The 41,747-nt window shown below is 61.3% G+C and carries 38 protein-coding genes; 18 read left to right on the forward strand and 20 right to left on the reverse strand.

Features of this window, described 5'->3' with window-relative positions; genetic code table 11:
- Positions 1 to 170: 170 nt before the first annotated feature.
- Positions 171 to 767, reverse strand: a complete 597-nt coding sequence (locus tag EFB14_RS31985) for a glutathione S-transferase (RefSeq protein WP_125846865.1) — start codon at positions 765 to 767, stop codon at positions 171 to 173.
- 98 nt (positions 768 to 865) lie between these two features.
- Entirely contained in the window at positions 866 to 1,744 is an 879-nt protein-coding gene (locus tag EFB14_RS31990; protein WP_125846866.1) for a 23S rRNA (adenine(2030)-N(6))-methyltransferase RlmJ, read from the reverse strand.
- 16 nt (positions 1,745 to 1,760) lie between these two features.
- Here EFB14_RS31990 and EFB14_RS31995 point away from each other — a divergent pair, with 16 nt between their 5' ends.
- Both EFB14_RS31995 and EFB14_RS32000 read left to right on the forward strand, forming a co-directional pair.
- Positions 1,761 to 3,965, forward strand: a complete 2,205-nt coding sequence (locus EFB14_RS31995; protein ID WP_125846867.1) for a molybdopterin-containing oxidoreductase family protein — start codon at positions 1,761 to 1,763, stop codon at positions 3,963 to 3,965.
- Positions 3,962 to 4,552: an NUDIX domain-containing protein gene (locus EFB14_RS32000; protein ID WP_125846868.1), complete on the forward strand. Its 591-nt coding sequence runs from the start codon at positions 3,962 to 3,964 to the stop codon at positions 4,550 to 4,552. Before EFB14_RS31995 ends, EFB14_RS32000 begins: the two co-directional genes overlap by 4 nt.
- Positions 4,553 to 4,621: 69 nt before the next feature.
- On the opposite strand, the gene EFB14_RS32005 is transcribed toward EFB14_RS32000, so the two are convergent.
- Together EFB14_RS32005 and EFB14_RS32010 are read right to left on the reverse strand one after the other, a co-directional pair.
- Positions 4,622 to 5,920 (reverse strand): FAD-dependent oxidoreductase, encoded by a 1,299-nt coding sequence (locus EFB14_RS32005; protein WP_126830785.1) that lies wholly within the window; start codon positions 5,918 to 5,920, stop codon positions 4,622 to 4,624.
- A 5-nt stretch (positions 5,921 to 5,925) separates the two neighbouring features.
- Positions 5,926 to 6,546 (reverse strand): PadR family transcriptional regulator, encoded by a 621-nt coding sequence (locus EFB14_RS32010; RefSeq protein ID WP_125846940.1) that lies wholly within the window; start codon positions 6,544 to 6,546, stop codon positions 5,926 to 5,928.
- Between the two features lie 236 nt (positions 6,547 to 6,782).
- Here EFB14_RS32010 and EFB14_RS32015 point away from each other — a divergent pair, with 236 nt between their 5' ends.
- Positions 6,783 to 7,952, forward strand: a complete 1,170-nt coding sequence (locus EFB14_RS32015) for an alpha-D-ribose 1-methylphosphonate 5-triphosphate diphosphatase (protein ID WP_126830787.1) — start codon at positions 6,783 to 6,785, stop codon at positions 7,950 to 7,952.
- Here the strand turns inward: EFB14_RS32015 and purN are convergent.
- Together purN and purM are read right to left on the reverse strand one after the other, a co-directional pair.
- Positions 7,949 to 8,620, reverse strand: a complete 672-nt coding sequence (gene purN / locus EFB14_RS32020; RefSeq protein WP_125846871.1) for a phosphoribosylglycinamide formyltransferase — start codon at positions 8,618 to 8,620, stop codon at positions 7,949 to 7,951. The genes EFB14_RS32015 and purN overlap by 4 nt on opposite strands.
- Positions 8,617 to 9,690 (reverse strand): phosphoribosylformylglycinamidine cyclo-ligase, encoded by a 1,074-nt coding sequence (purM, locus tag EFB14_RS32025; RefSeq protein WP_126830789.1) that lies wholly within the window; start codon positions 9,688 to 9,690, stop codon positions 8,617 to 8,619. The genes purN and purM overlap by 4 nt, the downstream gene beginning before the upstream one ends.
- A 246-nt stretch (positions 9,691 to 9,936) precedes the next feature.
- Here purM and EFB14_RS32030 point away from each other — a divergent pair, with 246 nt between their 5' ends.
- The 4 genes from EFB14_RS32030 to ppx all read left to right on the forward strand — a co-directional run bounded on the left by EFB14_RS32030 (position 9,937) and on the right by ppx (position 15,570).
- On the forward strand, positions 9,937 to 11,061 hold the full coding sequence (locus EFB14_RS32030; RefSeq protein ID WP_125846873.1) for an AI-2E family transporter: 1,125 nt from the start codon (positions 9,937 to 9,939) through the stop codon (positions 11,059 to 11,061).
- Entirely contained in the window at positions 11,054 to 11,767 is a 714-nt protein-coding gene (hdaA, locus tag EFB14_RS32035) for a DnaA regulatory inactivator HdaA (RefSeq protein ID WP_125846874.1), read from the forward strand. The genes EFB14_RS32030 and hdaA overlap by 8 nt, the downstream gene beginning before the upstream one ends.
- Positions 11,768 to 11,832: 65 nt before the next feature.
- Positions 11,833 to 14,037: an RNA degradosome polyphosphate kinase gene (locus EFB14_RS32040; protein WP_125846875.1), complete on the forward strand. Its 2,205-nt coding sequence runs from the start codon at positions 11,833 to 11,835 to the stop codon at positions 14,035 to 14,037.
- A 12-nt stretch (positions 14,038 to 14,049) separates the two neighbouring features.
- The gene (ppx, locus tag EFB14_RS32045; RefSeq protein ID WP_125846876.1) at positions 14,050 to 15,570 is read left to right on the forward strand and encodes an exopolyphosphatase; all 1,521 of its coding nucleotides are present in this window, start codon (positions 14,050 to 14,052) and stop codon (positions 15,568 to 15,570) included.
- A 109-nt stretch (positions 15,571 to 15,679) separates the two neighbouring features.
- On the opposite strand, the gene EFB14_RS32050 is transcribed toward ppx, so the two are convergent.
- The 4 genes from EFB14_RS32050 to EFB14_RS32065 form a co-directional block, all read right to left on the reverse strand.
- A complete protein-coding gene (locus EFB14_RS32050) occupies positions 15,680 to 17,038 on the reverse strand; it encodes an esterase-like activity of phytase family protein (protein ID WP_126830791.1) in 1,359 nt (452 codons plus the stop codon).
- A 173-nt stretch (positions 17,039 to 17,211) separates the two neighbouring features.
- Positions 17,212 to 18,273, reverse strand: coding sequence for an adenylate/guanylate cyclase domain-containing protein (locus tag EFB14_RS32055; RefSeq protein WP_126830793.1), 1,062 nt, complete (start codon positions 18,271 to 18,273; stop codon positions 17,212 to 17,214).
- 77 nt (positions 18,274 to 18,350) lie between these two features.
- Entirely contained in the window at positions 18,351 to 19,496 is a 1,146-nt protein-coding gene (gene rnd / locus EFB14_RS32060) for a ribonuclease D (protein ID WP_126830795.1), read from the reverse strand.
- Between the two features lie 154 nt (positions 19,497 to 19,650).
- Positions 19,651 to 21,042: a multicopper oxidase family protein gene (locus EFB14_RS32065; protein ID WP_126830797.1), complete on the reverse strand. Its 1,392-nt coding sequence runs from the start codon at positions 21,040 to 21,042 to the stop codon at positions 19,651 to 19,653.
- A gap of 251 nt (positions 21,043 to 21,293) precedes the next feature.
- On the opposite strand from EFB14_RS32065, the gene aspS reads away from it, so the two are divergent.
- Positions 21,294 to 23,084 (forward strand): aspartate--tRNA ligase, encoded by a 1,791-nt coding sequence (gene aspS / locus EFB14_RS32075; RefSeq protein ID WP_126830799.1) that lies wholly within the window; start codon positions 21,294 to 21,296, stop codon positions 23,082 to 23,084.
- Between the two features lie 74 nt (positions 23,085 to 23,158).
- Here aspS and EFB14_RS32080 read toward each other — a convergent pair whose 3' ends face one another.
- Positions 23,159 to 24,328, reverse strand: coding sequence for a serine hydrolase domain-containing protein (locus tag EFB14_RS32080; protein ID WP_126830801.1), 1,170 nt, complete (start codon positions 24,326 to 24,328; stop codon positions 23,159 to 23,161).
- 66 nt (positions 24,329 to 24,394) lie between these two features.
- Between EFB14_RS32080 and EFB14_RS32085 the strand changes: the two genes are divergently transcribed.
- Positions 24,395 to 25,036 (forward strand): TetR/AcrR family transcriptional regulator, encoded by a 642-nt coding sequence (locus tag EFB14_RS32085; RefSeq protein WP_126830803.1) that lies wholly within the window; start codon positions 24,395 to 24,397, stop codon positions 25,034 to 25,036.
- A 53-nt stretch (positions 25,037 to 25,089) separates the two neighbouring features.
- Here EFB14_RS32085 and EFB14_RS32090 read toward each other — a convergent pair whose 3' ends face one another.
- On the reverse strand, positions 25,090 to 26,277 hold the full coding sequence (locus EFB14_RS32090; protein ID WP_126830805.1) for a YdgA family protein: 1,188 nt from the start codon (positions 26,275 to 26,277) through the stop codon (positions 25,090 to 25,092).
- 234 nt (positions 26,278 to 26,511) lie between these two features.
- Here EFB14_RS32090 and parC point away from each other — a divergent pair, with 234 nt between their 5' ends.
- Both parC and EFB14_RS32100 read left to right on the forward strand, forming a co-directional pair.
- Complete coding sequence (gene parC / locus EFB14_RS32095) at positions 26,512 to 28,767, forward strand: DNA topoisomerase IV subunit A (RefSeq protein WP_125846885.1); 2,256 nt, start codon at positions 26,512 to 26,514, stop codon at positions 28,765 to 28,767.
- Between the two features lie 205 nt (positions 28,768 to 28,972).
- Positions 28,973 to 29,434, forward strand: coding sequence for an SRPBCC family protein (locus EFB14_RS32100; protein ID WP_125846886.1), 462 nt, complete (start codon positions 28,973 to 28,975; stop codon positions 29,432 to 29,434).
- On the opposite strand, the gene EFB14_RS32105 is transcribed toward EFB14_RS32100, so the two are convergent.
- The 6 genes from EFB14_RS32105 to hemB form a co-directional block, all read right to left on the reverse strand.
- Positions 29,424 to 29,813 (reverse strand): type II toxin-antitoxin system death-on-curing family toxin, encoded by a 390-nt coding sequence (locus EFB14_RS32105; protein WP_125846887.1) that lies wholly within the window; start codon positions 29,811 to 29,813, stop codon positions 29,424 to 29,426. The two genes, EFB14_RS32100 and EFB14_RS32105, sit on opposite strands and share 11 nt — an antisense overlap.
- Positions 29,813 to 30,034 carry an AbrB/MazE/SpoVT family DNA-binding domain-containing protein gene (locus tag EFB14_RS32110; RefSeq protein ID WP_125846888.1) on the reverse strand — a complete coding sequence of 74 codons (222 nt, stop codon included), beginning with the start codon at positions 30,032 to 30,034 and terminating at the stop codon, positions 29,813 to 29,815. The genes EFB14_RS32105 and EFB14_RS32110 overlap by 1 nt, the downstream gene beginning before the upstream one ends.
- Before the next feature lie 58 nt (positions 30,035 to 30,092).
- The gene (locus tag EFB14_RS32115) at positions 30,093 to 30,980 is read right to left on the reverse strand and encodes a DMT family transporter (protein WP_126830806.1); all 888 of its coding nucleotides are present in this window, start codon (positions 30,978 to 30,980) and stop codon (positions 30,093 to 30,095) included.
- Positions 30,981 to 31,757, reverse strand: coding sequence for an arginyltransferase (locus tag EFB14_RS32120; RefSeq protein WP_126830808.1), 777 nt, complete (start codon positions 31,755 to 31,757; stop codon positions 30,981 to 30,983).
- A gap of 192 nt (positions 31,758 to 31,949) precedes the next feature.
- Positions 31,950 to 32,408: an RDD family protein gene (locus EFB14_RS32125; RefSeq protein WP_125846891.1), complete on the reverse strand. Its 459-nt coding sequence runs from the start codon at positions 32,406 to 32,408 to the stop codon at positions 31,950 to 31,952.
- 181 nt (positions 32,409 to 32,589) lie between these two features.
- Complete coding sequence (gene hemB, locus EFB14_RS32130) at positions 32,590 to 33,603, reverse strand: porphobilinogen synthase (protein WP_126830810.1); 1,014 nt, start codon at positions 33,601 to 33,603, stop codon at positions 32,590 to 32,592.
- Between the two features lie 230 nt (positions 33,604 to 33,833).
- On the opposite strand from hemB, the gene EFB14_RS32135 reads away from it, so the two are divergent.
- The 7 genes from EFB14_RS32135 (at position 33,834) to EFB14_RS32165 (ending at position 40,589) form a co-directional block, all read left to right on the forward strand.
- Positions 33,834 to 34,271, forward strand: coding sequence for a DUF6163 family protein (locus tag EFB14_RS32135; RefSeq protein WP_126830812.1), 438 nt, complete (start codon positions 33,834 to 33,836; stop codon positions 34,269 to 34,271).
- A 128-nt stretch (positions 34,272 to 34,399) separates the two neighbouring features.
- Positions 34,400 to 34,915 carry a transcriptional regulator LdtR gene (ldtR, locus tag EFB14_RS32140; RefSeq protein WP_008522155.1) on the forward strand — a complete coding sequence of 172 codons (516 nt, stop codon included), beginning with the start codon at positions 34,400 to 34,402 and terminating at the stop codon, positions 34,913 to 34,915.
- Positions 34,916 to 35,351: 436 nt separating this feature from the next.
- Positions 35,352 to 36,653, forward strand: a complete 1,302-nt coding sequence (locus EFB14_RS32145) for a L,D-transpeptidase family protein (RefSeq protein ID WP_126830814.1) — start codon at positions 35,352 to 35,354, stop codon at positions 36,651 to 36,653.
- Positions 36,654 to 36,871: 218 nt separating this feature from the next.
- The gene (glyA, locus tag EFB14_RS32150) at positions 36,872 to 38,170 is read left to right on the forward strand and encodes a serine hydroxymethyltransferase (RefSeq protein ID WP_125846895.1); all 1,299 of its coding nucleotides are present in this window, start codon (positions 36,872 to 36,874) and stop codon (positions 38,168 to 38,170) included.
- A 9-nt stretch (positions 38,171 to 38,179) separates the two neighbouring features.
- Positions 38,180 to 38,656 (forward strand): transcriptional regulator NrdR, encoded by a 477-nt coding sequence (nrdR, locus tag EFB14_RS32155; RefSeq protein ID WP_125846896.1) that lies wholly within the window; start codon positions 38,180 to 38,182, stop codon positions 38,654 to 38,656.
- Between the two features lie 2 nt (positions 38,657 to 38,658).
- The gene (gene ribD, locus EFB14_RS32160) at positions 38,659 to 39,969 is read left to right on the forward strand and encodes a bifunctional diaminohydroxyphosphoribosylaminopyrimidine deaminase/5-amino-6-(5-phosphoribosylamino)uracil reductase RibD (RefSeq protein ID WP_126830816.1); all 1,311 of its coding nucleotides are present in this window, start codon (positions 38,659 to 38,661) and stop codon (positions 39,967 to 39,969) included.
- A complete protein-coding gene (locus EFB14_RS32165; RefSeq protein ID WP_125846898.1) occupies positions 39,969 to 40,589 on the forward strand; it encodes a riboflavin synthase in 621 nt (206 codons plus the stop codon). The genes ribD and EFB14_RS32165 overlap by 1 nt, the downstream gene beginning before the upstream one ends.
- Here EFB14_RS32165 and EFB14_RS32170 read toward each other — a convergent pair.
- The gene (locus EFB14_RS32170) at positions 40,570 to 41,085 is read right to left on the reverse strand and encodes a GNAT family N-acetyltransferase (RefSeq protein WP_125846899.1); all 516 of its coding nucleotides are present in this window, start codon (positions 41,083 to 41,085) and stop codon (positions 40,570 to 40,572) included. The two genes, EFB14_RS32165 and EFB14_RS32170, sit on opposite strands and share 20 nt — an antisense overlap.
- A 26-nt stretch (positions 41,086 to 41,111) precedes the next feature.
- Positions 41,112 to 41,615: a cupin domain-containing protein gene (locus tag EFB14_RS32175; protein ID WP_126830818.1), complete on the reverse strand. Its 504-nt coding sequence runs from the start codon at positions 41,613 to 41,615 to the stop codon at positions 41,112 to 41,114.
- Positions 41,616 to 41,747: the final 132 nt, after the last annotated feature.

A 41,747-nucleotide genomic window follows, 5' to 3' on the forward strand; every position in this document is an offset into this window, starting at 1 on the left:
GATCCTTCGGCACCAGGCTATCAAGCGTCACCATCTCAAGAGCCGTCTGGGTGGGGGCAGGTTTCTTCAACATGTCCCAATGAATCATAAACCCCTGGACGGTGCCAGGGGTTTGTCAGCAGTCTGAAGCCGGGCACGTCGCCCGGCTTTTTGCTGTCCGCGTCTTCGGGTCAAGCGCTGGCTTTGAGCTCGCGATGGGCAGGGAATTTCTTTTCGAATTGCGCGAGCCACTCGATCAACGGCGCATGATCGGCTTCCCATTGGCCCTTGAAGCGCAGGTCGAGATAATCAAGCGTGGCGGCCAAGGCGAAATGTCCGCCATTGAGCTTCTTGCCTGTTTTCGGCGGCTTGGCGCCGAGGTGAGCGAGCCCGGCCGTCGCTTTCTTCCATTGGCGATCGATCCAGGGCTGATGGACCTTTTCCTCGTCTCGGAAGCGCCGCTCGTAAACGATCGCCAGCAGGCAGTCGCAGATGCCGTCGCAGAGCGCTTCCAGGACCTCAGCATCGGTGCGCTTGCCCTTCTTGGAAGGGTAGAGCCCTCCCTTCGTCAGCCGGTCGAAAAAATGCATGATCGCCACGCTGTCGAATATCGAGGCTCCATCATCGGTCAGCAGCGTCGGGATTTTGCCGAGGGGATTGTTGTCCACCAGGATCGCCGGTCCGGTGTTGGTATCGACCCGGATCGCGTTCACCTCGAGGCCCAGAAAATGCGCGGCCATCCGCACCTTGCTGGAATAGGGCGAGGCGGGTGAGCAGAGGAGCTTCATGGGACACCTGACGAGATTGTGGACTTGCGGCGCAGATTGTTCCCGAAGCTAACGCATAACCCCGAAAATCGGAATCGATTTTCGGGGTTATGCGCGTTTCAAGATTCTGGATCGTCCTTGACCGTCTTGTTCTCCCCGCGCAGCCAGAAGGCGCGGTGCGAGGCGAATCGGTCCTGCGCCATATGATCCTTCAGCGCCGGCAACATTTGGTGCAACTCGTCCTTCAGGGTGAAGGGCGGATTGACGATGATGAGGCCGGAGCCCGTCAGCCCCGTCATGCCGCGGTCGCTGCGCACGGTGAGCTCGGCGCAGAGCATCTTCGGGATGTCGAGCGCCTGCAGCATTTCGTGGAATTCCTTGACCGGCGCACCCTTTTTTAGCGGATACCACAGGCAATAGGTGCCGCCGGGAAAGCGGCGATAGGCTCTTTCCAGACCCTTGGCCAGGCGCTCGTATTCGTCCTCCTCCTCGAAGGGCGGATCGACGAGCACGATGCCACGCTTCTCCTTCGGCGGCAGATGCGCGCCAAGCGCCAGCCAGCCGTCGAGCTCGGTGATGCGGGCGTGGTGATCGCCCTCGAACAGCCGGTGCAGGCGGGCGAAATCCTCTGGATGCAGCTCCATCGCCGACAACCGGTCCTGCGGCCGGAACAGCATGCGCGCAAGCTTCGGCGATCCGGGGTAGAAGCGGATGCCGCCTTCGGGATTGAGTTCGCGGATGGCCGAGAGGTAGGGTTCGAGCAGTTCGGAAACCTGCAGCCCGAGTTCCGCCTCCATCAGCTTACCGATGCCGTCAAGCCATTCGCCGGTTTTTTGCGCTTCCTCGGAGGAAAGGTCGTAGAGCCCGATGCCGGCATGGGTGTCGAGCACGCGGAATGCCCCGTCCTTCTTCTGCATGTAGCGGATCAGCCGCGCCAGCACGGCATGTTTCAGCACATCGGCAAAATTGCCCGCATGATAGATGTGGCGGTAGTTCATTTTCGCTGATGTCCGTATGAATTCGCGTTATCGGCAGTTTTTGTGGCTTTTGGCCGTGGAAGCCTTGCAATATACAAAGGCCATGAACATTGCGACCCCCATTCCCGCCAAATCCCCGAAGCCGGACAAGAGGGTGGGCCACACGGCCTGTCCGCACGACTGTCCCTCCACCTGCGCGCTGGAGGTTGAGATTTCAGAGGACGGCCGCATTGGCCGCGTACGCGGCGCCAATGATCATTCCTACACCGCGGGCGTCATCTGCGCCAAGGTCGCCCGTTATGCCGAGCGGCTCTACCATCCCGACCGCCTGATGCATCCCTTGCGCCGTGCCGGCGCCAAGGGAGCAGGACAGTGGCAGCAGATTTCCTGGGACGATGCGCTGGATGAGATCGCCGAGGCCTTCGTGAAGGCCGAGGCACGGGACGGCAGCGAGGCCATATGGCCCTATTTCTATGCCGGCACCATGGGTTGGGTGCAGCGCGACTCTATCGATCGCCTGCGTCATGCCAAGCGTTACTCCGGTTTCTTCTCATCGATCTGCACCAACCCTGCCTGGACCGGCTTCACGATGGCGACCGGCGTGCTGTGCGGCCCCGATCCGCGCGAGATGGGCCGGACCGATTGCGTCGTCATCTGGGGCACCAACGCGGTCTCGACCCAGGTCAACGTGATGACCCACGCCATCAAGTCCCGCAAGGAGCGCGGTGCGAAGATCGTCGTCATCGACATCTACGACAATCCAACGATGAAGCAGGCCGACATGGCTCTCATCGTCAGGCCCGGCACCGACGCGGCCCTTGCCTGCGCTGTCATGCACATCGCCTTCCGCGACGGCTACGCCGATCATGACTATATGGCCAGATTTGCCGACGATCCCGCTGGTCTCGAAGCGCATCTGAAGACGAAGACGCCGCAATGGGCCGCTGACATCACCGGCCTGTCGGTAGAAGAGATCGAAGCCTTCGCCCGTCTCGTCGGCACGACGAAAAAGACCTTCTTCCGCCTGGGCTACGGCTTCACCCGCCAGCGCAACGGAGCGGTCGCCATGCATGCGGCCGCCTCGATCGCCACCGTCCTCGGCTCCTGGCAATATGAGGGCGGCGGCGCCTTCCATTCGAACAGCGATATCTTCCGCATGAACAACGCGGAGCTGACGGGCAAGTCGATGAAGGATGCCGAGATCCGCATGATCGACCAGTCGCAGATCGGCCGTGCGCTGACCGGCGATGCCGTCGCACTCCGCCATCGCGGACCGGTGACGGCCATGCTGATCCAGAACACCAATCCGGCAAATATCGCGCCGGAACAGCGACTGGTGAAGCGCGGCTTTGCCCGCGATGATCTCTTCGTCGCCGTCCACGAGCAGTTCATGACCGAGACGGCAGACATGGCCGATATCGTTATTCCCGCCACCATGTTCGTTGAGCATGACGACATCTACCGCGCTGGCGGCCAGAACCACATCCTGCTTGGTCCAAAGCTCGTCGAGCCGCCGCCGACCGTGCGCACCAATCTCTTCGTCATCGAAGAACTGGCAAAACGTCTCGGTGTCGCCGATCGCCCTGGCTTCGGCTTCACGGCGCGCGAGATGGTCGACCGCCTGCTGGCGGCAAGCGACCTGCCGGACTATGACCATTTCCTCGAGCATAAATGGTTCGATCGGCAGCCGGCCTTCGAGGAGGCGCATTTTCTGAACGGCTTCGCCCATCCCGACGGCAAGTTCCATTTCCGGCCGGACTGGGTGAACGATCCCGCGCCGAACAAGCCCCCGGCTTCGGTCGGCACGCTCGGCCCCTATGCCGAGCTGCCGGCTTTTCCTGATCAGGTCGATGTCATCGAGGTCACCGATCCCGAGCATCCTTTCCGTCTCGCCACGTCCCCCGCCCGCAACTTCCTGAATTCGAGCTTTTCCGAGACCAAGACCTCTCGTCAGAAAGAGGGTCGCCCCGAGGTGATGATCAACCCGGCGGACGCCGAAGCCAACGGCATCGCCCATGGCGATCTCGTCCGCATCGGCAACGGCCGCGGCGATCTGCGCATCCATGCCCGTGTCACCAATGAGGTCAAACCCGGCGTTCTGATTGCCGAGGGTCTCTGGCCGAACAAGGCGCATGTCGACGGCGAGGGCATCAACGTGCTGACCGGCGCCGACCCGGTCGCGCCCTACGGCGGAGCGGCCGTGCACGACAACAAGGTCTGGCTTCGCAGGGACGCAGCATGATGCAGCCGAAATCACGGGTGAAGATCGTCAGCGAGCAAACGCTGTCGAACGGGTGGACGCGGTTAAGCAGCTATTTGCTCGACTACATCGACCGCAAGGGGGCGACCCAGCGGCTAAAGCGCGAAGTCTATCACCGCACGCCCGCCGCCTGCATCCTGCTCTATGATCCCAAGCGCGATCTCGTCGTTCTCGTCCGCCAGTTCCGTCTGGCCGTTCATCTCAACGGCGATCCCGCCTGGATGATCGAGGTACCGGCCGGCCTTCTCGATGACGACCATCCCGAGGCGGCGATCCGCCGCGAGGCCATGGAGGAGACCGGTTATCGCCTGCGCGAGGCACGCTTTCTCTTCAAAGCCTATTCCACCCCGGGCGCCATCACCGAAGTCGTCCATTACTTCGCGGCCCTGATCGATACCGCCGACCGCGTCGCGGAAGGCGGCGGCCTGGACGAGGAACACGAGGATATCGAGGTCCTCGAAATCCCGCTCGACGAGGCCGCCCGGATGATCGAAACCGGCGAAATCTTCGACGCCAAGACGATTATGCTGCTGCAATGGGCGCTGCTGAACAAGAGCAAACTTCGATAGTGGGTGAGGCGATCGAGACCTAATTCGCCAAGTTGCCTCCAGGGCGGATCGACATGATCCGCGACCGGCTTAGTTTTCTCCGCGAACTCGCATCATCTGCCGGAAGGCGCGCCGCTTTAGTGCAGGTATTGCGTTGATGGTGCGCATGACGCCACGCGTCGCAGCGAGTTGCACTCTGCCGACAATCGGCCGATGGGCCAGATCGCCGGCATCCATCTGCTTTTTCGATTCTTGGACTGCTTCGGTACTGTAGCGAAGCATCTCGACTTCGTACGCCTGTATGGCTTCGACGAGCGGCTTTCGACCCTGGTCCGCTGCGACCAGCATGCGTCCAAGGAGAGCGGCATCGCGAAGCGCCGTATTGGCACCCGCGCCTCGTCCAGGTGTCATCGTATGGACTGCGTCGCCGAGCAGAGTGACATTCGAACTCGTCCAGGGCGTCAGCGGGACGGAGGTCCTCATCTTGACATCGTGGATCGTCGAGGGCGCCGTCATGCGGATGAGTGCGCGCAAGTGCGGGTGCCAGCCCCGGGTGATCTCCAAGCCAAGCTCTCGCAATTGTTCGCCGCTCAGGCCGGCCGGGTCCCGCGGGAAATTCTGCCGGGCGCCCCATAGGCCCCAGCCGATGCTGTCCTCGTCGAGTGCTTCGACGAAATCCGGCCAACGAGCGGCAAAACCCGGGTCGCTTCTCGTAACGGCGAACTCGAGCGAGTGAATGATTGCGCCGAAGCCCATCGGCGCCATAATCAGCGACATGCCTTTGAACATTTTGTCCGACAGCAGAGCTTTCGTCTCGACCGTCATAGGAACTTTGCCCCCGAGCGACATGATCCCCGTGTCTTCCAGACGCGCTTCCGGCAGGCGTTGCTTGCGTACAGCCGAACGCGTGCCGTCAGCTCCCACCAGGACATCACCTGTCGCGAAGCTTCCATCCTGAAAGCAAGCGGTGACCGATCCGTCGGCGAAGTTTGTGTAAGTTTCAAGCGTCTTCCCGAAGAAGACGTCGTCTTCAAGTCCTCTGAGCAGAACCCGCCTCAGCGTCTTTCGAATGACGTTCTTTTCACCATCGAGAGCGTTCGGGCTCGCATCATCGATGTCGAAACTCAGCACTTCGCCCAGCTGTTCGGTGAGCATGTTGAAATAGCGCGGCGACCTGGCGCAGGTGGCGACATAGAGATCGTAGAGTTCGCCGGGGATACAGGCTTTCAGCGCTCGGCTTCCCGCCGGGCTGATGCCGACGCGATAACCACCGGTGTCGGCGTTCGGCGCGAGGTCGCGCTCATACACCGCTATGCAAACGCCAGCCTGCTTCAGCAGATGAGCGAGCGCCAAACCGCCAGTCCCGGCGCCGATAATCAAAACCTTCATGGTCGTTAGTCCTGGTCAAATTTGGGATCGATGGAGAACTTCGCGGCAATCTGCTTCAGCCACTCTTCCGTCCAGGTGATGCGCTGGGCGCGCAGGTCCCCGACAACACTGTTGACCCAGGACAATTCGGCTGCGTGAAGCGCCCGGAGATATTCCATCTCCAGAAGGAAGAGCCTTGGAACGGCCTGCGCTTCCTGGAGGGCATTGTCGATGCGGCAAAGCTCCGACTCGATGGCTTTTGCTCTGAGCTCAAGCTGGCTCGCCACATCATCAGGCGTAAGCAGAGGAAGAAACGATATGGCTGCGGGGAATTCCGGATATTCCCGCGTTAAGGTCGACAATATCGCCCGCATCCAGTCCAGCGCGATGTCGCGGCCCTTCTCGGTTATCTCGTACACCGTGCGCTCTGGACGCTTGTCATCCCGGACTGTTTTCTGCGGAGTGATCAAACCCTCGCGTTCGAGCCGCTGGATTGTTTGATAAAGGCTCGCCCTCTGCGTGACATTGATCACTTCGTCCTTGCCGCGCTCCTTGATGAGGCGCTGCATGCGATAAGGATGCAGCGGCTCTTCCGTCAGCATTGCAAGGACAGCGAGCGCGATTGGAGATCGTTTGATTGATGTCATAGTCATATAATTACTAGTTAGATTATAACTAGTCAATATTGCAGTCCGAGATCGCTGGTTCCGCTGGGAGGTACGGGCTGGATCGATGACAATGAATCCGCCGCCGGTGCGTCGGACCATTTCCCAAACGCAGGTTCCGCACTAAGGTAATAGGACTCAAAATTTCATACGACTGTCACGAAGCGGTTCTATCCGCTGCGGCTTGTTAATCATCGGATACGGTCAGGAGAAAGCCCATGTGGCTCAGCAATTTCACCCTCGTTCTCCCGGACGAGGTGGTGAGGGAAGGTTCCGTGCGTGTTGAAGATGGCGCCATCGCCGAGATGAGGCCGGAGCCGGTCGCCGGTGCCGCCATCGATGGCGGTGGGCGGCTGCTGATGCCGGGATTCGTCGACCTGCATGGCGACATGATCGAGCGCGAGATCGCACCCCGACCGAATGCGCATATGCCGATCGATTTCGGTATTCACGAGCTCGACAAGAAGCTTGCTGCCGCCGGTGTCACGACGGCGTTCGCCGCCGTCTCCTTTGCGACCGAAAGCGTCTATGGCCACGTCCGCTCGCTGGAGACGACGTCAGCCGTGATCGAGGGCATCAACCGCCTGCGCGACAATCTGCTGATCGACCACCGCGTCCATGCCCGCTATGAAATCACCAATGTCGGCGCCGCACCCGCGCTCGAGCGCCTGCTCAATGCCGACCAGATCGACATGGTCTCCCTGACCGACCACACGCCTGGCCAGGGCCAGTACAACAACCTGCAGAGCTACATCCTCAGCATTTCCGAGCGCCGCGCCATCTCCGAGGAAATGGCGGCGGAGATCGTCGCCAAGCGCATCGCCATGCGCAACAACCCCGAAATCGAGGCCAAGCTGAAGGAGATCGTCGCGTTGTCGCTGAAGCACGATCTGTCGCTTGCCTCGCATGACGACGACAGTGTCGAAAAAGTCGCCGAAATGCACGATCTCGGCGTCACCATCAGCGAGTTTCCGGTCACCGCACCTGCGGCGGAAGAGGCGCGCCGCCGCGGCCTCTGGACGCTGATGGGCGCGCCGAACGCGCTGCGTGGCCAGTCGATGTCGGGCAATCTGAGCGCGCTCGACGCGGCAAGGGCCGGACTGCTCAGCGTCATCGCCGCCGATTATCATCCGGCCGCCTTCGTGCCCGGCATCTTCAAGCTTGCTGACATGGTGGAGGGCGGTCTGCCGGTCGCCGTTGCCATGGCGACCGGCAATGCGGCCCGTTCCGCCGGCCTCCTGGACCGCGGCGAGATCGCCATCGGCCAGCGAGCTGACCTGGTGGCGGTCGAACCCGGCGATGTCCACCGGATCCGCGCCACCTTCCGCGCCGGGCGCTTCGTCTATAGCGACGGCACGCTGCATCCGCTGCGGGCGCTGGCGGCCTAAGCGCGGTCGCCGATCAGCGAAATCAGTTGGGCCTTGGGCGCAACGGTTGAAGCCTCGGCGCCGACGGCCTTGCCGCTTTCCATCGCCACCCGACCTTCGGCAAAGAGCCGCAGCGCTTGCGGATAGATCTGGTGCTCGACGGTGAGCACGCGGGCAGCCAGGCTATCGGCTGTGTCGCCGGAAAGAATTGGTACAGCCGCCTGGCCGATCGTCGGCCCCTCATCCATGCCTTCGGTGACGAAATGCACCGTGCAGCCGGCGATCCGCATGCCGGCGTCGATGGCGCGCTGATGGGTGCGCAGGCCCGGAAACAGCGGCAGCAGGGAAGGGTGGATGTTGAGCATCCGGCCTTCGTAACGCTGGATGAAGGTTGCTGTCAGCAGCCGCATGTAGCCCGCGAGGCAAAGGATGTCAGGGGAAAGCGTGTCGAGCGCCGAAAAGATCGCCGCCTCATGCGCTTCCTTGCTGGCATAGTCCTTGCGCGGGAAGGCGAAGGTGGCGATGCCTTCGGCATTAGCCTTGGCAAGTCCGCCTGCATCGGCCTTGTCGGAAATCACGCCGACGATCTCGGCCGGATAATCGGCTGCCTTCGCCGCCGCAACCAGCGCCATCATGTTGGAGCCGCCACCCGAAATGAAGACGACGACGCGTTTGCGCGGCGTGCTCATATGGCAAGCATACCCTTGTAAACCGTGCCGGCAGCGCCTTCGTCGCGGGCAATCATGCGGCCGAGCGCGACGACCGTCTCGCCCTCGGCTTCGAGAGCCGTCGATACCGCGGCGACATTCTCTTCAGCGACGACGACGATCATGCCGATGCCGCAGTTGAAGGTGCGCAGCATTTCCTTGGCTTCAACACCGCCCGTCTTGGCGAGCCACGAGAAGACCGGCGGCACTTTGACGGCCGCAAGATCGATCTCCGCAGCCAGATGCTTCGGCAGCACGCGCGGAATATTCTCCGGGAAGCCGCCGCCGGTGATATGGGCAAGTGCCTTTAGCGCTCCCGTCTCGCGGATCGCCTTCAGGAGCGGCTTCACATAGATGCGGGTCGGCTCCAGCAGCGCTTCGCCGAGCCTCTTGCCTTCGGCAAATGGCGCCGGCGCATCCCAGCCGAGGCCGGAGAGCGAAACGATCTTGCGCACCAGCGAGAATCCGTTGGAATGGACGCCGGAGGAGGCGAGGCCGAGGATCACGTCACCCTCGGCGATGTCGCCTGATGGCAGGAGCTTGCCGCGTTCGGCAGCGCCCACGGCAAAACCGGCCAGATCATAATCGCCGGAAGAATACATGCCCGGCATTTCGGCCGTTTCGCCGCCGATCAGCGCACAGCCCGCCTCGCGGCAGCCGGCGGCGATGCCGCCGACGATTGCCGCACCCTGGTCGGGATCGAGCTTGCCGGTCGCGAAATAATCGAGAAAGAACAGCGGCTCGGCGCCCTGCACGACGAGATCGTTGACACACATGGCGACGAGGTCGATGCCGACGGTGTCGTGGTAGTCCGCGTCGATCGCAATCTTCAGCTTGGTGCCGACGCCGTCATTGGCGGCAACCAGAACCGGATCGGTAAAGCCCGCGGCCTTGAGGTCGAAGAGCCCTCCGAAGCCGCCGATCTCGCCATCGGCGCCAGGGCGGCGCGTCGAGCGCACCGCCGGCTTGATCTTCTCGACGAGGAGGTTGCCGGCATCGATGTCGACGCCCGCATCGCTGTAGGTCAGGCCGTTTTTCCCAGACTGGCTCATGCTGGTCTCCGATGGCTATTTTCGTGCGGCTAACATGCCGCGTCATCTGCCGGTCGCAATTGCATGACAGGGGCGTTTATGCAAGCGCTGCATGGGAAAAGCCCCCAATTTCCCGCGTCTTCCCGTAGCCTTTTCGGGATTTGGCGCAACAGGGTTGACCATCTTTGCGCCTGCATCCTATGTGCTGAATGGCCGCGTCGGATCGGATGCGGCATTCAGCGGCGGCGAGCGATCAGCGGGGAAGCGATGCCACAGCATGTCAGCGGCAACAGTCTCAAGCGCCAGATCTTCTTCTGGCTGGCCGTGCTCGTCTTTTTCATCGCCTTTCTTTATGTCTTCAGTTCGATACTTTTGCCTTTCATCGCCGGCATGGCGATCGCCTATTTCCTGGATCCGGTGGCCGATCGGCTGGAGCGCCTTGGCCTCAGCCGCATGATGGCGACGGTCGGCATCCTCATTGCCTTCGTTATCGTCTTCGCCTTGGCGCTGATGATCCTCATTCCGGTGCTCGTCAGCCAGTTCAACGATTTCGCCCAGCGTCTGCCGGGTTATATCAGTCAGTTGCAGCAGTTCATCACCCAGTCGCAGAATTCGCTGCTGCCGGACTGGATCAAGAACCAGATGGGTACGATCAAGGACAATCTCTCCGGTATCCTGTCGGAGGGCATGGGCTTCTTGACCGGCCTCTTCGCGCAGATATGGAATTCCGGCAAGGCGATCGTCGACGTCATCTCGCTGCTCGTCGTCACCCCCGTTGTTGCCTTCTATATCCTGCTCGACTGGGACCGTATGGTCGCCAAGGTGGATGCCTGGATTCCGCGTGATTATATCAATGAGGTTCGCCAGATTGCCAAGGAGATCGATCAGGCGATCGCCGGCTTCATTCGCGGCCAGGGTTCCCTCTGTCTCATCCTCGGCATCTATTATGCCGTCGGCCTTTCCCTCGTCGGGCTGAATTTCGGTCTGCTGATCGGCCTTTTCGCCGGAATGATCAGCTTTATCCCCTATGTCGGCTCCATGGTCGGCCTCGTTCTTGCCGTCGGCGTGGCGCTGGTGCAGTTCTGGCCGGATTATCCCTGGATCGGCCTCGTGCTCGCCGTCTTCTTCTCCGGCCAGTTCCTGGAAGGCAATGTTCTGCAGCCGAAGCTTGTCGGCGAAAGCGTCGGCCTGCATCCGGTCTGGCTGATGTTTGCGCTGTTTGCCTTCGGCGCACTCTTCGGTTTCGTCGGTCTTCTGGTCGCCGTGCCGGCCGCTGCTGCCGTCGGCGTTCTTGTCCGTTTTGCGCTTTCGCGCTACCTTCAGAGCGATCTTTATTTTGGCGGGTCGCCGAGCGCCCGCGCCCGGAAGACGAAATCAGTTCCCAATGAATGACGTGAAGAATGCTGATCCGAAGCGCAAGGCCGGAGAGCAGCTGCCACTGGTCTTTTCGCACGATGCCGCAAGCGGCCGCGACGATCTCCTGATTTCGGAGCGTCTTGCTGCCGCCGTTTCGATTGTCGACGCCTGGCCGGAATGGCCGTCGCCGGTCGTCGTGCTCGCCGGTCCCGTCGGCTCGGGAAAATCCCATCTCGCCCGCATCTGGAGCGAATTGAGCGGTGCCGTCAGCATCCATCCGGAGCTTGGCTCGGACGCCGCGGTTGCCGCCGCCGCCGGGCCGGTGCTGTTCGAGGACGCCGACCGCCTCGGCTTCGATGACAATGCGCTCTTCCATGTCATCAATAGCGTGCGCGAAAACGGCACCAGCCTGCTGATAACAAGCCGTCTCTGGCCGATGTCGTGGCCGGTTCTGCTGCCCGATCTGCGTTCGCGCCTCAAGGCCGCCACCGTCGTCGAGATCGGCGAGCCCGACGAGGCGCTGTTGTCGCAGGTGATCGTCAAGCTCTTTGCCGACCGGCAGCTTTATATAGATGACAAACTCGTGCTCTATATCGTTAACCGCATGGAGCGGTCGCTGAACGCGGCCCAGACGATCGTCGAAAGGCTTGACCGGCTGGCCCTATCCAGGGGCACGAAAATCACCCGGTCACTTGCCGCCGAAGTATTGAATGAATTGGGAAATTCGGAACCGTCTGATTGACTGTCACAGTTCCGTCGTGAAACTGATATAATTGCCGTCGCGATTGAAAACGGGGTAAGCGGACCATGGACAGCGCAGTCGCAGAAAATCAGGAAGCCTTCCCGCGAACCAATGACAACGTCCCTCCGCTGGAAGAATTGCTGACGAGCCCGGAGCGCTTCATCAATCGGGAATTCTCCTGGCTGCAGTTCAACCGCCGCGTTCTGGAAGAGACTTTGAATACCGAGCACCCGCTGCTCGAGCGCGTCCGCTTCCTGTCGATCTCGGCCGCCAACCTCGACGAGTTCTTCATGGTGCGCGTCGCCGGCCTCGAGGGCCAGGTGCGCCAGAACATCGCCATCCGCAGCCCCGACGGCAAGACGCCGGCAGAACAGCTCGACTCGATCCTGCAGGAGATCGACCATCTGCAGATGGAGCAGCAGGCCTCGCTTGCCGTACTGCAGCAGTATCTCGCCAAGGAAGACATCCTGATCGTGCGCCCCGGCGCGCTCAGCGATGCTGACCGCCAGTGGCTGGCCGCCGAATTCGAACAGGCGATCTTCCCCGTGCTGACGCCGCTGTCGATCGATCCGGCCCATCCGTTCCCCTTCATTCCGAATCTTGGTTTCTCGATCGGCCTGCAGCTCGTCAGCAAGAGCGGCCGCGAGCCGATGACGGCGCTGCTGCGCCTGCCGCCGGCGCTCGACCGCTTCGTCCGCCTGCCGGATGAGGGGACCACCATCCGCTACATCACGCTGGAAGATGTCGCCAACATCTTCATCCACCGGCTCTACCCGGGCTACGAGGTACAGGGCTCCGGTACCTTCCGCGTCATTCGCGACAGCGATATCGAAGTCGAGGAAGAGGCCGAGGATCTGGTCCGCTTCTTCGAAACGGCGTTGAAGCGCCGCCGCCGCGGCAAGGTCATCCGCATCGAGACCGACTCGGAAATGCCGGCCTCGCTGCGCCAGTTCGTCGTCCAGGCGCTCAGCATTCCCGACAACCGCGTGGCCGTTCTGCCGGGCCTTCTCGCGCTGAACACGCTTTCCGAGATCACCAAGGCCCCGCGCGACGATCTCAGGTTTCTCCCTTACAATGCGCGATTTCCCGAGCGCGTCCGCGAGCATGCTGGCGACTGCTTCGCCGCAATCCGCGAAAAGGACATGGTCGTCCATCACCCCTACGAATCCTTCGATGTGGTGGTCCAGTTTCTTCTCCAGGCTGCGCGCGATCCTGATGTGCTGGCGATAAAGCAGACGCTCTACCGCACCTCCAATGACAGCCCGATCGTCCGCGCGCTGATCGATGCCGCCGAAGCCGGCAAGTCGGTAACGGCACTGGTCGAGCTCAAGGCCCGCTTCGACGAAGAGGCGAACATCCGCTGGGCGCGCGATCTCGAGCGCGCCGGCGTGCAGGTCGTCTTCGGCTTCATCGAGCTCAAGACCCACGCCAAGATGTCGATGGTCGTCCGCCGCGAGGAAGGCAAGCTCAGGACCTATTGCCACCTCGGGACGGGCAACTACCACCCGATCACCGCGAAGATCTATACGGATCTGTCCTACTTCACCTGCAATCCCGTCATCGCCCACGACATGGCGAATATCTTCAACTTCATCACCGGCTACGGCGAGCCGGAACAGGGCATGCAGCTTGCAATCTCGCCCTATACGATGCGGCCGCGCATCCTGCGCCACATCGAGGAAGAGATTCAGCATGCCAGGAACGGCGCCCCGGCTGCCATCTGGATGAAGATGAATTCGCTCGTTGACCCCGACATCATCGACGCGCTTTATCGCGCCAGCCATGCCGGCGTCGAGATCGATCTCGTCGTGCGCGGCATCTGCTGCCTGCGTCCGCAGGTGCCCGGTCTTTCGGAGAAGATCCGCGTCAAGTCGATCGTCGGCCGTTTCCTCGAGCACAGCCGCATCTTCTGCTTCGGCAACGGCCACGGCCTGCCGTCCGACAAGGCGCTGGTTTACATCGGTTCGGCCGATATGATGCCGAGAAACCTCGATCGCCGCGTCGAAACCATGGTTCCGCTGACGAATCCGACCGTTCACGAGCAGGTTTTGTCGCAGATTATGCTCGGCAACGTGATTGACAATCAGCAAAGCTACGAGATATTGCCCGACGGTACGTCGCGACGCATGGAAGTGCGCAGGGGCGAGGAACCGTTCAATGCGCAGCAGTATTTCATGACGAATCCGAGCCTGTCAGGCCGCGGTGAAGCATTGAAGTCCAGTGCGCCGAAGCTGATCGCCGGCCTGCTCGAAGGCCGCAACAACAAGTAAAACTGGACCTAAATGGTTGAATCTGAAGCCCAGGGGCGCCTTCCGGGGATCGCCCCGGTCTCCGTCGTCGACATTGGATCGAATTCCATTCGTCTGGTCGTCTACGAAGGCTTGTCCCGTTCGCCCACGATTCTCTTCAACGAAAAGGTCCTCTGCGGGCTCGGCAAGGGCATAGCCCTGACCGGCAAGATGGATGAGGACAGCGTTGCGCGGGCGCTTCAGGCCCTTCACCGCTTCAAGGCTCTCTCCGATCAGGCCCGCGCCGCCACCATGTACGTGCTGGCGACGGCGGCCGCGCGCGAGGCGAGCAACGGTCCCGATTTCATCCATCAGGCCGAAACGATCCTGCAGCGCCATGTCCGCGTGCTGTCAGGCGAGGAGGAAGCGAAATTCGCCTCGCTCGGCATCATCAGCGGCTTCTTCAATCCAGACGGCATTGCTGGCGACCTCGGCGGCGGTTCTCTTGAGCTGATCGACATCAAGGGCAAGGACGTCAGCAACGGCATCACCCTGCCGCTCGGCGGCCTGCGCCTGTCCGAATATGCCGGCGGTTCGCTCTCCAAGGCCCGAACCTTTGCCCGCAAGCAGGTGAAAACGGCCAAGCTCTTGTCGAAAGGCGAGGGGCGGACCTTCTACGCCGTCGGCGGCACCTGGCGAAATATCGCCAAGCTGCATATGGAGATCACGCATTATCCGCTGCACATGATGCAGGGTTACGAGGTGTCGCTCGAAGCGATGATGCTGTTCCTCGAACAGGTAGCGACCGCGCGCGATTCCAAGGAGCCGGCGCTGCTGGCCGTTTCCAAGCACCGCCGTTCGCTGCTGCCTTTTGGCGCCGTCGCCATGAAGGAAGTGCTGAACGCGATGAAGCCATCGATGATATCCTTCTCGGCGCAGGGTGTGCGCGAGGGCTATCTCTATTCGCTGTTGTCGGAGTCCGAACGCCGTCTCGATCCGCTGCTTGCAGCCGCAGGCGAGCTGGCGATCCTGCGTGCCCGTTCGCCGGAGCATGCCCGTGAACTGGCCGAATGGACCGGCCGCATGATGCCTCTCTTCGGCGTTCAGGAAACCGAAGAGGAAAGCCGCTACCGCCAGGCGGCCTGTCTGCTTGCCGATATCAGCTGGCGTGCCCACCCCGACTATCGCGGCCTGCAGGCCCTGAACGTCATCGCCCACTCGTCCTTCGTCGGCATCAGCCACCCCGGCCGGGCCTTCATCGCGCTCACCAATTATTACCGTTTCGAGGGGCTGCACGACGACGGCGCCACAGGCCCGCTGGCGCAGATAGCGACACCCCAGTTTATCGAGCGCGCCAAGCTTCTCGGCGGCATGCTGCGTGTCGTCTATCTCTTCTCGGCCTCGATGCCCGGCATCGTCAAGAACCTGACCTTCCGCAAATCGTCGAACCCGGACTTCGACCTCGAATTCGTGGTGCCCCCGGAGTACCGCGATTTCGCCGGCGAACGCCTGGACGGCCGCCTGCAGCAGTTGTCGAGATTGACGAACAAGCGTCTGGCGTTTCGATTCCAGTAGATCCGATCTGCGACCGTCGTGCCGCATCAGGCCGCTAAGTATCGATCGCCATAAACAAAAAGGGCGGCACCGTCGCGCCGCCCTCCGCATTTCACACCAGAACCTCGAATTACTTCGCGTTCAGGAACTCGCCAACCTCAAGCAGGCTGAACTCGTTGTTGTCGGCCTTGTCGACGGCGCGGCCGGCGGAGAAGGGCAGGTTGTTGTCGTTGCCGATGATGATGTGCGTGGCATCGACGCGATCGACGTTTTCGATCGTCACGAACGGCATGTCGTAGACGCCGTCCTTGCTGCCGGCCTTCTTCTTGTTGTCGGGATCCTTGATGTTCAAGAGATCGATATAGCCGATCTTGCGGACGGCCTTGCCGACATTGGCGTCGTTGAATTCGATCTTGTAGACGCGCTTCAGCTCGGCCGGAGCCTCGAAGCAATCCGGCTTCGGCTGCTTCGGATCGGCGCAGGCCTTGTCCTTCGTGCCGGCGCCGCTGTCGCGCTCGATGACGAGAGCCGTCGTGTCGTCGAGCATGTTGAAGTCGCCGATCGACACACCCTTGTCCTCGAACGGATAGAGCCAGCTGCGGCCGGTCCATTTCTTGGAGGCGACGTCGAATTCGATGACGCGGACGGCGGTGTGGCCGTCGACCGATTCCATCTGGCCGTCATCCTTGTAGATGGCGCCTTCGAGCAGGCCGTAGAGCTTGGAGCCGTCCTTCGACATGGCGAGGCCTTCGAAGCCGCCTGAGCGCTTCAGGTTGAAGACCGGCATCTTCGCGGTCGGGTTGCCGGGGAGCTGGATCAGCGGATTGTCGGGCGAAAGCACCGGCTTGCCGTCGAGAGTCGTGGAGATGACATCCGTCAGGCGGCCTTCGGTGTCGACCTTGAGGATGTAGGGACCGAATTCGTCGCCGAGCCAGAAACCGTCGGCGACCGGCTGGATCGATTCGATATCGAAGTCGGCGCCCGTGAGGTAACGCGTATCGGTGCCTTCGAGCACGATCGGGAACGGCGCGACCTTGTTCGGATCGGAGAGGAAGAGGTTCTTGACGACGTCAGCCTTGTTGGTCGCCCAGTCGAATTTCATCTGGTGCAGGAAGAGCATGGCGTCCGAAGAGTTGGCCTTCGAGCCGAAACCATTATCCGTCAGCGTCCAGAAGGAGCCGTCAGCCATCGTCTTGATGCCCGAGAAGCCCTGGACTGCCTGACCGTCGAAGGGGAGCCTCAGGTCGGTGACGCGGGCGCCGTCCTTTCCGGGAACGGTGCCGAGCGCTTCGGTCCGCTTACGGTCCGGCGTCGTAAACTTGCCGGCATGCTTGAGGAATTCAGGAGCGTCGGCCGGAGCCGGAACCAGGGTGTTCGCGGGCAGGATCGCCTGGCCGGCGAGCTTGGCCGGAAACTCCTGCTGGTCGGCCGAAGCGGAGCCCGCAATCAGGATGAAAAGCGATACGGAAGCAAAAAGGACGTTCTTCATAATATCCCCATGAAACGGATGCGAATGCCTTCCGCTTAACAGGGCTTCGGTGTCAGCGAATTGACGGTTGGGTGAAGCTTTGGTGACGTCCTTCCAGCGCCGCGCGGCTTTCTCAGGTGCGCAAAAGGACGCTGCAACACTTTCAATCCGCGCATTGGCGGTCAAACCCTTGCTCAGCCGTGCAGAATGACCGCGGGTGTGTTCAGCACGGTAACCGCGCGCGACGAAAGGGCGATGACACCGAGCGCCTGGCCGCGTCCCTTGACGGCATGGGTTCCGAGATCCTCGCAGGAGATCTCGTCGGGAAATTTCACGCTCCGGGCAAGCTCGGCTGATATCAGCACCGGCCGGTTCAGGCTGCGGCAGAGCGTCTCCAGCCGGGCAGTGGTGTTCACAGTATCGCCGAAATAGCTGATCTTGTGATGGTCGACGCCGACTTCGGCGGTGATGATCTCGCCGCCGTGAAGGGCGGCGCGAAGCTTCGGCACCTGTCCGTAATTTTTCCGCCAGCTGGCGGCATTGGCGTCGATATCGGCGAGAATGTCGAAGATGCAGCGCACGCAGCGGGCGTCCTTGATGCCACGGGCCAGCGGCCAGGTAATGATCGCAGCATCGCCGACATAGTCGTTGATCATGCCCTTGTGGCGTCTGACGGGCTCGGCGAAGGTCGCAAACAGCGAGCTCAGCAGCTGTTGGGCGCGGAGGTCGCCGTGCTTTTCGGCAAAAGCCGTCGAATCGACGAGGTCGATGAACAAGAAGACACGCTCTTCCCTCACCGGATTGCGGTAACGACTGACGAGCATGCTGAGGAAAACGTCGCGACCGAGCAGTTCCCGCACGCGCAGAATGAAGATCATCGCCGAGCAGACCGCAAGCGCATAGAGGAAGACCTCATACGGCATGATGACGAGATCGAGGAAGGACGATGGCTTTATCATGCCGAGCGACGAGAGCAGCAGGGCGGCGCAGGCAAAACCGATGCTCATCAGGATCTCGTAGATCACCAGCTCGGTAATGATGAAGGCAAAGGTCGGCAGCTTCTGGATACGTCTGTAAAGGCCGCGAAACAGGGCCTTGCGCTCGAAGGCGATGATCGGCATGCCAATGAAGAGCGCGAAGATCGCCCCGACGACGGGTGTCTGGTTGGAGTAGAACATCAGATCATAGAGGACGCCGCTGGCAGCCAGCACGATCGTGATCAGGATCCAGTTCTGGGTCGGAGATATTTCCCGCATGCCGCCTCTTCGCCGTGATGTTCGCTCCCGCCATTGTTTCAGCCGGGAAAAAAGCGTCAAGCGAATTTGATTCCGTCTCACAGACTGACGGTTTCGACCTTCCTGCCGACGAAGCGCAGTCCGATCTGGCCCTGGATCAGCTGTAGCGCCGGCTCGCCGAAAAGATCGCGCCGCCAGCCATGCAGGGCAGCGACATCGGCCTTCTCGCCATCGGCGGCGATCTTGTCGAGATCCTCGCTATTGGCGATTACCTTCGGCGCCACGCCGTGTTTTTCCGAGATGAGCTTCAGGAGCACCTTCAAGAGCTCGACGGCAGCGGCCGCGCCCTCAGGCGCCTGCGCCTGGCGCGGCGCGTGCGGCATGTCGGCTTTCGGAAGAGCGAGTGCCACATTGACGGCCTCGACGACAGCTGCGCCGGAGGTCGAACGCTCCCAGCCTTTCGGAATGGTGCGCAGGCGGCCGAGCCCCTCGGTATCCTTGGGCTGCTGCTGGGCGATCTCGTAGATAGCATCGTCCTTCAACACGCGGGAACGCGGCACGTTGCGGGCCCGCGCCTCGCGTTCGCGCCAGGCGGCGACATATTTCAGCACCGCCAGCTCCTGCGGCTTGCGCAGGCGCATCTTCAGCCGCTGCCAGGCATCGTCGGGATGCATGTCGTAGGTCTCGCGCGCTTCGAGAATATCCATTTCCTCGGAGAGCCAGGAGGTGCGGCCTTCGCGATCGAGTTCGGCCTTCAGCGACAGGTAGACGTCGCGCAGGTGGGTCACGTCGGCCAGCGCATATTCCAGCTGCTTGTCGGAAAGCGGCCGGCGGCTCCAGTCGGTGAAACGTGACGACTTGTCGATGTGGACGTTCTTGATGCGGCTGACCAGCTGGTCGTAAGAAACGCTGTCGCCGAAGCCGCAGACCATGGCGGCGACCTGCGTGTCGAAGATCGGATGCGGAATGAGGTTGCCGCGATTGAAGATGATTTCGATGTCCTGGCGCGCCGCATGAAAGACCTTCAGCACCTTCGTATCGGCCATCAGCTCGAAGAAGGGGGCAAGATCGATGCCCTTCGCCAGTGGATCGACAAGAACCTCCAGCGTCGGGCTTGCCATCTGGATCAGGCAGAGCTCGGGCCAGAATGTCGTCTCGCGCAAGAATTCGGTGTCGATGGTGATGAAGTCGGACTTGGCCAGCTCTTTGCAGGCGGCCGCCAAATCGGCGGTGGTTTCGATCATATCATTTCATTCGCAAGGAAAAGGTCGGTTAAACCTTCCTTCTCCTTTCGGTTCGATATGTCAATACAACAGCATACGCCTTCGGGCATTGCTGGCTAAGAATCACGTCCAAACTGAGGCAAGGCGAATATCGGCGCATCGGGTGCCGCCGCCATCAACTCACCCTGAGATAACTCGTCATCCCCGTCTTTTGATGCTCGATGATATGGCAATGCAGCAGCCAGTCGCCGGGATTGTCGGCGACGAAGGCAAGCTGCACCTTCTCGTCCGGCTGAATGAGATAGGTATCGGACACCAGCGGCATCACCTCCCGCGTCGAGGAGGAGATCACCGTGAAGCTCATCCCGTGCAGGTGAATCGGATGCGCGTGCGGCGTCGTATTTTCCAGGTTGAAGACATAGCTCTTGCCGAGCTTCAATTCCGCCAGCGGCGCCGTCGGATCGGGCGTGTCGCCCGGCCACGGCACCTTGTTGATTGCCCAGAAGCTGTAGCCGAGCGTGCCGCAGATGCTTTCGACGGCGGTATTCTCGGCGGTGGCGCTCAGCACCAGCGGGATCTGCTCGGCGGTGGAAAGATCGGCCTTCGGGACCGGATTTTCGACAAGCGGCCCGAGATCGCCGACATTGCGCTTCAGCGATTGCCCGGTCGCGCGCAGGCTGGCAATGGTTTTCGGCGCCGTGCCGCGGATATCCTCTAGCGTTGCGACGGCGCCTTCGCCGTCCGGCATGCGCACGGCAAGATCGAGCCGCTGGCCCGGCCCGATCTGTAGCAGGTCGAGCGAAAAACGCTTCGGCACGGGATTGCCATCGATCGCAATCACGGTCGCATCGGCGCCTTCCATCTTCAGCGAGAAGATGCGCGTTACGTCGGTGACCGCAATGCGCAGCCGAACGAGCCCGCCGGCCGGCGCGTCATATTGCGGCTCCCGATGCCAGTTGGCCGTACGCACCGTGCCGTAGGTGCCGCTCTTGGCGGCGTCGCGCGGCCGGAAGGGAGCAATGAACTGCCCATCGCCGCCGAGCCGCCAGTCGCGCAGGTTCAGCACCACTTCCGCGTCGAACTTGGGATCGGTCGGATCCTCGACGACGATGACGCCGGTCATGCCGTGCCCCATTTGCGTCAGCGTGTTGCAATGCGGATGATACCAGAAGGTGCCGGCATCGGGCGGCGTGAAGGCGTAGTCGAAGCTGTCGCCGGTATAGACATAGGGCTGCGTCATGAAGGGCACGCCATCCATGCGGTTGTCGATGCGAAGCCCGTGCCAGTGAATCGTCGTCGGCTCGTCGAGCCCATTGGTCAGCCGCGCCGCATAGGGCCGCCCCTTGGTCATCCTGAGAATCGGCGGCATGCCGCCTTGGCCCCAGCTCATGATATCCTTGGTCGGTCCAGCGTCGGTCAGCACAGCCTCGGTCTTCAGCGCCTTCAGCAGCTGCGGTTCGGGAGCGGCCTCGGCAAGTCCGAATTTGCCGGCAACGCCGATGCCGGCACCATAGGCGCCCGCGACGGCGGATACCTTCAACAAGTTGCGGCGGGTAAGGAGAGGCATGGGGTGCTCCGCGATGAGAATGCCGTCCTTTTAAAGTTGACCGGCAGTTTCATCAATACGGCAGGTGCGGCCAAACTGCCGCAGCGCAGAGATCTCAGCCTCGCCATAAAGGCATGTCAAACGCCCGGCCACGCGTGCCAAGCCTTGACAAATCGGAGCGTCCATGCGCTTTTCCGCCCGATTTTCTTGTCGGCGCTTGAGGGTCTTGGAGCCCTTGCTGCCGTCTTAAGCCACATCCAGGATTTGAGATCATGCATCGCTACCGCAGCCACACATGCGCCGCCCTCCGCAAGACGGATGTCGGCTCGACCGTCCGCATCTCCGGCTGGGTCCACCGCGTTCGCGACCATGGCGGCGTTCTTTTCATCGACCTTCGCGACCATTACGGCATCACCCAGGTCGTCGCCGATCCCGACAGCCCGGCCTTCAAGATGGCGGAAACCGTGCGCGGCGAATGGGTCATCCGCATCGATGGCCTCGTCAAGGCCCGCACCGAAGACACCGTCAATAAGGCCATGGCAACAGGCGAGATCGAGCTCTACGCACAGGAGATCGAAGTCCTCTCTGCCGCCAAGGAATTGCCGCTGCCGGTCTTCGGCGAGCCTGATTATCCCGAAGACGTTCGCCTGAAGTATCGCTTCCTCGATCTTCGCCGCGAAACGCTGCACCGGAACATCGTCAAGCGCACTCAAGTCATCTCGGCCATGCGCCGCGAAATGGGCAGCGCCGGCTTCACCGAATACACGACGCCGATCCTGACGGCCTCGTCGCCGGAAGGCGCGCGCGACTTCCTGGTGCCGAGCCGCATTCATCCCGGCACCTTCTACGCGCTGCCGCAGGCGCCGCAGCAGTACAAACAGCTGCTGATGGTGGCGGGCTTTGACCGCTACTTCCAGATCGCGCCGTGCTTCCGCGACGAAGACCCGCGCGCCGACCGCCTGCCGGGCGAATTCTACCAGCTCGACCTCGAAATGAGCTTCGTGACCCAGGAAGACGTCTGGAACACGATGGGTCCGCTGATATCAGGCATTTTCGAAGAGTTTGCCGAAGGCAAGCCGGTTACCAAGGAATGGCCGCGCATCCCCTATGACGAAGCGATCCGCAAGTATGGCTCCGACAAGCCGGACCTGCGTAACCCGATCGTCATGGAAGCCGTGACAGACCATTTCGCCGGCTCCGGCTTCAAGGTCTTCGCCAATATGATCGCCTCCAACCCGAAGGTTCAGGTCTGGGCGATCCCAGCCAAAACAGGCGGCTCCAGAGCCTTCTGCGATCGCATGAACGCCTGGGCGCAGTCGACCGGCCAGCCGGGCCTCGGTTACATCTTCTGGCGCAAGGAAGGCGAAAAGCTCGAGGGCGCAGGCCCGCTTGCCAAGAACATTGGCGAAGAGCGCACTGAAGCGATCCGCACGCAGCTCGGCCTCGATGACGGCGACGCCTGCTTCTTCGTTGCCGGTGATCCCGCCAAGTTCTACAAGTTCGCCGGTGAAGCCCGCACCAGGGCGGGTGAGGAGCTGAACCTTGTTGACCGCGACCGCTTCGAACTGTGCTGGATCGTCGACTTCCCGTTCTTCGAATGGAACGAGGAAGAAAAGAAGGTCGACTTCGCTCATAACCCGTTCTCGATGCCGCAGGGCGGCCTCGATGCGCTGCAAAATCAGGATCCGCTTGGCATAAAGGCTTTCCAATACGACGCCGTCTGCAACGGCTTCGAAATCGCCTCGGGCTCGATCCGTAACCAGTCGCCGGAAACCATGGTCGCCGCCTTCGAAAAGGTGGGCTTGAGCCAGCAGGACGTCGAGGATCGTTTCGGCGGCCTTTACCGTGCCTTCCAGTACGGTGCGCCTCCGCACGGTGGTGCTGCCTTCGGCATCGACCGCATCATCATGCTGCTCGTCGGCGCGAAGAACCTGCGCGAAATCTCGCTCTTCCCGATGAACCAGCAGGCCCAGGATCTGCTGATGGGGGCGCCGAGCCCGGCAACGCCGACGCAGCTGCGCGAACTCGCGATCCGGCCGATCCCGCCGGTGAAGAAAGACTGAGATCCTCTGATCCCAAATGCAAAAAACCCGGCGACCGTAGTCGTCGGGCTTTTTACTTATCTAAATTAACTCGATCACAATGCCGCGTAGATCGCCTCGCGAAGATCGACCGTAAACTTGCCCCACATGCCCTCCAGCGTCGTGTTCGTCAGTGCGACGACGGTCAGCCCGTTGACCGGATCGATGAACCAGCTGTGGCCGTAGACGCCGCCCCATTTCAGTGTGCCTTTAGGGAAGGGGACGCCCGCCTCGGCCGGATTGGTGATAACAGACCAGCCAAAGCCGAAGCCAGAGCCGGGTTCATATTGCTGGCGGTGGCCGCCGGCTTGGTCCGTCGTCATCATCCTTACGGTTTCGCTCGAGAGCAGCGGTGCGCCGCCTTTGCGGATGGTTTCGAGTATGGCCAGGACGTCACCTGCCGTTCCCGCCATGCCGGCGCCGCCCGAAGGGTAGGAGGCGGAATCGAAGATGCGGTTCGGCGCGAAGCGGATGGGCCCCATCAGAGACATCACCACCGCATTCTCGCCCATCAGCGCCGGTTCCGGTGAAGCATCCATGTAGGCCGCCGCCAGCCGGCCGCGGTCGCGAACCGAAAATGCGGTGTCGGCAAGCCCAAGCGGTCGCGTCACCAGTTCGGCGACGGCTTCACCCAGCGGCAGGCCGGTTTCCGCCTCGATGACGCCGCCGAGAACATCCATCGCAACGGAATATTGCCAGTCGCTGCCCGGCGTGAAGCGCAGCGGCACGCTGGCGATCCGCCGCAGGTTCTCAGCCAGCGGCAATCCCGGTTGGTCGAGGCCGTCGGAAACGCCGGCGCGGATGTAAGGGCCGCCGTCCTCTTCGGAGAAACTGTAGCCGAGGCCCGATGTATGGGTCAGCAGGTGGCGGATACGGATGGTTGCTTCGCCGCCGTCCGGCAGCCTTGGCCGGAAGTCCGGCAGCCATCTCGTCACCGCGTCGTCGAGCCCGATTCTTGCTTGCTCCAGGAGCCGCATGGCGGCGATAGTGACGATCGGCTTGGTGATGGAGGCGAGCCTGAAAATGGTATCTTCGCGCATCGTCAGGCCGTTTTCGCGATCGGCAAAGCCGGCGGCACGGCGATGGGCGATTTCTCCGTCGCGGGCGACGAGCACCACCGTTCCCACAAGCCGCTTATCGTCGAGTGCGCTTGTGATTGCCGCGTCGACCGCCGCGGCAAGGGACGAATTCCTGTTGGCCTCTGCCTTTTCGAGGGGAAGACTCATCAGATTAAACCTTCTATAATCACAATGACCGTTCCTGAATATAGCAATCCGCCCAAAATTTCTAGAGTGATCATTGTGAAAAATAGTGTTGACGTGAAAAATCCTGTCGCCCGCCGCCGCGGCCGCCCACCGGCCTTCGACCGCGAGACGGTACTGGCGGCTGCCCGCGAGACCTTCTGGGCGCATGGATATGAAGGCGCTTCGATCGCCGATCTCACGGCCGCCATGGGCATCACGCCGCAGAGCCTCTATGCCGCCTTCAGCTCGAAGGCCGATCTCTATCGGGCGGCGCTACAGCAATACAGAAGGCTGGGAACCGATACTTTTTCCGCCCTCGGCGAGCCAATCGACACCGTCTCTGCATTCGAGCGTATATTGCGCGGCTCGGCCGCGACCTTTTCGGCGCCGGAACATCCGAAAGGCTGCATGATCTCGACGGCGGTGCTGAACTGCGCCAGCGAGAACGACGATATTGCCGATCACGTTGCGACGCTGCGCCGCCAGTCGCTGGATGCCTTTGCGGCAAGAATCGAGCGCGGCATCCGCGAGGGCGATATGAAGGCCGGGACCAACGCACACGCACTGGCGCGTTTCCTTGGCGCTATCGTGCAGGGGATGTCGGTACAGGCGAGGGACGGGGCATCCCTTGAGGAATTGCTCGATGTGGCTGATCTCGCCATCGCTGAAGTCGCCCGCCACCGTGCCTGAAATCGAAAAGGCCCGGCATAGGCTGCCGGGCCGTTCATCGCGAGATCGGGCGATCAGTCGTTGGCCGAAACCTTCACGCCGAGCACCTGCGGCAGCGTGTTCGGAGCGCCCATGGCGGCGCCTACGATCGTCGGGAAGGGCACCGGCTTCTCGGGGGCGGCGCTCACCGTCAGGCTCTTCGGGTCGTCGAGGAACGTATTGACGGCGGCCGACACTGCATTCTGCAGCTCCGGGATATTCAATTGCGCCAGCATGATCGGCGTCATCGCCTTCAGCGAATCCGCCATCTGCTTGCCGGACATGTTCTGCTGCGAACCGGCATAGTCGAGCGCGCGCTTGGTGATCGAAGCGTCTTCGAAGCGCACCTTCGCCCCTTCGAAGGACAACTGCTGCATCAGGCCGAGCATGGCAAGGCCGAGCGCCTGCTGCGACTGTTCCTTGTTCGCACCGGCTTCGGATTCCTTCATCGCATCCTGCATCGATTTCATGAAGGCCATCGTATAGCCCGAGATCTTGAAGCCGAGATTGAGCTTGCCGATGTTGGTGAAGTCGAAGGCGAATTCCGAAATATCGATCGTGCCGGGCGCGAGTTCCCAGGCGCCCTTCATGGTGATGTCGCCCTGGACGTGCTGCAGCGCGAGCTTTTCGATCGCGTCCTTGCTCTGCGCATCCTCGGCCTTGCTGAGGTCGGCCTTCATGCTCTTGAAGGCGCCGTCGAAATCGAAGCCGGATTCGTCTTCGCGCAATGTCAGGTTCATGTCGCTTTCGAGCACGGAGAATACTTCCGCGCCGTCCTTGACCACCTTCAGCGGGCCGGTATGGGCGGTTTCGTAGAGCATCATGGTATCGAGCGTATCACCGCCAGCCGTTGCCGGGACCGAGATGCCGCCGAGGGTCAGTCCCTCCGCGGTCACCGTGACGCCGTCTTGCGTCTTGTTGATGTCGGGGAAGGCGGCTTCTTCGATGTAGTAGCCGCCATCCTCGTCTTCTTCGACGCCGGAGAGGGTGACTTCGCCGATGGGCAGGCTTTCGCCGCCGGTCGGCTTGACGGTGACATTCTTCAAGGTCACGGTCGTGCCGTCGATATCGATGTTCTCAGCCGCGATCGTCCCGCCCTGAGCGGCATAGGCAGCATTGAGCTTCTTCAGCAGATCGGTACCGTCGAGAGCGAAAGCCGAGCCGGCGAGCGAGAAAAAGGCTGCGCCCGACAGCATCAGCCGTGTTGTCCGGGAAATGTTCATGGGGTGATTCCTCTGGTGGCGTGTGGCGGTTGGAAATCTGCAGTTACGCTACTACGGATTGGGCTCGCTTTATATTTGCGGACTTCTAAATTTCTGTTGAAAGGAACGGCAAACGAAGTCCAAATTGCGGCGGAACGTTTGTCTCATCCTTTGATGTCACTCCCAAGACTTCATCCACAGCTGCAATGGCCCGGATTCCTTGCCCGCCGGCCTCTTCTGGGCTAGTCAAGACCCATGGGACAAGAGATTTTGCCGCCTTCCGGCGGAGACGACGATCACATCCAACCGGTTGACCTCAAGGCGGCGCTCGAGCAGCGTTATCTCGCCTATGCGCTGTCGACCATCATGCATCGCGCCCTGCCTGACGTGCGCGATGGACTGAAGCCGGTCCATCGCCGCATCGTCTATGCGATGAACGAAATGGGGCTGAGGCCGACCTCGGCCTTCCGGAAATGCGCCAAGATCGTTGGCGAGGTGATGGGTAACTACCATCCGCACGGCGACCAGTCGATCTACGACGCGCTTGCCCGTCTCGCCCAGGATTTTTCGCAGCGCTACACTCTGGTCAACGGTCAGGGCAATTTCGGCAATATCGACGGCGACAGCCCCGCCGCCATGCGTTACACCGAATCGAAGATGACGGCGGTCTCCGAACTGCTGCTCGAAGGCATCGATCAGGATGCCGTCGATTTCCGCGATACCTACGACGAATCCAATTCCGAGCCGGTCGTTCTTCCCGGCGCCTTCCCGAACCTGCTTGCCAACGGCTCCTCCGGCATCGCCGTCGGCATGGCGACCTCGATCCCGTCGCACAATGCCCATGAGCTTTGCGACGCGGCCCTGCACCTGATCAAGCATCCCGATGCGACCGTCGAAAAGCTCGTCGAATTCATTCCCGGCCCGGATTTCCCGACCGGCGGCATCATCATCGACAACCGCGACAGCATCATCGAGAGCTACCGCACCGGCCGCGGCGGTTTCCGAGTGCGGGCGAGGTGGCAGACGGAGGATCTCGGCCGCGGCGGCTATCAGATCGTCATTACCGAAATTCCCTTCCAGGTTCAGAAATCGCGGCTGATCGAGAAGATCGCCGAGCTGCTGATCGCCCGCAAGCTGCCGCTGCTCGAAGACATCCGCGACGAATCGGCCGAGGATATCCGCGTTGTGCTGGTGCCGAAGAGCCGCAGCGTCGATCCGACGATCCTGATGGAATCGATGTTCAAGCTGACGGAGCTCGAAAGCCGCTTCCCGCTGAACATGAACGTTCTCTCCATGGGTCGCATTCCCAGGGTCATGGCGCTGAACGAAGTGCTGAAGGAGTGGTTGGATCACCGCCGCGAGGTTCTGCAGCGTCGTTCGCGTTTCCGCCTGGCGGCGATCGACAGACGCCTCGAAATTCTCGGCGGTCTTCTGATCGCCTATCTCAACATCGATGAAGTGATCCGGATCATTCGCGAGGAGGACGAGCCCAAGCCCGTCATGATGGCGCGATGGGATCTGACCGACAATCAGGTCGAGGCGATCCTGAACATGCGGCTGCGCGCCTTGCGCAAGCTCGAAGAATTCGAGATCCGCAAGGAGTTCGACGAACTCACCAAGGAAAAGGGCGAGATCGAGGCGCTGCTTGCCTCCGACGACAAGCAGTGGCAGACGGTCGCCTGGGAAATCGGCGAGGTGAAGAAGAAATTTGCCAAGGCGACCGAGGTCGGCCGCCGCCGCACCCAGTTCGCCGACGCGCCCGAAGCCGACGAGGAAGCGATCCAGCAGGCGATGATCGAGAAGGAACCGATCACCGTCGTCATTTCCGAAAAGGGCTGGATCCGCGCATTGAAGGGCCATATTGCCGATACGGCGACGCTGACCTTCAAGGAAGGCGATGGCTTGAGGTTGGCCTTCCCGGCGCAGACGACGGACAAGATCCTGATTGTCACGACAGGCGGCAAGGCCTTCACGCTCGGTGGCGACAAGCTGCCGGGTGGCCGCGGCCACGGCGAGCCGCTGCGCATCATGGTCGACATGGATAACGACCAGGCGGTGCTGACCGCTTTCGTCCATGACCCCTCGCGCAAGCAGCTGATCGTCTCGACTGCCGGCAACGGCTTCGTCGTTCCCGAGGCCGAGCTGGTCGCCAATACGCGCAAGGGCAAGCAGATCATGAACGTCGCGCTGCCCGAGGAAACCCAGCTGCTCGTGCCCGTCAACGGCGACCATGTCGCCGTCGTCGGCGAAAACCGCAAGCTGCTGGTTTTCCCGCTGGTGCAGGTGCCGGAAATGTCGCGCGGCAAGGGCGTGCGCCTGCAGCGCTACAAGGACGGTGGCATTTCCGACGTCCGCTGCTTCGCGATATCAGACGGCCTCGTCTGGGAAGACAGCGCGGGCCGCACCTTCACGAAAAACAAGGACGAGCTCGCCGAGTGGCTGGCCGATCGCGCCACCGCCGGCCGCACCGTGCCGAAGGGTTTTCCGCGCAGCGGCAAATTCACCGGGTAAGCTTTTATAGCGCCGCGCGTCTTCTCAGGGGCGCGGAGGAAGCTGCAATGCAGTAAATTCCGCGCTCGGCTCTTGGCGTGTGCGGGAACTCCTCTATCTCATTCCTGTTACCAAAAATAAGAGAAGGCCGCTTCCGAGGCTGGCGGAATGGCCGAAGTGCATGTGCGCTCAGGGAACGGCGCGCGCCTTTACCGGAGGAAAATCGATGTCAGCCAGCACCATCAAATTGCATGTCAGCCACACCTACAGAGCCCCGCCCGCCGTCGTCTACGATGCCTGGCTCAACCCCGAAATCGCCCGGCGTTTCCTGTTTGCGACCGATGACGGCCATGTCATCCGCGCCGAAATCGATCCGCATGTCGGCGGCCGCTTCCTCGTCGTCGACCGCCGCCCGACCGGCGATGCCTTCCATCAGGGGGTTTTCCTGGAACTGAAGCGTCCTCGGCACATGGCCTTCAGCTTTTCCGTCGAGGACCACGACCACAATTGCGACCGTGTCGAAATCGACATCGAACCTCTCGGCGGCGGCAGTCGTCTGACACTGACTCACGAAATGTGCGCCGAATGGGCCGAACACGAAGAAAAGACCCGGCAAGGCTGGGCTCATGTGGTTGAAGGGCTCGCCAGGGAGCTGGAACAGCAGCAGCAGTTGAAGGCTACGGGTTGAGTGGCACGCTGAAATCCCGAAGGAAGCGGGTCGCACCGTCCTCGTCGATCTCGCCTGATGCGACGGCAAGAACGAAAGTGTAGAGATTGGCATCGGTCGTTTCGATCTCGTAGCCGTTTTCGAGAAGGAATACGCCCGCGGTGACGATCGCTATCCGCTTGTTGCCGTCGACAAACGCGTGGTTGCGGGCAAGGCCGAAAAGATATGCGGCGGCGAGTTCGATGACGTCGTCGCAGCCGTAATTTGCCTTATACATTGGCCGGCCAAGGGCGGACTCCAGCGCACCTTCATCACGCAGTCCGGCGAGTCCACCGAAGCGCTCGATCTGTATCTTCTGCAGACTCTCCACCAATGGTCTCGTTAGGAACCTGAAGGCCATTATTCGGCCAGCTTTTTCAAGGCGACCTTATACTTGTCCATGAAATAACGTGCTGCCTCGAGCTGGCGAGACAAATCCTCATCGACCGGCTTCATATTGATGCCGCCGTTTTCCATCTGCAGTTCCAGTGAATCGCCCGTCTTCAATCCAAGACGGTCGAGAACCTCCTTGGGGATAATAATACCGTCGGAATTGCCGATCTTGCGGATCGTGACGTTCATCGCTTCATCCTTCGCGTGGTAACGGAGTTATAACAGAGGGACGAGCAGGCGACAATATCTATCCCGCCATTTGCCTGATGCTTTTTCTCCGCACCATCCATGCAGAATGCGCTGCGATCGCCGCCACCAGGATGCCGCCGCCGAGGAGTGTCATCGTCGCCGGCGTTTCTGCAAGAATCAGCCAGACCCAGATCGGTGCAAGCACCGTTTCGAGCAGGTAGAACATGCCGACTTCAGGGCCGGAGAGGTAACGCGGGCCGGTCGCCAGGCACCAGAAGGCGAGCGGCATCATGACCGCGCCGTTGAGAACGATCCAGGCGGGATGTGCGATCGAAAAACCGCCCGCCGGCATGAGGGCGATCAAACCGACCGTCGCCGGCAGCACCGTCGAAAGCAGCGAGACGAAGCCCATTTCACGGCCGGAGGCGCGGCTGATGGTGATGGCGGCTGCGATGATAAAGGCGGTCAGCAACGCCATGGCGTCGCCGAAGAGATGTCCGCCCGAAAGCCCATCGCGCACGATCAGGCCGACGCCGAAGATCATCGCCGCCATGGCGATCAGCGTTGCTGCCGCCGGCCGTTCCTTGAGGAAGATCCAGGAAAGCAGGGCGGCGAACATCGGATTGAAGGCGACGATGAAAACCACATTGGCGGTCGAGGTGTTGAAGACCGCTAGAAGAAAGATCACCGTTGTCAGGCCGTAGAGCACACCGGTGATGAGCCCCGGCCAGCCTGGTACGAGCAGCGGCCAGCGCCCGTTGGCGATCCGCAGCACTGCGGCAACCACCAACGTCACGACAAGGGTCGCGATGCTTCTCGCTGCAAGGATCGACCACAGCTCGCCATCGGCAAGCCTCGTGAGCGGGATATCCACGGAAAGTGCCAGCCCGCCGATCGCCGTCAGCAGCAGGCCCTTCCGATGGTCGGAAAGCGTGGTGGGGAACATTCAGTCGTGGGGACTCTCGGGCATGGATGCGGGATCGAAACGTTCCCAGCCGCGCGGGGTCAGATGTTCCTGCGGCTGGAAGCGCGTCTTGTAATCCATCTTCCGCGATCCTTGCACCCAGTATCCGAGATAGACATGCGGCAGGCCGAGCGCTTTCGTGCGCCTGACATGGTCGAGAATCATGAAGGTGCCGAGCGAGCGCCGCTCGAGCGCCGGGTTGAAATAGGAATAGACCATCGACAGCCCGTCGCTCATCGTATCGGTCAACGCCGCGGCAAGCAGCTCGCCCTTCGGCCGCTGCTCCAGCCCGGAGCCTTCCTCGCGTCGGCGATATTCGATGATTCTCGTGTTCACATGCGTGTCTTCGACCATGATCGCATAGTCGAGCACGGTCATATCGGACATGCCGCCCTGCTGGTGGCGAAAATCGAGATAGCGTCGGAAGAGCGAATATTGCTCGCTGGAAGGCTGGGCTGCGAATTCGGTGGCGATGACATCCGAATTGGCGGCGAGCACCCGCTTCATCGATTTCGTCGGCTCGAATTCCTGGGCGAGAATTCGTACGGAAACGCAGGCGCGACAGGATTCGCAGGCCGGGCGATAGGCGATGTTCTGTGAACGGCGGAAGCCGCCCTGCGTCAGGATATCATTCATCTCGGCGGCGCGCGGGCCGACCAGATGGGTGAAAACCTTACGCTCCATCTCGTGCGGCAGATACGGACACGTAGCCGGAGCCGTCAGATAAAACTGCGGGGATGGCGTTGTCTGCGTATTCATTTGTCGCGGAAGTTTCCTTATCGAGACAGTGCCGTTTTCTGACAGCATGACCTAAGAATAAAAAACGTCAACAGCGGGACGGTTTTCGCCCTTCATTTCAGTCCTCTAATTTTAGATATGGAGCGTCGCGGGCACCCGGCAAAGGGAAGGCGGAGACTTTTTTGTCTCCGCCGCGAAGTCTCGACCGAAGTTTCAGGCAGTGCGTATCGTCGCCGTGCCGACCAGCAGGTCGTGGATGAGACGGCTGCGTTCGATAAACAGGCCGGCAAGCAGGATGAGCGGCGTCAGAACCGAGTTGAGGATCCAGAACAGCGCCAGATGCACGATTGCCGTCAGGAAATCCATCGGCCGCCCGTCGACGCGCACGATCGCGATCCCCATTGCGCGCATGCCGAGCGAGGCCTGGCTCGGTCCGCCCACAGTCAGGCCGAAGTAAATGCCGGCGACGATGACGAAGAGGGCAGGGTAGAGAAAGAAGCCGAGCCCAAGCGTGACGATCGACAGGAAGAACAGCACGATCGCCGCGGGAATGCAGAGCAGCGCCACGATGACATAGTCGAGAATGAAAGCGAAGACGCGGCGGCTCAACACGCCGCTATAGGCGCGCCAGTCCTCCGGTGCGGCATAAAGCGGATTGGGGTTGTAGCTCATCTCAATCTCCTGCGGAAAAGCGATGCCGCTGATATGGTATCGGCAGGGCAAAATGCAATAATCTGCCCCAGATGCGGATGGTTTTAGGCCTGATCGGCCTAAAACCATCCGCATCTAAATCAAAGAAATAGAGCATGATGTCGTCTGAAAACCGCGGACACTTTTCGGCATCATGCTCCGATCAGCGCTTCGCGAGAATTTTCGCCACCTCGATCGCGAAATAGGTGAGGATGCCGTCGCATCCCGCCCGCTTGAACGACAGCAGCGTTTCGAGCATTGCCCGCTCGCCGTCGATCCAGCCGTTCATCGCTGCTGCCTTGATCTGCGTGTATTCGCCGGAGACCTGATAGGCGAAGGTCGGCAGGCCGAAGGCCTCCTTCATGCGCCAGCAGATGTCGAGATAGGGCAGGCCGGGCTTGACCATCAGCATGTCGGCGCCTTCCTCGACATCGAGCGCCGCGTCGCGGATCGCCTCGGTGCCGTTGGCGGGGTCGATATAGTAAGTCTTCTTGTCGCCCTTCAGCAGTCCGCCAGTCGAGATCGCCTCGCGGTAGGGACCGTAGAAGGCGGAGGCGAATTTCGTCGCATAGCTCATGATGCCGACGTTCTGGTGGCCGGCTGCGTCGAGCGCCAGGCGGATCGCGCCGATGCGCCCGTCCATCATCTCCGACGGCGCGATGATGTCGGCGCCGGCATCCGCCTGCATCACGGCGGCGCGCGCCACCTGATCCACCGTCTCGTCGTTGACGATCTCGCCGCCCCTGAGAATGCCGTCATGGCCGTGGCTGGTGAAAGGATCGAGTGCGACGTCGGTGATGACGCCGATATTGGGCACCGCCTTCTTGATCGCCGCTGTTGCCTGGTTGATCAGGTTATTGGCTTCGAGGCTGTTGGAGCCGGTCTCGTCGCGCAGCTCCATCTCGATATTCGGAAAGGTGGCGAGTGCGGGAATGCCGAGGCCGGCCGCTTCCCGCGCGGCTTCGACTGCTTTGTCGATGCTCATGCGATTGACGCCGGGCATGGCCGCGATCGGATCGACGATGCCGGAACCCGGCACGATGAAGATCGGCCAGATCAGGTCGTCGACCGTCAGCCGGTTCTCCTGTACCAGCCGGCGTGTCCAATCCGCCTTGCGGTTGCGCCGCATGCGGCGATGACCGGTGATGTCGTCGACGAGATACGTCCTGTCCTGCATGATATCTATCCTTGGCCCATTCCATTTATCGGAGCGCTCATTATCATGGCGCCTGGAAAATCCAAACCGGACGATTGGCCGCGGCGGAAAAACCCCTCGTGCATAACCCCGAAGTCGGAATCGATTTTCGGCAAGGATTATGCGCAAACAAGTGATAGAGCGTCCCTAGCGCGTCGTGTCGGACGCGCGGGCGTTCTTGTGAAGATGTAACCCCGACCGATGTTTGCGCTATGGAAACCGATTCCCCGACGATACCGAAACGCACACTGGCGGATCTCCTGTTCATCCTCTTCCTGAGGTTGGTGGCCGTATCCTGCTTTTGGTTCGGCCTGCAATATTGGGCGATGCTCGTCGGCTATTCGCTGGTCGGCGCCGGCCGCTTCGATCTTTTGAGTCTGCCATGGAAGGTGGCGAGCACCAGTCTCGCGGTGCTTTTTCCCGTCGCCTCCCTCGGTCTCTGGCTCACCGTCTCCTGGGGCCCTGTCATCTGGGTGCTGGCCGCCGGCGGTCAGATCCTCATGTATGGCCTGCTGCCTGATATTTTCGGCCCCAACAAGCTGATCATCCTGCTGCATGTCATGGTCGCAGCCGTCTACTGGATTTTCCGCCTCTTGCTCTGGCTGGAAAAGCGCCGGCATCGCCGCCAGGTAAGTGTTGATTTACCCTGAGACAACGTGGGGTTTCCGGTAAGGCTCCATTAAGCCTGCGGTTTAAGTCGAATTTTATATGTATTCGATAGGGTCTCACTCAAGGCGGGAAGAAAACACACCGCCAACCAAACAGTGAGGCAGTCATCATGAATACGAAAATCAAGCCGCAGGCGGTATCGAACTTCCGTGACCAGCAGGATCAGGGCATCCGTGATCTTTACATGGAGTCCCTTCATCTCGTTGAACGTCTTCATCGCCGTCTTCTCGACGTCATCAAGGACGAGTTCGACCGTCAGGGTCGCAGCGATGTCAACGCCATCCAGGCGCTGCTCCTTTTCAACATCGGCAATTCCGAGCTGACTGCCGGCGAGCTGCGCTCGCGTGGCTACTATCTCGGCTCCAACGTGTCCTACAACGTGAAGAAGCTGGTCGATCTCGGCTTCATCAACCACCAGCGCTCACGCATCGACCGCCGCTCGGTCCGCATCAGCTTGACCGAAACCGGCCAGGACATCGCCGAAACGGTCGCTAAGCTCTACGAACGCCACATCGCCTCGATCGACAAGGTCGGCGGCATCGGCACCGACGAGTTCACGCAGATGAACAAGCTGCTCCAGCGTCTGGACCGTTTCTGGAACGACCAGATCCTGTATCGCCTCTAAGACCCGAGGCCTCCTTCCAGGGTTGACGAAAACCGGATGCGTTCCCTGCGCGTCCGGTTTTGCCGTTTGCCCTTGCGTGGCATCTTTGCAACGCATGGCAGGCAAGCGCAAAGGCCTGTATTCAAGCCGTTTTTTAGCCGTTATTAACCGGCACGGTTTACCCGTCGTATGGTTCGTTGCATCGCGTTCCCGGCACCGGCAGTCCGTCTTCCGACCCGGCAACACGAATTGGCCATATTGGTGTGGCAGCGGAAGGCTTAACAACCGGCGCTTTCAATGGACCAGGAACGTCCAGGTTTTCCTATCGCAATCTTGTGAAGGGACGACGGAATCTCCTGATGCGCCGGTACAGGAATAGATGGGATCTGCGTTGAAAGCGCAGTGATATCGCAAAGGGCCGCGCCTCCTTGATAGCGGCATTGAGTGGTTGGGACGAATGTCGAAGAAAAACGGAATTGAAGCTCTCTCGCGCCGCGCTTTCCTTGCGTCCGCGGCAACGGTCGGGGCCAGCGCGATTGCCGCGCCGGCCTTTGCGCAATCGGCGCTCGATACGCTGATCAACGCGCCGCGCCGCGGCAACTGGGACGACCAGTTCGACGCCAAGGCGGCTTCGCGCACGGCAACCGCCGTCCTTTCCAACACGCCGATCCTCGGCCCCCAGTCGGTCGCAAGCGCACAGCAGGCGATCATGCAGTATCAGCAGATCGCGGCTGCTGGCGGTTGGCCGCAGGTCAATCCCGGTGACCAACGCCTGCAGCTCGGCGTCTCCGATCCTTCCGTCCAGGCGCTGCGCCAGCGCCTTGCGATCACCGGCGACCTGCCGCGCGAGGCCGGCATGTCGAGCGCCTTCGATTCCTATGTCGATGGCGCCGTCAAGCGCTTCCAGGCGCGTCACGGCCTGCCGGCCGATGGCGTTCTCGGCGAATTCACGCTGAAGGCGATGAACATCCCGGCCGATGTGCGCCTGCAGCAGTTGAACACCAATCTGATCCGCCTGCAGACTTTCCCGGAAGATTTGGGCCGCCGCCACCTGATGGTCAACATTCCGGCCGCCTATGTGGAAGCCGTTGAAGACGGCAGCGTTGCGACGCGCCACACCGCCGTTGTCGGCCGTCTGAGCCGCCCGACACATCTGGTCAACTCGAAGATCTACGAAGTCATTCTGAACCCGTACTGGACTGCGCCGCGCTCGATCGTCGAAAAGGACATCATGCCGCTGATGCGCAAGGATCCGACCTATCTCGAAAAGAACGCCATCCGCCTGATCGACGGCAAGGGCAACGAAGTCGCCCCGGAGACGGTTGACTGGAACGGCGAGGCACCGAACCTGATGTTCCGTCAGGACCCGGGCAAGATCAACGCCATGGCGTCGACGAAGATCAATTTCTACAACAAGAACGGCGAGTACATGCACGACACGCCGCAGCAGGGCCTGTTCAACAAGCTCATGCGCTTTGAATCGTCGGGCTGCGTGCGCGTCCAGAACGTCCGCGACTTGTCGACCTGGCTGCTGCGCGAAACACCCGGCTGGAATCGCCAGCAGATGGAGCAGGTGATCGCAAGCGGCACCAACACGCCGATCAAGCTGGCGACCGAAGTTCCCGTTTATTTCGTCTATATCTCGGCCTGGGGCATGCCCGACGGCGTCGTCCAGTTCCGAGACGACATCTATCAGATGGACGGCAATGCCGAACTCGCGCTCGATACCACGGCTGGCATGGAGCAGCCGGTCCAGTAAGCGGACGACTCTGTACCGTGATTTTTGAACCGCGCCTCTCGGGCGCGGTTTTTTTATGCCGGGGAGTGTGCTCCATAACAGGGTTCCCCAAGCATCGACGTAGCGTGGCCGCAAAAAGAGCGGAGCGCGCGCTTTGCCCAGCAAATGTCGTTCTTCGTATTGCTCTCGCTTCGGCGGAAGGCTAATACCTCAGCGCATTCCAGTTGAGGAGCCCGCCCATGACCAATGCTTCCACCGAATCCTTCTTCAATCGCTCGCTTGCGGACGTCGATCCGGAAATCTTTGGCGCGATCGGAAAGGAACTCGGTCGCCAACGGCACGAGATCGAACTGATCGCATCCGAGAACATCGTCTCCCGCGCCGTGTTGGAAGCCCAGGGCTCCATCATGACCAACAAATATGCCGAGGGTTACCCCGGCAAGCGTTATTACGGCGGCTGCCAGTTCGTCGATATCGCCGAGGAACTGGCGATCGAGCGCGCCAAGAAGCTGTTCGGCGTCAATTTCGCCAACGTCCAGCCGAATTCCGGCTCGCAGATGAACCAGGCCGTGTTCCTGGCGCTGCTGCAGCCCGGCGACACCTTCATGGGTCTCGATCTCAATTCGGGTGGCCACCTCACGCATGGTTCGCCGGTCAACATGTCCGGCAAGTGGTTCAACGTCGTTTCCTACGGTGTTCGCGAAGGCGACAACCTGCTCGACATGGACGAAGTCGAGCGCAAGGCTAAGGAAACCAAGCCGAAGCTGATCATCGCCGGCGGCACCGCCTATTCCCGCATCTGGGACTGGAAGCGTTTCCGCGAGATCGCCGACTCGGTAGGTGCTTACCTGATGGTCGACATGGCTCATATCGCCGGCCTGGTTGCTGGCGGTCAGCATCCGTCTCCGTTCCCGCATTGCCATGTCGCGACGACCACGACCCACAAGTCGCTGCGCGGTCCGCGCGGCGGCGTCATCCTCACCAATGACGAGGATCTGGCCAAGAAGTTCAATTCGGCCGTCTTCCCTGGTCTGCAGGGCGGTCCGCTGATGCACATCATCGCCGCCAAGGCCGTCGCCTTCGGCGAAGCGCTGCAGCCGGAGTTCAAGGATTACGCCGCTCAGGTCGTCAAGAACGCCCGGGCGCTTGCCGAAACGCTGATCGCTGGCGGCCTCGACGTTGTCTCCGGCGGCACCGACAACCACCTGATGCTCGTCGACCTGCGCAAGAAGAACGCCACCGGCAAGCGCGCCGAGGCAGCTCTCGGCCGCGCCTACGTCACCTGCAACAAGAACGGCATTCCCTTCGACCCGGAAAAGCCCTTTGTCACCTCGGGCGTGCGCTTGGGCGCACCGGCAGGCACGACCCGTGGCTTCAAGGAAGCGGAATTCCGCGAAATCGGCAATCTCATCGTCGAGGTTCTCGACGGCCTGAAGGTCGCCAACTCCGATGAAGGCAACGCCGCCGTCGAAGCCGCCGTGCGCGGCAAGGTGGTCAATCTGACCGACCGCTTCCCCATGTATGGCTACATGGGGTAAGGAGTAAGGATGCGCTGCCCCTATTGCGGTTCGGAAGACACCCAGGTTAAGGATTCGCGTCCGGCGGAGGACAATACGTCCATCCGCCGGCGGCGCATCTGTCCGGATTGCGGCGGCCGTTTCACCACCTTCGAGCGCGTGCAACTGCGCGAGCTGATGGTCATCAAAAAGACTGGCCGCAAGGTGCCCTTCGATCGCGACAAGCTGGTGCGCTCCTTCGAAGTGGCGCTGCGCAAGCGCCCCGTCGAGCGCGACCGCATCGAGCGTGCCGTTTCCGGCATCGTCCGCCGGCTTGAAAGCTCCGGCGAGACCGAGATTTCCTCCGAGCAGATCGGCCTACAGGTGCTCGAAGCCATGAAGAGCCTCGACGATGTCGGCTTCGTGCGCTACGCCTCGGTCTATCGGGATTTCTCCCTTGCCGAGGATTTCGAGAAAGTCATTTCGGAAATCAACGCCAAGATCGCCCGCGATCCGCTGGACGTATGACCATGGGCGAGGGGATCGCTCAGCCTGAGGACCAGCGCTTCATGGCCGCCGCGATCCGTCTGTCGCGATGGCACACGGGCCGGACTGCCACCAATCCATCCGTTGGCTGTGTTATCGTTCGCGATGGCGTCATCGTCGGCCGGGCCGTGACCGCACTCGGCGGACGCCCTCATGCCGAGCCCCAGGCGCTTGCCGAAGCCGGTGAACTCGCCCGTGGTGCCGCGGCCTATGTCACGCTCGAACCCTGTTCGCATCACGGCAAGACGCCGCCCTGCGCCGAGGCCTTGATTGCCTACGGCGTCTCCCGCATCGTTATCAGTGTGACCGATCCCGATATCAGGGTTTCCGGCCGAGGCATTTCCATGCTGCGCGACGCTGGCATCGAGGTAACGACGGGTGTGCTGGAAGAAGAGGGCAGGCGCTCGCTCGCCGGCTACCTCACCCGCCAGACGAAGAACCGCCCTTATGTGACTCTCAAGCTTGCTGTTTCGGCTGACGGCATGATCGGCCGCGAGGGCGCAGGGCAGGTGGCGATCACAGGCCCGCAGGCCCGCGCCCAGGTCCAAGCGCTACGCGCCGAAACGGACGCCATCCTGGTCGGCATCGGCACCGCAATCGCGGACGATCCGTTGCTGACGGTACGCACGCCGGGTCTCGAAGCCCAATCGCCGATCCGCATCGTGCTTGACCCCTTCCTTGCATTGCCGCTGACGAGCAAGTTAGTCGAAACGGCACGGGAAGTGCCGGTCATTGTTGTCGCCTGCGAGGAAGTATCGCCTTTGGCAGCGGATGCGGAGGGGTTACCCCCCTCTGTCCTGCCGGACATCTCCCCCACAAGGGGGGAGATCGGCAAGTGGCGTGCTCCGAATTCCCAAGCTCACTCGTCATCACCAGCAACGGAAGATGTAGAGCAGGGAGCTGTCCCCCAGCCAATCTCCCCCCTTGTGGGGGAGATGCCCGGCAGGGCAGAGGGGGGTACCTCACCCGCCGACATGGAATCTCGTAGGACTGCACTCGAAGCCGCCGGCGTCGAGATCGTCTACTGCAATCCCTATCACCCTGAAGTCCTGCTACCGGCGCTCGCCACACGCGGTATTTCCTCGCTTCTCGTCGAGGGCGGCGCAAAGACGGCGCGGCTCTTTCTCGAAGCCGGCCTCGTGGATCGCATCCAGCTCTATCAATCGCCCATTGTCATCGGCGAGGGAGGTATTGAATCCCCGCTTGATACAACCGACATACCATCCGGTTTTGCCCATCGGGGCACGTATGTATTCGGCGCTGATCGCCTGGACGAATATGAAAGAGAGAATTGATGTTCACCGGAATTGTCACTGACATCGGTACGATCGAATCTGTTTCGCAGCTCAAGGAGGGCATCAAGCTCCGCGTTGCGACGAATTACGACCCGGTGACCATCGATATGGGCGCGTCCATTTCCCATTCCGGCATCTGCCTCACAGTAACCGGCCTGCCGCAGGACGGCAGCAACGGCCGCTGGTTCGAAGTCGAGGCTTGGGAAGAGGCGCTGCGGCTGACGACGATCGGCACCTGGCGGGAAGGCAGCCGCGTCAATCTCGAACGGTCGCTGAAGGTCGGTGACGAGCTCGGCGGCCACATCGTTTCCGGCCATGTCGACGGCAAGGCAGAAATTCTCTCGGTGACATCGGAGGGCGACGCTACGCGCTATCGCCTGCGTGCGCCGGAACATCTGGCGAAGTTTGTAGCGCCCAAGGGTTCGATAGCACTCGACGGCACCTCGCTGACCGTCAACGCCGTCGACGGCACCGATTTCGACGTTCTGCTCATCCGCCATACGCTCGAAGTCACCACGTGGGGCGACCGCAAGGCCGGCGATTTCGTCAATTTCGAAGTCGATACCATGGCGCGTTATGCCGCCCGGCTCGCCGAATTTCCTACCGCAAAAACTGAATGATCGCGCCGTTATATTCCGTACGCGCCGTTTCGCGGAAGCCGAGTTTGGCTGCGACCCTGAGCGAGGGGTGGTTCTCAGGGCTGATGATGCAGGTCATCGGCCTCCCCGGAAAATGCGCTTCCGCCCAGCCGATCAGGGCGGTCAGCGCCTCGGTGGCATAACCGCGGCCATGCGCCGAGGGCATCAGCGCCCAGCCGAGTTCCATCGTCCCCTCGATCGACGGCTCCATCTCGCGTCGGGCTTCCAGGAAGCCCGCTTCGCCGATGAATTGGCCGCTGTCCTTTTCCACGATCGCGAGAAAGCCGAAGCCCATATGGTGCCACATGCCGGCAATGCGCAGCATGCGGCTCCAGCTCTGCTCGCGTGTCGACGGCGCACCGGTGATGAAGCGAACGACGTCCTCATCCGCCCACAGCGCCGCATGCGCCGAAAAATCATCGAGGCGGTGAGGGCGAAGCGTCAGCCGCTCCGTTTCAAGTGTTGGAATGTCGGTCATATCGGATACCTTCGGAGACCGAGCCATTAAGCGCCGGGCTCGCCGTCCCAATAGTCGAGATCGCTTTCCGGCCGTCCAATATGGCGGAAGCGCCTGGGCTTCACACCGTCCCTGTTCGTTTTGGCAAGAAACTTTCCGGAGTCGGGATATTCGACGATCTCCGTCTTCGCCATCGTCGAAATGCCGAGATAGATAAGCGTCGCTGTGCCGGTGTTGATGATCTGATGCGCCGTTTCCGGTCCGCCGGCCGGTGCGCCGAGCACGTCGCCCGGCTTGATCGCATGGCGTTCGTCTCCGAAGCGATATTCGCCGGCGCCCGAGATCACGTAAAAAAGCTCGTCCTCGACATGGTGGTTGTGGAAGGGGCAGCTCGATTTGCCCGGCGGCACCTCGTTGTAGCTGATGCCGAGGCCGGCGAGGCCCAAAAGCGCGCCGAACGAGATGTCGGCGCTTTCATAGAACTCGCCCTGTTTCCAGTGGTCGAGCTTGAGATCGGCGATATTGATCGCCGCTTTTGCTTCCGTCGCCATGATGCTCTCCAATGAAAGAACACAAGGGGCAGAACGCTTGTTCTGCAGGGCTTTCCCTGGGTTCGGTTGTGTTTTGACCGGCATTCTGCCGACCGGGTAAATTTTCTCCGTTCGCAGGACGGGCTTTTCCAT

Origin of the sequence: Rhizobium fabae, from assembly GCF_003985135.1 — a bacterium.
GTDB classification, from domain to species: domain Bacteria; phylum Pseudomonadota; class Alphaproteobacteria; order Rhizobiales; family Rhizobiaceae; genus Rhizobium; species Rhizobium pisi.

Coding starts and splice junctions, on each gene's coding strand:
- hdaA (WP_125846874.1), top strand. CDS start 11,054: ATGAATGACGTGAAGAATGCTGATCCGAAGCGCAAGGCCGGAGAGCAG.
- EFB14_RS32040 (WP_125846875.1), top strand. CDS start 11,833: ATGGACAGCGCAGTCGCAGAAAATCAGGAAGCCTTCCCGCGAACCAAT.
- EFB14_RS32030 (WP_125846873.1), top strand. CDS start 9,937: ATGCCACAGCATGTCAGCGGCAACAGTCTCAAGCGCCAGATCTTCTTC.
- EFB14_RS32175 (WP_126830818.1), bottom strand. CDS start 41,615: ATGGCGACGGAAGCAAAAGCGGCGATCAATATCGCCGATCTCAAGCTC.
- EFB14_RS32165 (WP_125846898.1), top strand. CDS start 39,969: ATGTTCACCGGAATTGTCACTGACATCGGTACGATCGAATCTGTTTCG.
- glyA (WP_125846895.1), top strand. CDS start 36,872: ATGACCAATGCTTCCACCGAATCCTTCTTCAATCGCTCGCTTGCGGAC.
- EFB14_RS32090 (WP_126830805.1), bottom strand. CDS start 26,277: ATGAACATTTCCCGGACAACACGGCTGATGCTGTCGGGCGCAGCCTTT.
- EFB14_RS32125 (WP_125846891.1), bottom strand. CDS start 32,408: ATGAGCTACAACCCCAATCCGCTTTATGCCGCACCGGAGGACTGGCGC.
- EFB14_RS32055 (WP_126830793.1), bottom strand. CDS start 18,273: ATGCGGGAAATATCTCCGACCCAGAACTGGATCCTGATCACGATCGTG.
- nrdR (WP_125846896.1), top strand. CDS start 38,180: ATGCGCTGCCCCTATTGCGGTTCGGAAGACACCCAGGTTAAGGATTCG.
- ldtR (WP_008522155.1), top strand. CDS start 34,400: ATGAATACGAAAATCAAGCCGCAGGCGGTATCGAACTTCCGTGACCAG.
- EFB14_RS32110 (WP_125846888.1), bottom strand. CDS start 30,034: ATGAACGTCACGATCCGCAAGATCGGCAATTCCGACGGTATTATTATC.
- EFB14_RS32145 (WP_126830814.1), top strand. CDS start 35,352: ATGTCGAAGAAAAACGGAATTGAAGCTCTCTCGCGCCGCGCTTTCCTT.
- EFB14_RS32015 (WP_126830787.1), top strand. CDS start 6,783: ATGTGGCTCAGCAATTTCACCCTCGTTCTCCCGGACGAGGTGGTGAGG.
- EFB14_RS32105 (WP_125846887.1), bottom strand. CDS start 29,813: ATGGCCTTCAGGTTCCTAACGAGACCATTGGTGGAGAGTCTGCAGAAG.
- EFB14_RS31990 (WP_125846866.1), bottom strand. CDS start 1,744: ATGAACTACCGCCACATCTATCATGCGGGCAATTTTGCCGATGTGCTG.
- EFB14_RS32120 (WP_126830808.1), bottom strand. CDS start 31,757: ATGAATACGCAGACAACGCCATCCCCGCAGTTTTATCTGACGGCTCCG.
- EFB14_RS32065 (WP_126830797.1), bottom strand. CDS start 21,042: ATGCCTCTCCTTACCCGCCGCAACTTGTTGAAGGTATCCGCCGTCGCG.
- EFB14_RS32080 (WP_126830801.1), bottom strand. CDS start 24,328: ATGAGTCTTCCCCTCGAAAAGGCAGAGGCCAACAGGAATTCGTCCCTT.
- EFB14_RS32135 (WP_126830812.1), top strand. CDS start 33,834: ATGGAAACCGATTCCCCGACGATACCGAAACGCACACTGGCGGATCTC.
- ribD (WP_126830816.1), top strand. CDS start 38,659: ATGGGCGAGGGGATCGCTCAGCCTGAGGACCAGCGCTTCATGGCCGCC.
- EFB14_RS32000 (WP_125846868.1), top strand. CDS start 3,962: ATGATGCAGCCGAAATCACGGGTGAAGATCGTCAGCGAGCAAACGCTG.
- EFB14_RS32115 (WP_126830806.1), bottom strand. CDS start 30,980: ATGTTCCCCACCACGCTTTCCGACCATCGGAAGGGCCTGCTGCTGACG.
- aspS (WP_126830799.1), top strand. CDS start 21,294: ATGCATCGCTACCGCAGCCACACATGCGCCGCCCTCCGCAAGACGGAT.
- EFB14_RS31985 (WP_125846865.1), bottom strand. CDS start 767: ATGAAGCTCCTCTGCTCACCCGCCTCGCCCTATTCCAGCAAGGTGCGG.
- EFB14_RS32050 (WP_126830791.1), bottom strand. CDS start 17,038: ATGAAGAACGTCCTTTTTGCTTCCGTATCGCTTTTCATCCTGATTGCG.
- parC (WP_125846885.1), top strand. CDS start 26,512: ATGGGACAAGAGATTTTGCCGCCTTCCGGCGGAGACGACGATCACATC.
- purM (WP_126830789.1), bottom strand. CDS start 9,690: ATGAGCCAGTCTGGGAAAAACGGCCTGACCTACAGCGATGCGGGCGTC.
- hemB (WP_126830810.1), bottom strand. CDS start 33,603: ATGCAGGACAGGACGTATCTCGTCGACGACATCACCGGTCATCGCCGC.
- rnd (WP_126830795.1), bottom strand. CDS start 19,496: ATGATCGAAACCACCGCCGATTTGGCGGCCGCCTGCAAAGAGCTGGCC.
- EFB14_RS32170 (WP_125846899.1), bottom strand. CDS start 41,085: ATGACCGACATTCCAACACTTGAAACGGAGCGGCTGACGCTTCGCCCT.
- EFB14_RS31995 (WP_125846867.1), top strand. CDS start 1,761: ATGAATTCGCGTTATCGGCAGTTTTTGTGGCTTTTGGCCGTGGAAGCC.
- purN (WP_125846871.1), bottom strand. CDS start 8,620: ATGAGCACGCCGCGCAAACGCGTCGTCGTCTTCATTTCGGGTGGCGGC.
- EFB14_RS32010 (WP_125846940.1), bottom strand. CDS start 6,546: ATGACATCAATCAAACGATCTCCAATCGCGCTCGCTGTCCTTGCAATG.
- EFB14_RS32100 (WP_125846886.1), top strand. CDS start 28,973: ATGTCAGCCAGCACCATCAAATTGCATGTCAGCCACACCTACAGAGCC.
- EFB14_RS32005 (WP_126830785.1), bottom strand. CDS start 5,920: ATGAAGGTTTTGATTATCGGCGCCGGGACTGGCGGTTTGGCGCTCGCT.
- ppx (WP_125846876.1), top strand. CDS start 14,050: ATGGTTGAATCTGAAGCCCAGGGGCGCCTTCCGGGGATCGCCCCGGTC.